Raw genomic sequence first — 42,342 nt, 5'->3', positions numbered from 1 at the left:
TCAGTTTTCAATGTTCATTTTCGATAAATAATTGCTTTTCTATTTTATCATCTTCGTTAACGTTTCGTCAACAAAAAATTAATTTATTTAACAATCACTTAACATCACTTTAATAATATTAAAATATTATTTCCTTTTTTTCAAGTATATTTTTTACACTTTTAAAAATTTATTTAAATAATATTTTGCCGTTTTTGACGACTTTTATATATTATCAATTTGACTATAAAAAGTCAATGGTTTATATAAATTTTTGTAGCAAACTTTTACAACTATATAACAACACATTTGTTGGTCACAAGAAATCATTTTAACACCAATTCAAAAAATTGCAAGAGAAAAAAATGAGTAGAAAACTTTAATTTTCTACTCACGCTTCTAAAAACCTTATTTTTTTGTTTTGTCGATGATTTGTTTTGCCATTGATTGATATATTTTACCTAGTCGATCTTCTGCTTGGTAAATGGATGGTGCGAAATCTTTTGGATTCCATGATGGTTGCTCTAAAGGTAATTGACCTAAAAGCTCAGTTTGCAACTCATCTGCTAATTTTTCTCCGCCACCCTTACCAAATACATACTCTTTATTTCCAGTTTCTTTACTTTCGAAATATGACATGTTTTCTATGACACCTAATATAGAATGTTCTGTATGTTTAGCCATAGCTCCTGCTCTTGCTGCAACAAAAGCTGCAGTTGGATGAGGTGTAGAAACAATGATTTCTTTACTGGATGGTAACATCGTATGTACATCTAAAGCAACATCACCGGTACCTGGTGGTAAATCTAAAAGCAGGTAATCTAAATCTCCCCATCGTACTTCAACAAAAAAGTTAGTTAACATTTTACCTAACATAGGTCCTCTCCATATAACTGGTGCGTTTTCTTCAACAAAAAATGCCATTGAGATTACTTTAACACCATGTCTTTCAACCGGTATAATCTCTTTGCCGTCTACTTCCGGTTTTTTATCTATTCCCATCATATCTGGAACACTAAATCCATATATGTCAGCATCTACGAGTCCAACTTTTTTGCCTTCTCTTGCTAGTGAAACAGCTAAGTTTACAGCTACAGTGGATTTACCAACCCCCCCTTTTCCAGAAGCGATCGCTATAAATTCAACAGGATTGTCTTTTGATAATAACCCTTCTATAGTTTGTGGTTGGTCATCACTGTTACCTCTATATTGTTCAACAACATCAGATGGCAACTCTTCAAATCTTATCCCAACAGTATTCGCACCATTTTCTTTCAGCACTTCCACAATAGCCATTTGTAAATCTAACTGAGGCTGTCCTCCTAACTGAGCCATTGCCACCTTCACACTTACATGTTCTATCTCATCTTTTGTTGTTACCTCTATGATCCCATCTGTCTCCTTTAAAGGAACATTAATAATTGGATCTTTAAGTTCTCCAACAAGTTCTTTAACTTGCTCTATCGTTAACACAAAGCGTCCCCCTCTATTTTATAAATATATCCATTAATATTCTAACAAACATCACTTAATTTTGCTTTAAGTAGTTTACATTTAGTATAAATATAATCTTAGTAATACAAAAGAAGTTAGCTCAATTTGTTTTAATTCTTAACAACTGGAGCTAACCTCTTTATTTTTTAGACCTTTCGCGTGTTAATTTCGTTAACATCCCTGTTTTCCTTTATAAACAACGCTATGCTAAACCCAATGACAACGAATACACTAATAACTATAAATGAGTAGTCCACACCATTAGCAATCGCTTGTCGTTGTAATAGTTCTTTATTTTCTATACCTCTAGCATTCTGAGTATATACTTTTGTTCCTATTGTCATAACAGTTACCATCAAGGCCGTGCCTAGGGAGCCCGCAGTAACACGGCCAAAATTACTTATTGCAGTTCCATGAGAAATCTCTCTTTTTTGAAGTGCATTTATGCCAGCTGTATTTAAAGGCATCATTAAGAGTGAGACTGAAAACATTCTTAAAGCATATACAATAACGAGATACAAATATGAGGTATCGGCGCTTAAAAAACATAACATAATCGAGAAGACAGTCAACAAACTGAAACCAATGATAATTAACGGCCTAGCACCATATTTATCATAAAACTTACCAGTAAATATCGACATGATACCATTAATGATTGCGCCGGGCATGATAACTAAACCCGAAAGAAACGCAGACAATCCTAATGCGTTTTGCACATATAATGGAATTAATAAAGCTGGACCTATCATAGACATCATTACAATCATGGATGTAATTGTAGTTAACGTAAACACTCTGTTTTTGAATACAATTAAGTTTAGTAAAGGATTAGGGACCTGCAATTGTCTTTTAATAAATACCCAGATAATAAATAGGCTGACAAGTAATGAAACAATAACAATTGGACTATCAAAACCTAGATTACCAGCACTACTAAACGCATAAAGCATCAATCCAAACCCAAATGTTGAATAGATTACGGAACGTTTGTCCAATTTCGTATCTTTTGTCGTATTATAACTTTTAATAAATATAGCTCCAAAGATAAAACCAATCAATGATATTCCTACAACAATAATGAACGGCATTCTCCAACTCGACAAGTCAATAACTAGACCTGAAAGGGTTGGACCTATCGCTGGTGCAAATTGAATAACTAGTCCTGCGAGCCCCATTGCAAACCCACGCTCATTTTTGGGAAACAACATAAATAATGTAAATTGCATTAGAGGCATAATGATACCCGCCCCTATAGCTTGAATCACACGTGCTAACATTAAAATACCAAATGAAGGCGCTATGGATGCAATGATTGAACCAAGTAAAAAGATACCCATGGCTATCAAATATAACGGTCTTGTCTTAACTCTATCCATTAAGAAAGCTGTCAGTGGAATCATTACTCCATTTACTAACATAAAACCAGTTACTAACCATTGCGATTTACTTTCGTTAATATGAAGCCCTTTCATTATTTGAGGCAATGCTGTATTTAATAGTGTCTGATTTAATATAGCAATAAAAGCACTGATAATCATAACCGCAACAATCATGTTTCTATTTGTTTTAGACAAATTTTCTACGGACACTTAATCACCTCTCACCACTTATATCATCGACTATTTATTCTGATTAAGATTTTCGCTATCAGGATAAAAGACTTCTTTACATACAAATAACATACCCATAATTACAACAATTACCCAAAAATCAATATCTATATACGCATAATGAATGTGAACTATAAAATAGAATAGTAATGTGGTAACAGTAAATGTTATTAAATGATACGTTATCCCTTGAAAATAAGGGTTGTCTGGTAGTTTTTTCCTAAAATAATCCATCAAATTTTCAATGATAAACAATGTAAAATAACCCAATACGATATAGCTACCATAATAGATTAAGTTATCATAAAAGCTTTTATTATAACCAAAGTATGCTAGATGAAAAAATATAAGGATACGACTTAATCCATATAAACCAAATCCTAAGAATGCAAGAAATATAGCACCTGAAATGATAAATACCGAAAGTACAATAAGCGTCGTAAATAAATACTTTATATATTTCATTGCTTACTGTCCTCCCTCTCATCTAATTTATTTTTTATTTATTTTACATTAACTCTTAATTAAAAAACTGTTTCTTATTTTACCATTATAACAACATACACCAAAATACAAATAAGCAAGTATTAAAATTCACTAAACTTCAATACTTGCTTAATAATTAAAATACATATGACTTTTCATTTTCATTCTAAGAATTGCATTTGTGATTATCTTGTTTATATTGTGTCTGCCAAAGTACAAACAATATAAACAAGATGATAAGACTAAGTATAATCACATTGTGTATCGGTAAATGGATAAATGAAACCGTTAAACCATAAACTGTTCCCATAATTGTAGAGCCGATAGAATTACCTAGACTTTTCGTTAATGTATATAGTGACATCATGCGTTTCATATTCTGAGGTGACGTTTCTTCTTGAGTTATTACACTGTCTTTCGTATACACTGTTCCAAAACTAACACCAGCCAGCAATAAACTAAACGCTATAAATATCGGTGTTTTTGTACCTGCGAATATAAAAATGCCACATATTGTTAAAAGAGTAAAAGCAAATATATACAAACCTTTTCTAGACATTTTTGCTTCTAACCTATTTAAATTAAAATTCAACACTAACCAAGCAAAGGAAATTGGAAAAATAACAAATCCACTCTGCAAGGGAGATAGTCCCAGTTCTTCTTGTAGATATATTGGCATATATAAATTATATCCCATCAGTATCATTGCATATAAAAAATCTGTAGTAAAAACGAGTATGATAGTTTTATTAAATTCTTTAACAGGGAAGAAAGGCGCTGCTACACCCTTTTCATTTTTAATTAATATCATACCCATAATAATTGCTATAATAAATGAAAGACAATTTAAATACCACTGACTGTTATTCATTACTGTAAACATTAAAAAGAAAACAAACAGATAAAATAACATAAGTCCTTTCATATCTAATTTATGTGAAGTTGTCGTCTGTTCATGTTTAAAATGAAACGTAAATACTACCAATAACATGGCGATGATAGCGATAGGTATATTAACGAAAAACAACCAATGCCAAGTAGCTAATTCTAAAATTCCACCACCTAAGACCGGGCCTATAATACTTGATATCCCCCATACACTACCGACAATTCCCATAATTTTATATCTTAAAGGAATTGCAAAAGCAAGCTTAGGGACAATTTGGCTCAAAGCCATCATTATTCCAGCACCCAATCCCTGAATAAAGCGCGAGATAATTAAAATACCAAATGTACTACTTATACCTGAAAAAAAACTTCCAATTGTAAAAAATACTAATCCCAAAAGTGTTATGTATATAATTTTAGTGCGATCCAATAATTCACCTACAATTGGATTAGCAATCACAATTGCTATAAAGTAAACTGAAAATATCAGTGATATTGAACCAGTCACATTTAAATCTTCTTTTATAGTTGGCAATGCTAATGAAACGATTGATGTTTCAATTGCAGACATAAACATAATTAATATTAATGCAACAACAACACCAAATGTTTTTATATTCATATTTAATCTCCTAACACGAAACTTTCATTATCAATCATTACTAAATCACTATTTGTGCCTAAGTTCAATAGGTTTCCAGTAAATTACTTCTTTTGCCCTATAAAAATGACTAAAAAGAAAGCGAGAATTAAAATCAAATGAACCATTTTGATTTATCTCCCGCTTCCCTGATTGGCTGTATTTCTTTAATCTCATTAATCTTATAAAATAATAATGTTTTACATTAAAACGTTCCATCTATTCGATCATTACATAAAATATAAAATAGCTATAAAGTGAAACACAGAAGCTATTAAAATAAATAAATGCCAAATCATGTGAAAATACGGTCGCTCTTTTTGTGCATAGAACCAAGCACCTATCGTATAGGCTATGCCACCCAACAATATGAATAACATAAACTTCAAGCTCGTATCGAAAAGAATTGTAGGTAAAAATATTATCCCAATCCAACCCATCACTAAATACATCGTTAAGCTAAGCTTATGATTTACATGTTTAGCCAATGATTTATAGAGTATGCCCCAAATGGTTATGCCCCATAAAACTATCATTGCTGTCCAACCTATCCAACCACCTACTAACACTAGACATACAGGTGTATAGGTACCGGCAATGGCAATATAAATCATGCTATGATCAATGATTCTAAGTATAAATTTGTGCGACGAATGATTAGGCATTGTATGATATACCGTTGAAGATAAAAACATTAAAAAAATACTTATTACATAGATAGAAACACTAAAAGAACCTAAAATACCATGTGCAAAATAACTTTGTAACGCTGCATACGGTAAAGCACATAAAGTTACAAAGGCAGCGACGCCATGTGATACTGCATTACCAATTTCTTCTCCAAATGTTAATGGTATGATATTTTTAAATGTTTTAGTGACTTTATTACTTTTAACCTCTAATGGTTTAGTCATTAGTGTAATCACCTTTTCTTAGATCCTATTTAAACGTTTTAAATCAGCTGTAGCAGTTTCTACACTATCTTTTCCTTCTTTATTCTTTAACGGAGAAAACTCTTCTTCTCTTGGCACTTGTAATGTAAGAAAACTATTTGCATATTGGAAAATATCAAAATAAAATAATTCAAATTTTAAAGCGGGTTTTTCAATAATTCCAAAATCGTCATCCAATTGTTTAAGCTGTTTTACTGCTAAATGATAAGGCAATTTATTATCTACAGCAGCGTTAATAAATTGTAACTTAAACATATGTATACCAATGTTTGCATTATTTAATTGGTTTGCAGTTTCCGCTTCTAGTTCAGAGTATTCAAGCACGGTATCTTTATCAGCATTTTTAACTAACCTTCCAACACTCTCACCGTGTTTAGGTTGAATCGATTTCGTCGTAATATCCATACTATTTTGGAAAGTGTATCCTGCAAAAAACAAATCTAACACCTTCACTAAAACATTATCAATGTTATTTAAAAAGATATATTCAACACCGTTTTCAGTCATATCTTCAAGATAGCCTGCTTTTTTCAGTGATTTAAATACACCACCGTTACCATTTGGCGTTTCTAAAATAGAACTATCTACATCTAAAATAAGTTTTCCTTCTTCAGATAATGCAACGATATTATCTTGAATAAAGAAATGAACGTGGTTCTTGTCATATCCAAAATAATTTTTTTCTTCAAAAAACAACTGAGTTTGACTATCATTTATTTTACTTGTCATAATGTACCAATCTACATAAACACCCGATTGTTCTTTCAATTCTAGTAATTGACGTGCTTGTAATTCAAATAGGCTCACATCTTCAATCTCAAATGCACCCTTAGGTCCTTTGTATCCTAATCGTGTGCCTTGTCCGCCTGCCATTAAAACTACTGCAAATCTTCCTTTTTTAATAGCTTCTAGGCCAACATGTTCAAATTGTTTAATTTCTTCTTCAGAGAAATTTTCTTTGATATCGTATTTCACTTCATTTACTGAAGATATGTCATCTATTATTTGTTTATTTAAATACAAATCACGATATAAATTTTGAATGTAAGTTAAATCTAATTGATCTACTTGACTAGCTAATTGTTCTTTTTCATTATTACTCATTAATTTTTCAAATTCTATTAGATGTTCTTGGTTAAACTTTTCTAACTCTTTCTTATCTAACATGTCCTCTCTCCTTTATATTCAAAATAGATAAAAAATATATCTTATATCTAATAGGAATATATAATTTCACTATATGCACTTTATATTATTACAAATATAATCACAACCATAATCATCATAAATTTAAAAAGAAATGATTGAAGAATGGTTTGAATAATACGTATAGTGCACCTATTGAAAGCGCGCCTGCTAACGATAAGTCTACTAAGCCACCTGTTTTAAAAACTAAGGGGAATTTAATCGTTAACGGTATTGGATATAATAACTTTACACCTCTAGGCGTTAACATATCTAGTATAACATGTGAAAGCAAACCAAGGATAATTGAAACTAAATAATACTCTGGTGTTTGAATAATATATAAAAGGATACCAATTATAGAAATAAATAATAACGAGTGTGTGAATGTCCTGTGCCCAAACAGTATACGAACAAAAAAACTTAATACTTTGAATCGCCTGCCAATTCTACTCTGCGTGTGACAAATATCAGGTAATAAGCTTGATATAACTGCAAGTGTCATTATTGTTATCGATGTAAATAAATCTGTCTGATAGTATTCTATAGTTAATGCACCTACTAACAAACCGCATGATGTGTGAGTTTTGCCTGTCATGTTCATTGCCCCTTTTCTCGGCTAAATTTTACCATAAAATCCACAATAATGCGAACATACTTTCGTAAAAGATAAATAGTATGACATAATAATCAAAAGTATCACACAATCACTTGAAAACGATTACTTTTTGTTGTATGCTATAGCTATAAATAATTTAAAGGATGTGTTCACGATATGGCAATGACAGTAAAAAAAGATAACAATGAAGTAAGAATTCAATGGAGAGTCGCTGATATTAAGATTCCAACAAGCGAGATTAAAAATGTTTCACAAGATCAAAATATCCATGCAGTTCCAAAATTAGATAGAGATAAAGTTTCACGTATTGGTTCTACATTTGGAAAAACTAATCGTGTTATCATCGATACTGATAACCATGAATACATTATTTACACACAAAATGATCAAAAAGTTTATAATGAAATTACAAAATAGTAGTCACTAAAAGTTAAATTTAGTGAATTTAATTGATTATAAAAAGAAGTGAAATTCTGAAAAATAGGATTTCACTTCTTTTTATATGCAAACACATGAAATAATAAATAAGGGTTTGCAATCAGATAACAGTTTAGTTAAATGCTATACTAAAAATATCAATATGAAAGTAGGTGGAAAATATGTATGTAGTTACTAATCGAATAGATGTTAAGAAAGGGTTTGCTGAAAAGCTAGCTCCGAAATTTACACAAGGTGGAAAAATTCAAGATTTAGATGGCTTTCATCATATTGAAGTATGGTTAATAGACGACGAGACAGATTACGACCAAATGTATGTTAATACGTGGTGGGAAAATGAAGAAGCTTTTAATGGTTGGCTAAAAAGTGATGCTTTTAAAGAGGCGCACAGTCAAAGAAACACTTCTTCACAAGATGAACCATCACCTATTTTAGGAAATAAAATCGTTAAAGCAACTGTTTTAACAAAACTTCACTAATTAAATAAAACACACACATTTACACATATAAGAAACGTTTTAAAGGTCAATCACTTTTAAAATAATTTCAAATATGAGTTTATGTGTGTTTTATTTTGTTTAATTTAATTAAAATAAAGATGGGCCATTAATGCAATAATCGGTAAAGCAATGATTGTTCTAATCAAGAAAATAACAAATAATTTAAAAATACTAACTGGGATTTTAGATCCTAAAATCACGCCACCCACTTCAGATAAATAAATCAACTGCGTAATACTTAAAGCACCAATGACAAACAATGTTATGTCATTTCCAACGCCTTCAATTAAAATAGATGGCAAGAACATGTCAGCAAAACCGATCAAGACAGTTTCTGAAGCTTGTGCAGCTTCTGGAATTTGCAATAACTCTAAATAAGGAACAAAAGGTTTACCTATAATTCCAAATATTGGAGTATAAGTCGCAATGAGCGTAGCTAAAGTTCCAACACTCATCACAACTGGTAATATAACGAACCACATATCTATAACTGTTTTAAAACCAGATTTAAAGAACGATTTGAATCCTGGTGCTTTGATTCCAGTTTCAGTAGCCATGTCAAAACCATGTCTCAAAGCAGTTTTATTTGCAGGTAACTTTTCAGTACGCATTTCCTCAGATACTTCTTTTGAATATTCATCTTTAATCGTACTCAACGGCCATATTCTAGGTAAAATCAAAGCACATACAATACATGATACAATTACTGATAAATAAAAATAAAAGAAATGATTTTGCATATGTACTGTTTCTGCAACTACAATTGCAAAGGTTAATGATACTACACTGAAGGTAGTGGCTATAACTGTCGCTTCACGTCTAGAATAAAAACCACCTTCATACTGTCTACTTGTTATTAAAACACCAACTGTCCCATCACCAATAAATGATGCTAAATTATCCACTGTCGAACGTCCTGGTAATGTGAATAATGGTCTCATGATTGGTCTGAAAATAGGTCCTAATAATTCCAATAAGCCATACTCCATTAATAAAGGTAAAAAAAGCGCAGCAAAGAAAAATACAGATACAAGCGTTGGTAATAAACTTTCAAACACTAAACCACCAGTATCAGCAGAATAAACTGCTTTTGATCCCATTTTTAAATATGTCATCCAGACAAAAATAACGGCTAAAATTCTTAAAATAAGCCAAACAAATTTGACATTAAATGCATTATTCATTAATCCTTCAGGTTGCAATTTGTTTTTTAATACCGTCGAACAGATGATAGATAAAACACCTGAAATAGTTATTATTATTACAATGATTAATGGCATCGCATCACCTAATAAATCTTTTAATAAGCCTGCTAAAAATGCCACTGGTAAAGTCGTTTGCTTTTCGCCATCTTCAGTCACAGTTACAGGAATCAAAAATAGTATAATCCCCAAAACTGACATCAAAATGAATTTTAATCTTCCTTTAATAATTTGTGCTTTACTGTAATCGTCCATTTTGTTCACCCCTTAGGTGTGTATATATTTTTATAAACACTTTAAAAGCAACAGCAATAATTATAACCTATTTTGTATAAATATGTAAATCAAATTTTTATGTCTTTTTAATGTCATTATTTTTTATAGATAATAAAAGGGAGTGGAACAGAAATCTAATTTTATAAAATAGATTTCGTCGTCCCACCCCGGCAAGCATGACTAGAATTGAAAAAATTATAAATTAATTACTTGAGCTGTCGCTCATGCATAAGTCCCTTTAACTCGATAAAAAATGAAGTGGACTTTTATTTTCAGCTCAGTCATTTACTGTCAATATGCAATGAGGCTAATACGAATCTATTGTGTCTCAGCCTCTACTTTAAATGAAAGCGTTTTCTTTTTCAATCTTTTATATATTAAATTTATAATTTTCTTAATAAAAACAGAAAATAAGGCACACCAACAATAGCGACGATAACACCAACTGGAATATCAATTGGCGGGTGAATACCTCTTGCTAGGCTGTCACTTATCATTAAAATTAAAGCGCCTAACAAACCAGACATAAATGTAATATGTTTGTGCTTGTGACCAACTAACTGTCTAGCCATATGAGGTGCAATAAGTCCTAAAAAGCTTAGACCCCCAACAACAGATATTGAAGCGCCTGCTAGAATAACAGCTAAAAATAAAAGTATTGCCTTTACTTTTTTCACTTTTGCTCCGAGTGCAATCGCTATATCATCACCTAATGTTAAAATATCTAGTTGATGACAATAATAAAATATCACTGGTAATGCAACAATAAACCAAGGTAATATCACCCACACATTTGACATACTATGACCATATAAGCTACCTGTCAGCCAAACTAATGCCGTATTAGCATCAAGTGGGTTACGTATGAGCATATATTGCACGATTGCTGTACATATCGCACCTATCGCTAAACCAATTAGCGCTAACTTAGAACCTTTTACATTAAATTTTGATATTAATATAGTTAAAATCATACTGATAATTAATGCACCTGCAAAAGAGCCAAACGGCAATATGAATAAAGGCGCTGATGGAAATAACATGATAATTGTAACAGCAGATAAACTTGCACCTTTGGTAATACCAATCACATCAGGGGAAGCTAGAGCATTTCTTACAACGCCCTGTATTAATGCGCCAGAAATGGCAAGGCTACTACCTACAATTAATGCTAAAAACATTCTTGGTGCTCTATATTCGTTAATAATAAAATTATTTTGTGTAAAAAGGCTACTTACTGCTTCAAACGGATTGATGAATACAGCACCTATCGAAAGAGACGCAATCGACGCAATCAATAACAATACTGTGACAAGCGAATATCGAAATATGAATGGTCTCATCATAGCCTTCTCACCCCTTTTATTGTAAATGGTAAGAAATAAAAAGCACCTATAAATGACGTTACTATGCCTACAGGTGATTCAAAAGGAAAGGCAATCAATCTGCTTAAAACGTCAGATAATAATAATAAATTTGCGCCGATAATCATTGTTAAAGGAACCATTAATCTATAATCTGTTTGAATATAATGTTTAACGATATGCGGTACAATCAAACCTACAAAACCGATTGGACCTGCTATTGAAACAGAAGTACCTGCCAGTACAATAACTAAGATACCAATAATCATTCTTATTAATTTAACATTTTGGCCTAATGAAGTTGCTAAATCTTCACCTAATTCCATGATTGTCAATTGTTTAGAAATGATAATTGTACAAATAAATGCAAGTATCAACCACGGCAAGATACCTAAAACTTGCGTCCATGTAATCGACGATAAAGAACCTACTAACCAAAACATTACCGTTGATGTAGCATCTTCATTTAATAAGATAATGCCTTGTGTCATGCTTGAAAAAAATAAATGGATAGCCATTCCAGCAAGCGCTAACTTAATGGGTGTCATCCCTTTTGTTGAGCCAGATAATGCATAAACCGTAAGCCCTCCTATAAATGCACCTATAAAAGCGAATATCGTGGCATAAGTCGACAATGAAGGCATGATCATAGTAATCAATACAATAACGAAAGATGCGCCAGAATTTACACCAAATATTTGAGGAGAAGCCAATGGATTTCTAGTCATTGCTTGCATTAACAATCCTGCTAACCCTAGCGCTGCACCTATGAATAATCCTGCTAACATTCTTGGGATTCGTACATTATGTATTAAAAATGTTTGTTTAGTATGTGAATGTGTTAAAAAATAATCATTAAAATCATTTAATGTAATATGAGATGCTCCTACACTTAAGTTAAAATAAATAATCACAAAAAGCGCACACACACTCACAATAAATGTGAGTGCTGTGCGTTTATTATGTTTCTTATCTTCAGTTTTGGTTTGGTTAATGCTATTAGACTTAGTCATTTACCGTTCACCTTACTTTTGTTGTTTATCATTTTTTTCATCTTTTGAAATCTCTACTAATTGTTTAGCTATCTCTTCAGAAGAAATGATGCCTCGTGCACGAGCCCAAGTATTTCTATCTACAACTGCAATTCTATCATTTTTAACAGCATCTAAACTTTGCCAAACTGGTTCTTCTTCTTGTTTTTTCAAGTTTGGATCATTTTTTCCCTTGTCCACCATGATAAACATGCGTCCTGGATTAATATCTGAAAGCACTTCTGAATTTAGTTGTAAATATGGTCCTTTCAAATATTTAGATAGGTTATCTGTTTCAGTTTTATTAAGCGCGTTGTTAAAGCCTAATTCTTTCAATAATTCACCAACATATGTGTTTTCTGGATGTGCGAGCAAACCAGATTTGGCAATGACTGTCGCTAATACTGGTTGTGATTTATCCATTGTTATTTCTTTCTTGTATTTATCCATTAACTCATTATGTTTTTTTAGTCTCTCTTTTCCTTTATCTTCTTCACCTGTAGCTTTAGCAATTGTTTTAAAAGCATCTAGGTTATCTTTATAATCACTATCAAAGCTTGGTAACAGAATCGTTGGGGCAATTTTTTCTAAATCTTTTTGTATACCCTTATGTCTGTTGCTATCTGCAATAATTAAATCTGGTTTCTGATTACTAATTTCTTCCAAATTTGGTTGTTTACGTGCACCCACTGATTGATAATCACCTATTTTTTCACGAATCGGTGCTAAAATCCTCTCTTTTTTTCCATCATCTGCCACACCAACCGGTTTAATATCTAATGCAGCCAATGCATCAACAAATGAAAACTCAAGTGCAACTACACGTTTAGGTTTTTTATCAATGTTCGTTGTTCCCCCATCATGCTTTATCGTTGTGCCGTTTTTACTTTTGTCGTCATTTTTAGATTGGTCAGAACCATTGTCACTAACCTTACCGCAAGCCGCTAGCAAGATAAGCGTTACTGTAATTAATAACAGACCCATCCATTTAGATCTTTGCTTCATCGTTTTCACTCCTTAGATATGTATCATTACACATCTAATTTTATTGATAACGATTCTCAATGTCAATAATTTTTTTATTAAAACTTGATAAAAATCAAATTTTATTCAATATTCCCTTAATTTGGGGATAACACATTTTTTCAATGATATCATCACGCTTATAGTCTTTTGGTAAATTAGCCACAAACATACTTTGCGCTAAAGCTTTGTAACCTAGGCTAAACTGAATTTTATCTCCAATATGATAATGTTCATTATTTAACAAATCTATCATAAGGTGATCGCTCGTTGCACCCAAAACTTTCACTTGATGATGTAATGGTTGAATATCGTTGACGTCTGTGTCTAAATTTCCTATATCTACAATTGCTTGTAAATAATGTTGACCATCATTTACGTTAATACGTGGCTTAATTTCCACAATTTCTGTCTCTAAAATGATGGCATTTTGATATAAAGTATCAAATGAATGATTCGTCGTCGTTTCAATGCCTCTAAATAAAGTTTCTCCGATCCTTAATTCGTTAATTTTCCCTAAGTCATTATAAAGCATTTGTAATAGCATACTAGAGTTGCCACCTGAGATAACATCGAATTGCATATGCATGACTTCCTCGATTGAAGTTATAAATTGATTAATCAGCTTAACATCTTCTTCAGTCGGAGCAATTGCATTAAAACACATAAAATTAAAAGCCAATCCTTTAAGATAGATATGATGCATGTTAATAATTTCTTTAATATAATCAATCACATCGTAAGTCAACACACCTTCTCTAGCATCTTTCCAATCAACCATTAACAATATATTATGTTTCGCATCATAATTACTTGCGATTTCATTGATTTGTCGTATTGTTGCCAATTCAGTTTGAATACTCGTGTCAACGTAATGAACTAAATTTTCTAATTCATTACGGTTACTATTTCTAATTAATGTATAAGACATTGCTTTATCTGTACTTTTTTGAATATTACTGATTCTTGCGTCTGCAACATGTGTAATGCCAATATTTTTAAACATTTCAACGATTTTTTCATCGCCAGCCACACATTTAATCACAGGTGTAAAATCAATATGGTGCTGATTTAAAAGCGCACTTAAAGTCATGGCATTGTACTTAATTTTAGAAAGATTTACTTTGATCTTTGCCATAATTACACCTCTTTACTTAAAGGGTTATCTAAATCTACAGTTAAATAATTTTTAACCTTACCTTCCATTCTCATGCGTAACAATGCTTTTACATTAATCTTGGATCCAAATAAGGTTTGTCGTAATATTTGCGCATGTGCTTTTTGAGGGTCAATAGATTGTTCAACAGCTTCACGCACAAGTTCAAATAATTCATCTGCTTCAATATCTTCATATTGTGTAAAATGATGGATTAGTTCTGACATTTGATTTTGAATGACTGCATGTTGGAATTTTGCGATTACCGCTTCAATATTTTCAGCTATTAAACTTTTATTAGTAATATTAATGTTAGGTAATCGGCCCCTCAACGTATTTAAATCAATCCTTGAGCCTCCTAAATCTCTAATCAAAAATTCCATTTTAAATTCTTGATCCAAATGAACAATGGTATTTTGCATATGTGCTTCTAAAGCAATACCATAATCTTGGATATACGCTATTAATGGTTTTATAAGCGTTAATGCATAATTACTAATAAATGTTTTAATTGAAGCTTTGCTTACTTTTAAACCAAGCCATTCTATATAACTATCAACAATAATTTGATTATCTACAGGGTTTCTGTTGACTAAACTTCCTGTTACTATCGTGAGACCAGTGTTTGAAATTTGTGGCTGATAGCGCACGATACAAGCTAATTGTCGTGCGCTATCTTCATCTGTATCAGCATGTAAACCATAGGGCTCCATAGCGACTTTCAATTGAGGATATACATCCATCATATCTTGTAACTCATAACTTAATTTCGGGCCATCAACGGTGGTTACTGATGAAACAGTTCTCACTGCACTTGTCGCCTGTACATTGATTGGTAACTTGACATGAAAAGATTTATCGAGCAAATCCATTGTTCTAAAAGACAATGTTGCTTTGGATTCTATGTCAAAAGGCGTCGCTAAAAGACGTTGTGTTTCTATCCAATGACCAAATTGTTGTGGAATAACATTTTCATATTGCCATGGATGTACAAGTATAATGCGATAATCTGCTAATTCTAAATCATGTGAAGCTAGAAATACTTTTACTTTATCTTTATATTCAGGAATGACTTGATTGATGATATATTGTTCATCACCTTCCATCGCAGTTGCTATACAAAATTGTTTATGAATAAGCATAATTTTCAATGGAATAATTTTTTCAAATTCCGGCGCATATAATTTAACTTCTTCTTTCGTTAATGGCAGCTTTGTTTTAGTTAAAGGATGCGTAGGATGGCCTTCCTCTACAAGACTTTCAGAATAAATTAAATCATTTACACCATTATTTTCTTTCATATGTTGAAGCCATGTAAAAAAGTTGATGGTCCTAGGCATTCTTGAAAATTTCAAACTATCGCGAATGTTAGATTGTCTATGCTTAAAATTTTCATAACTCATCGCTAAACCTTCTCGGCTTGATTGTAACTCTGCAGTTAGTCTAGCGCTAATAGGAATATCAAATTGATTTGTTAATATTTCAAGTAATTGTTCCAAAGTTTTAATAGTGACACTTGCATCACCTTTAATATAACGTAGCTCACCCTCAAAAACATAACGCATTAACGGACTCTTTCTGATATAGTTAACAGCTAATGCTTGTCCTTTATATTGTAGTTCTACGCAGTTATCAAAAGATTTAAAAAACATTTTCTCTGGAAAAATATGTTCTTTAAGAATCGCATTAAACATGCGATATTGAATATTTAAATCTGCTGATTTCCATAAATGATGCATCATACAACATTGCCTCCGTTTCTTCTTTGTCTGTTAATCATGCCAAATATTAATGCAATCGTTAAGGTGCTTAATCCCATAATTATAAATGTTTCAATAACACCTATATATTCTGTTAAAAAACTCATGATCATAGCACCTAAAGGAATCATCCCCCTATCCATCATTACAACACTTAATACCTTCCCTCGATGCTCTGATTTAACACGATGTTGAAAATAAATCCTATTGGTTGTACGCGCCCATTGACTGAACAGACCGATTAAGAATATTGAAATAAAAAATAATATCGTATTCTGGCTAATACTGCCTAACAAAGAGACGCCAAATAATATCGAACTATAATAATACATCTTCACCATAGGAATATTTTCTAATAAATTAGGTAAAATCATCGTCGCAATAATTCCACCTATTGCGCAACATGTCATCGCTGTCCCAAACATCGTGACTTGTTCAGGGAACGTCTTATCTGTTAAAACTGGTAATAGTGAAGTATATGTAAAACCACTAGCCATGATAAACAAAGATGTTACAAATATCCTTGTACCCACGCTATTATCCTTAAAATATTCAAACACAAATTTAATACTCATTTGTTTTTCCACTTCATTATAATGCGGTTGTTCAAACTTTAGAGGCAAACATAGTATCAGAGATATTAAGTAACATATCGCTTGTATACTGAAACTTATTTGTGCGTTATAGTTTGCCATTACTAAACCAGCTATAGCAGGACCTATTGATCGACAAATATTAATAATAAATGAATGGTACGAAACCACCTGAGTTGTTGTTAAGCGTTTCGACAAATCTGGTAGCACAGATTGACGTACTGGTGTTTCTATTGCACTCATCATACCTCTACCCAAAGAATATAATAAAAATACTACAATCGGTATATCCCAATCTTGAAAGATTAAGACACACAGTAAAGTGGTAAGTAGAAAAGAGGAAGAGATAGTTATTTTCAGTAGTTTCCCCCTATTATATCGATCTGCTATTGCACCAGCCCATACACTTATGAGCAAAATAGGTACAAGGCGGAAAAAATTAATCAGTCCAAGATAAATTGCGTTATGATATAACGAATACACATACCAATTTAAAGTGATATGTCCAATCCAATTTCCTAAAAACAATAGGAAAGAACTTGAAAAAAAGTACTTTGCCATATTTTCACCCGACTTTTTAATTGATAATAATTATCATTATCGATATTATGGATTATACAAATATCCTATACTTTTGTAAAATAATATTTAGAGGTGCTTTATGAATTCAAAAAGTATTAACAACAATTTATCAAATAAAATGAACAATGATGAACAACATGCATTTGATTATTTATTATCAATCAATGAACAATGGGCACAATTGTTTTTAAATATGCTTTTAGAAAGTCGAGATAAAATATCTCAAAGATTAATTTCTTCATTACATAGAGAAAATTTAATAGACAGTCGGAGTTACAGTAAGATTATTTCTAACCAAGATTTGAACATTGTGCACTTACCAGCAAACAGCAAATTGTTATCCATTGCGTTTCCGAAAGTTAATAAGACGCTATATGCAACGATTACAGGAAATCATGCATTTGATCGTCTAGACGTTCAAGGACCATTTTATATTGAAGACAACGGAAATTACAATAGAGTCCAACATCCAAATGAAATATTAAATATTATTTTAACGATATCACCAGAGCTAGATAATGAAGCTAGTACACAATTTTATGAAGATTTGAACAACAGTGTCACAAATATGGCCATTGCATTAAGTTATCAAGCATATACATTAGAAAACAATAAAAAAAGCTTATATGAATTAATCATGAATGCAGAGGACAGTTATTTGAGTTCTGAACAGTTTGTTATTGAAGGTCACCCAATTCATCCGGGTGCTAAATTACGTAAAGGAATGACACCAGAAACTGTAATTAATTATTCAGCCGAATTTGGTAATGCCATATCCTTACAATTTATTTTAATACATAAATCAATAGCAAAAGCTCAGACTTATATTGAAGAAGAAAATGATTTACTTTTTAGATTGTTTGAAGGGTTAGAAGCAGCTGTTATGAATCATGTTGGTCATGATCAAGTTAATCAATATTACGTTATGGTCGTCCATCCATGGCAATACGACCATATCTTATTACAAGAATATAAAGAAGAATTAAAAACAAATCGATTGATACCAATTGATTATCAACAATCTTATTACGCAGGATTATCATTTAGAACTTTAATGCCCAAATATCCTAAAACGTCACCTCATATCAAGTTATCAACCAATGTTCATATTACTGGTGAGATTAGAACATTATCTGAGCAAACTACAATAAATGGTCCACAAGTAACACATATCCTTAATGATATAAAACAAAAAGATTCATTATTTAAGCATATAAACGCTGATACAATAGATGAACTTGCTGGTATTCATTTTTATAATTCATTGGACAAAGTCACTACCAGAACTAAAAGAAGTGAACAACTAGGTACATTATTTAGAACCAATATTTATCATTTAATTAAAAATGAAACTACACCTATCATCCCTTCAGCGTTAGTTAGTTCAACTATATATAATAATGAACCATTAATTGTTTCGTTAATTAACAAATATAAAGAAAAAAATAAGTTTCCGACCTTTGAAATCGCTGCTTTATCTTGGATAAATCAATACGGTCAAGCCTTAATAGATATCACGATTCCTCTATATGTGAAATACGGTATCGCCCTTGAAGCACATTTACAAAATTCAATCGCTACATTTAGTGAAGATGGACGATTAGATAGGCTTTATATACGTGATTTTGAGGGGTTACGTATCGATCGCATACGCTTGAATAAGATGGGTTATAGTACTGCAAGTTTTCATGAAAAATCTTTAATTTTATCTGATCAACCTCAAACAGTATTTAATAAAGTCTTTTATTCAAGTATTCAAAATCATCTCGGTGAATTAATTGTCAGTATTACAAAATCAAGTGAAGATTCTAATTTTGAAAAGCAACTTTGGCAATTGATTCGAGATATTTTAATTGCTAAATTAAATGATACTGCAAACGATATAGATGACCAACAACGCGTGAAAAATATAAAATCAATCCTATTGGCACCCAAAATAGATTATAAATGTGTTACAACCATGCGTCTGACTGATGAAGCGGATTACTATACCTATATTAAAGTTGACAATCCTTTACATCAGAAATAAATATACACAATATATACAAAAAAATACCGGTAAAGGATTACCTTTACCGGTATTTTTTAAATTATGCGTTATTGTAAGCCTTTATTTTCGTTGCTTGAATTTTGGCTTTTTTCATTTTTTTGTGACCATTCTTTTCTAGTCATCACGTCTTCAACACGCATATTCACTTCTACAACTTCAAGACCAGTAATATATTTTACTTGTTCTTTAACTAAATCTGTTACTTTGCGGAAAATTTTAGGTGCAGATTCACCATATTCTAAAATAACTTTTAAATCAACTGCAGCTTGTTTTTCGCCTACTTCAACGCTAACACCTTGTGTTACATTGTTGCTGCTTCCGAATGAACTAGAAATGTTATCAACGAAGCCGCCTTTCATTTCTAAAATACCATTTACTTCGCGTGCGGCAATACCAGCAATTTTTTCAATAACTTCGTCTGAGAACGTTAACTTATTTGTGAATTCTGGTTCTTGTTGCTGTTGTTGCTGCTGTTGTTGTTTTTCTTGCTCTTTTTCGTTTACTCCAGTTTGGTTATCATATGCTTGTTTTGCTTTATTGTTATCTACTGCCATAATTAATTCTCCTTTGTTATATAAGATTTTAAAATTAATAATATACTATTTAAATTAATTAACTCCATCGATTTAAGAAATTTAAAAAATCTTGCTTACGGTCTTTAGTATACCCAATACCAATACCAATTAAACATAAAACGATAATTAATATTGTACTCCAGAAACCTAACGTTAAAAATAATATAGCGATAATTAGAAATGCTAAAAATCCAATTATTCTCCATTTAAATGTTTTGAAAAAATCAACAACTTCTTGTGTAGAATCTTGTCTTTGTTGGTTATTATTGTTAGCCATGATAACCCTCCCTTACAACACACGTTTGCCTGAGGCTTTTTGATCTCTAACGTTAACCTCTAATTTTGAAACTGGTAATTCAGTGAAATGCTCAACATTTTGTTTAATGTCATTTCTTATTTCTTCTGTTAATGAACCAACTTGAACATCACCCGGAACAAAGAAATCAGCTTTTAAAGCAATATGTGATTTCTTTTTCTTGTTATATAGTTTCGCTATAACATTTGGTTGACGAATTTGGTCATATTTTACAAGTGTATCGTATGCAGATTTTTCAACTGCTTTTCTCGATACATAAATATGTCCATCTTCATAGTCTTTATAAAGTCCAGGTTTTCTATACGTAGGTTTAAACAAGCTAAATACAAGTATTAGACCTATTAAAATCAATAGAGCTGCTAAGCCAATTAACGTTGGTTCAAACCAATTAAATTGCTTGAAGTAGTCCTGGTACTCACTAATTCTAGAATCTTTGATATACATAAATAGTAAAAAACCAACGATGACTACGATTAATAGACCTAGTATAAAATTTTTAATTCGCTTCACCTCGTATGACACCTCCTATAGTCAAATTATATGTACATGTCATACATCTTTATACCCCGTTAAATAAACGTAAAAACATTTTAAATTGAAATTATAATGTATTTGGTAAAATAATTTTAATCACTGCCATGATGCATTTGTAATTAGGTATTTTTTTCATGATCTTGATTTGATTTTCGATATTGTAAATACTTTTCATCAGAAACAAGTAATTTATTGCTAGGACGCGGTTTTTCAATTGATAATGATTTGAATAGTGACCAAATCATAAAGATAATGACGATTGAAAAAGGCAAAGCTGCAATGATTAATAAATTTTGTATTGATTGTGTACCACCTGTATAAATCATAATCATCGCAAATAAAGCTAAAATAATCCCCCAGCTTACTTTTACTATACCGGATGGGTTTATACTACCTTTAGAACTCAACATACCAAGCACGTAAGTTGCTGAGTCTGCTGAAGTAACAAAGAAAATCATAATTACAATGAGCGTGATAATACTGAGTAAAAATCCTAATGGGAAATGCTCAAGCGTTGCAAATGTTGCAGTTTCAGTTGCCTCTTTAGCAATGTTGGCAATACCATTTTGCTGTAAATAAATTGCAGATGCCCCGAATACTGCAAAGAATAAAAAACAAACAAGTGCTGGTACAAAAAGTACACCTAAAATAAATTCTTTAATTGTTCTACCTCGAGAAACCCGAGCAATGAATATACCAACAAATGGCGCCCAAGAAACCCACCATGCCCAGTAGAAGATTGTCCACTGTTGTAACCATTGGAATTTCTCTCCACCTGCTTGTGGAATACGTAAACTCATATTAAAGAAATTAGCAATATAATCACCCAATGAATTCGTAAACATATTTAAAATGTTTAACGTAGGACCGACACAAAATAATGCGATCAAAACTACAAAAGCTAAAAACATATTAATATTACTTAAGTTTTTAATGCCTTTATCAATACCGGACCAAGCAGACCAGGTAAATAACACTGTAGCTATAACGATAATCACAACTTGTGTACCAAAATTAGAAGGTATTTTAAATAAGAAATTCAACCCTTCATTAATTTGTAATGCACCAAAACCTAATGTCGCAGCAACACCAGTTACTGTGGCAATAATTGCAAGCACATCGATTGCGCCACCTATTGGGCCTCGCATCATTTTTTCACCCAAAATGGGTCTTAATGTAGCACTAACTAATCCAGGATATCCTTTATGAAAATTAAAGTACGCAAACACGAGTCCAACAATTCCGTACACTGCCCACGCATGTATACCCCAGTGAAAAAATGAAAACTGCATCGCTTCATTTATAGCAGTTTGTGTTCCTGCTTTATGTATCGGTGTTAAAGTAAATGCGTGACTGATGGGTTCAGCTGTTGTCCAAAATACTAAGCCTATCCCCATACCTGCACTAAATAACATTGCAAACCATGATTTAAGTGAAAATTCTGGGTCTTCTCCCTCTTGACCTAAAGTTATTGTTGAATATCTAGAAAATAATAAATAGATAGATACAACTAAAATGGCTAATACTAATAGTAAATAATACCATCCAAAATTTACTGCAATAAAATTGGTGATCGCTTGTGTAACCGATTCTAATTGTTTAGGCGCAATTGCTCCATATATAACAAATAGCGTACAAATCGTTAACGCTACCCAAAAAACCACTGTTAATTTTCTAAATCGCATATTAACATGACACTCTCCCTTTACTTTATGTGTCACATATACCCTTACATCGTGCTAATATGCGTAATTTATGAATTTAATTGCATTTAACATTTTAATTTATATATAACTTTTATTTTAAGACGCACATATATTCAAAAGTGAAAATGATGATACCGAACATGTGATAGACGGTTATGTTGAAAAAATAAAGGAGCAAAATAACAATCAAATATAATAACTTGACTGCATTTGCTCCTTGAAAGCTCTTAATTTAATCAAATCGCTTTGGCATATCACATATGATTTAACAATAATTTATATATAACTAACAGTGTTTTCGTTAAGAATATTTTTCACTTTTGTTAAATTGAAATAACCAATTTACCGACCATTCTATGATTTTCCATTTTTCTATGCGCCTCAAAAATATTATCTGCTGTTAATCCTTTTAACACTTCATTTGCTGTTGGTTGATAATCACCAGATTCTACTTTATCAGTGATGTCTTTTAGATACGTACCGTGAATAGCCATATCTTCTGTTTGATTCAAAGGTCTTGAATACATATATTCATGAGTAAAGGTTATGCTTTTAGGCTTTAGTAAATTCAAATCTTGCTCATGATTGAAAGCAACAATTGTCGCAATTTTACCACGTGGTTTTACAAGTTCAATCATTTTTTCATAATATAAGTCCGTATCAAAAGTACAAAAAATATAATCTACTTCACTAATTTCATATTTTTTAAATTCATCTGTCAAATTATTTTTATGATTCAACACGATGTCCGCACCTAATGATTTTGACCAATTATACGTTTCATCACGTGATGCAGTGGTGATGACATGTAATCCGTAATATTTTGCTATCTGTGTCGCGATACTGCCTACGCCACCTGCCCCATTAATTATTAATAAGGATTTACCTTTATTTTCTTCAGGATTTTTAGAAATATTAAAAACATCAAAAAGTGTCTCTGATGCTGTTAAGCCAGTTAATGGTAAACTTGCCGCTTCTGTATCACTAATATTACTTGGCTTTAATGCTACTAAGCGTTCATCAACAAGTTGATAGGTCTGATTTGAGCCTTGATATGATGGTGAGCCTGAGTAATAAACTTCATCTCCAATTTTAAATTGTTTAACATCTTCACCCAAATCTTCTACAATGCCTACAGCATCATAACCTAGAATTCTTGGCGACTCATTTATAGACGATTGTCTAATTTTCGTATCTACTGGATTAACGCTAATAGCTGTTAAACGTACTAATAACTCACGCTGCTGAGGTTTTGGCGTCTCTATATCCATTTCATAAAATTGATTACCCTCATCTAATGTAAACGGTTTGTCTGCACCAATTGCTTTCATATGTGCATCTCCTTTAGTTATAAATTATCTGATACTTGAACCACTTGTTTACCAAAATTGTCTCCAGTAAATAAATTTCTAAATGCATTAGGCACGTTTTCAAATCCTTCTACGATTGAAGTTTTTGTTTTTATTTTGTCTTCATTTACCCACTGTGCAAGATGCTGACTAGCTTGTTTAAAGTCGTCTGCATAATTAGCCACAACAAACCCTTTCATAAGTGCTTGTGATTTTATTAAAATTGGTTGAATCCGTGGACCATGCTCAATACCCTTATCATTATAACCAGAAATCGCTCCACATACTGGAATTCTAGCAAATTGATTTAAGTGTTTCATAACTTCATCTGCAATGTGTCCACCAACATTTTCAAAATAAACATCTACACCATCAGGCACCGCTTGAGCTAATTGCTCTGAGAAGTTATCAGCTTTATAATCTACGCTAGCATCAAATCCTAATTGATCAGTTAAATATTCCGTTTTACTTGTTCCACCTGCAATACCAACTACACGAGCACCTTTGAGTTTAGCAATTTGACCAACTACTGAACCCACAGCTCCCGAAGCTGCAGAAACAACAACTGTTTCCCCTTCTTTTGGTTGTCCAATTTTTAGCAATCCGTGATATGCTGTTTGGCCAGTCATACCTAATACGCTAAGATATAAGTATAGTGGAATGTCTCGCTGGGTAATTTTCGTAACGCTTTGTGCTGATACATTTGTATGTTTTTGCCAAGGTAGCATACCTACAACATAATCGCCTTGTTCAAAACCATCAGCATTGGATTGTATTACTTTTCCAACAATATGACCTGCCAATGGTTCATCCAATTGAAATGGTTGAATATAAGATTTACTATCATCCATTCTGCCACGCATATATGGATCTACCGAAATATATATCGCTTCAATTTGAATCTCATCTTTACTAGGCTCATCTATTTCAACAGTTTCGTATCTAAATACATCATCTGAAGGTATACCTTCTGGACGTTTTGCTAATACAATGCTTTCTGTTTTCATTATTTTGCCTCCATTTCATCTTTTCTTCTATTTTATAGTGATGAGGTGATGCAATCAATCAAATCGCTTATTTGATATTTTGTCCACATGTTATGATAAACAGAATAGAGCACTTAAATGATTGTAATGAAGGAGAATGTAAACATGCGATTAAGTATACTAGACTATGTCCCAATATTTGAAGGTAGTAACACCACTCAAGCGATAAATCATTCTGTTGAATTAGCTCAACTTGCTGAATCATTAGGTTTTTATCGATTTTGGGTTGCTGAACATCACAAAGTATTGTCAGTTGCTTCTAGTGCTCCAGAAATGATTATGATGGCTTTGTTAGAAAATACGACTTCGATACGCATTGGCAGTGGTGGCGTTATGCTTCCTCACTATAGTGCTTATAAAATAGCAGAAGTCTTTAAAATATTAGAAGGACGTCACCCTCGTAGAGTAGATTTAGGCATTGGCCGCTCTTTCAGTTTTAAAAATGTAAATCAAGCGTTAAATGAAAACAAAACAGCTAACATTGATTTTGAAACACAAATTGTGGATCTAACAAACTATTTTAATGATGACATTCAAAAGCAAAGATTTCCTGGATTATACGCCACGCCTTTAATCCCAACGCAACCTAATATGCATTTATTAGGCACAAGTCAAAATAGCGCTGAACTCGCTGCACAACACGGCTTACCTTTTGTCACCGCTTTAATGGGGAAAAATAAAAATAAAGTTAAACAATCTATCGCTGTTTATCGTAAGCTATTTTCAGAACTTCATCCAAACCGAACACCTTATGTTATTATTTCAACTTTTGTCATCACAGCAAATGACATTCGAAAAATCAAAGAGTTAGAACAAGCTTTTCATCTATGGCTATTACGCATTAATTATTTAAAACAACCTAGTCATTATCCATCAATTACATTTGCGCAACAAAGACAGCCATCCACTAGAGAAATAGAAAAAATGCATCAAAATAAAGCACGTGTTATCAGTGGTTTGCCAAATGAAGTTTTCACTCAACTTAAAGCTATCGCAAATCAATATAATGCAGATGAAATGATGATACAGCCACATGTATATGGTGAAGCAAATCGCAAAAACTTACTACAATTATTAGCAGCTGAAAATAATACATTTTAAGCCTCTTAGAATGAGTAAATAACATGGATTCAAAACTGTATAAAAGATAATTCTAAAATCATAGAGTTATCTTTTTCATTTATAAGCCCCAAAGAAATGCATTCATTTGATCTGTAACTTTTTTATTATCATGGAGCTCACTATGTTCTGCTTTTGGTCCATATACTTTGTATGTTTTATAAGTTTTAACGTGATTTGACAAGAGATACCTTAACGATTCTGAAGATACATTTGTAACTCTACCATCAGAATGGGTTCCGTCTTTTAAATCTCCATAAATATTAAGCACTTCAGCATTTTTAGGATAGTGCGCTTGCATAGATAATAAATTTCGATATGCTTTTAACATCCTGCTAGGTTTGCCATTTTTATCTAAATATATATTTAAGTCCAAACCATTGATATCCACTTCCCCGTTAAAGTTTCCAGCTAAACTCACTTGCTTATTTAACTTAGGTAAGGCACTATCATCACCATACTTTAACATATAGTAACTAAATGATTGATTTCCCATAGAATGAGCTACAAAATTGAATTTTTTAAAATGATATTTTGCATTAAAAGCAATCATAACATTTTTAATCCATTGCGCATCTTTTTCTAAATCTTTTTCTTCATTATCTTCAAAAATGATTTTTATAATCGGACGTTTCATATTGTTAACTATATTTTTATTAAATGTCACCTTTCCATTTGATGAAACTTTGGCCTCAACAACGTCATTTGTAATATTATTTTGCACTGCTGAATTAACCATGTATTTTTCTGAATTAGCTGTACCGGCAAAACCATGCAAATAAAATGTAGGAATCGATGTCTCGTTAGACATGTTTTTAATGTGGGTTTTGTTAAACAGTTGATTCAAAGTCAAAACGATAATACTAGCTAAAAAAATAAATATTAACACGAAAACCAATTGCTTCAAGAGATGTTTTAATTTATTGAATGCCATATGTATAACCTCTAATACCATTTTTACTTTATTATACTTCATACTAACTGAACTTACTAAAGTAAACCAAATGCTTTGAATTTTAAAAGTAGCAAAGTTTGTTTTTTTAATATTTTATAAATCAAAAAAAACTTCCCATACAAATATGGGAAGTTAGAAATATTGTTGCTATATAAACACCAATTACTTAAGCAATTAATGTACAAATCTGTAGGTGAATCGTATTCGCCACAGTATTTGATATATTAACGTTTTGAGAATTGTGGTGAACGACGAGCTTTTTTAAGACCTGGTTTTTTACGTTCTTTCATACGTGGGTCACGTGTAAGTAATCCAGCGCGTTTTAATGAACCTCTATATTCAGGATCTGCTTCTAATAAAGCACGTGCGATACCGTGACGGATAGCTTGTGCTTGTCCAGTGAAACCACCACCGTGAACGTTAACTAATACATCATAGTTACCTTTAGTTTCTGTAACATCAAATGGTTGGTTTAAGTCTAAGATTAATGATTCGAATGGTAAGTAGCTACGTACATCAGTGTGGTTAACAGTAATGTTACCTTCGCCAGGTACTAAACGTACACGTGCTACTGAGTTTTTACGACGGCCTGTGCCTTTATATTCAACTTGTGCCAATGTAATTTCCTCCTTTTAATTAACCACGTAACTCGTAGTTTTCTGGTTGTTGTGCAGCGTGTGGATGTTCAGCGCCACCATATACAAATAATTTTTTGCCTTGTTTTTCACCTAGACGTGTGCTTGGTAACATACCTTTAATTGAGTTTTCAAGTAAACGTTCTGGGTTTTTAGCTTTTAACTCACCAGCAGAGATTGATTTGATTCCGCCTGGGTGGTTACTGTGACGGTAATACATTTTGTCTTGTTCTTTATTACCAGTGAATTGAATTTTAGCAGCGTTGATGATAATTACATAATCACCTGAATCAACGTGTGGTGTATAAGTTACTTTATTTTTACCGCGTAGAATAGCAGCTACTTCTGATGATAAACGACCAAGTGTTTGACCTTCAGCATCAATAACATACCATTTGCGCTCAATGTTTGCTTCATTAGCCATAAATGTTTGACGCATATAATTGTCCTCCTAGAATAAATAAATGTTTCTTGTCTAATTGAAATGATATTTAAACTTAAATGCATTTATTTTGTTAATTTATAATTTCTACGTGCTTCTATATCTTGTTACACAATAAGATTCCGGGGCTTATCGTGGGGTGATATAAAACAATACCGTTAGTTATCGTATAATTTTTATGGTGTTTTGTCAATGTAATTTACCTATTTTGTGTGGATTTTTTTTGATATATTTTTATGTCTTCACCAAAATCACTTATGAGTGCTTCGGGAGACAAGTATATATGTTCCAAATATAATCCTTCTGCTGGTGCAGTAAACGGAACTTTATTGCGATCTTTCGCTTTTAATAATTGTGGAACTGACTCAGGCTGAAATTTCTCTTTACCCACACCAATTAAAAATGCAACTAACACACGTACCATATTATATAAAAACCCTGAACCAGTAACTACATAATCAAAACCATATTCTGTTTTTTCGATTCTACTTTCATATAGAGTACGTACTTTACTTTCAACTTCTGTTTTTTGAGAACAAAAACCAGTAAAGTCATGTGTACCCATAAATAAACTGGCAGCCTGAGACATCTTTTCAAAGTCTAAACTTTCAGGTACGTGTGCTTTCAAACCACATTCAAATGGATTTTTATTAGGTGATTGATAAACTTTATAGCGGTAAGTTTTACCCACACAATCATATCTACAGTGGAATGACGCATCTACAAATGAAACATGTTTCACAAAAATATCATCAGGTAATGCCCGATTCATTGCATACTGCCATTGATCTGGTAAAATGTTAAGCTCTGAATCAAAATGAAAATATTGCTCTATTGCATGCACACCACGATCAGTTCGGCTACTAGGATGAATTCTAACATGTCGCTTGTGCATGCGCTTAAGTATTTTTTCAAATTGCTGTTGTACCGTTCTACCATTATTTTGAATTTGAAAACCTAAGAATTGACTACCTTGATACGAAATATTTACTAAAACACGAACCATCCTTTACACTCCCATATACTTTAACACAAATAATATTATTGCTATTGGTATTATTGATATCAATAACAAGCTATCAGACTTTTGCCAGTTTAATTGACGAAAACTCGTTCGCTGTTTGTTTGTATCATAACCACGTACTTCCATTGCAATTGCTAAATCTTCAGCTCTTTGGAAAGCTGAGATAAATAAAGGAATTAACAAAGGTATAAACGCGCTCACTCTATTGATTAATCCCCCTGAACTGATTTCAGAACCTCTTGATTTCTGTGCTAAGATAATTTTATCCAGTTCATTCATTAAAGTTGGAATAAAACGTAAAGCAATTGACATCATCATACTCAGTAAATGTACAGGTATTTTTATCAACTTTAATGGGTATAATAACCTTTCAAATGCATCAGTAAGATCTAAAGGACTTGTCGTTAAAGTCATAATTGTAGACACCATAATGATAAACATTAACCTCAAGACAATATAAATACCTTCTAAAATACCATGTGTATCAATTGAAATAAAACCGAATTCAAATATCCGTATACCACCTTTAGTTAAAAATAAATGCATTAAAAAGGTGAAAATCAGAAAAATCCATATTGGGGTTAACCCCTTAATTAAAAACCAAGCTTTTATATGAGCAGTTTTCATCATGGTTACAATGATTATAAATAACCATAAATAAGTAAAAAATGAATGTGCAAAAAATATTAATATAATAAATAAAAAGACAAAAATTAATTTTGCACGTGGATCACGACGATGTACAAAAGTGTCTAATGGAAGATAACGTCCTATAATAAACTTATCTCTCATTTTTTTGCCACTCCTTATACATCTCAGTGAATTCTGATTCGGTTAATGCAATACGGTCAAATTTAATTTGATGTTTTGCTTCAATGTCTCTCTGTAATTTAACGATGTCTGGAACATCCAAGTGCATGTCTTTAACATAGTCATTTGCATTAAACAATTTTCTTGGAGAACAGCTTTCAACTAATTTGCCCTGCTTAATAATTTTTACTTCATCAACATATTTTGCAACGTCATTCATTTCATGCGTGACTAATATGATTGTTTTATGTTGTTCAACTTGAAGTTTCTTTAACATTTCCATGATTTGATTTCTACTTTTAGGATCAAGACCTGCAGTGGGTTCATCTAATATGACAATATCTGGATCCATAGCTAAGATAGAAGTAATTGCTATTTTTCTCATTTGGCCTCCCGACATTTGGAAAGGCGATTGTTCAAGTATATCTCTATTAAAACCGAATTCGATTAATAATTGAAATGCCCGTACTTTTACTTCTTCAAGTGGCATATTAAAATTTTTAGGTCCAAATAATATTTCTCGTTCTACTGAGTCTTCAAAAAGTTGTGATTCTGGAAACTGGAATACTACCCCCACACGTTTTCGTACTTGTTTTAAATACTTATCTTTAGTTTTATGTGTAATTTGGACATCATTGACCTCTAAAGAGCCATGTGAAGGTTTGAGTAGTCCATTAATATGCTGAATTAATGTAGACTTGCCTGAGCCTGTTTGACCAATTACTGCATAATACTTTCCTTGTTCAAAAGTGGTTACAATGTCTTTCAATGCAAGATGCTCATAAGGTGTTCCTTTTTGATAAACATAAGATACTTGATCAAATTTAACAGTCATAATTTGCTTACCAACCTTTCGTAAGAAATATAGTCAGTAACACCTAAGAGTTGTTGGCTCATTCTCATTGCAAACGGTAAATCTAAACCAATTTGTGTCAGTGCCGCTCCTTTATTAAAAATAACTTGAGGCAAACCTGCTTGATATAAGGAACCTTGGTTTAAAACAACTAAATGGTCCGCATCTATAGCTTCTGATAAATCATGAGTGATGGAAATGATTGTCACATCTTTTTCTTCTTTTAAACGGTGAATTAATGAAATTAATTCTGTTCTGCCTTCTGGATCTAACATAGACGTCGCTTCATCTAATATAATGATATCCGTATTTAATGCTAAGACACCTGCGATTGCGACACGCTGTTTTTGACCACCTGAAAGTGATTGCGGCTCATATGTGGCTCTATCCAACATATCTACATCCGCTAATGCTTTGGGTACAATTTCGTGCATCTTTTCGTAAGATATCGCATTATTTTCTAAACCAAAAGCTACATCAAATTCTACAGTAGACCCTACAAATTGATTTTCTGGATTTTGAAATACAATTCCTATATGTTGTCTTAACTCATTTAAGTTATCATCATTGATACTTATACCGTTCAAATAAATTTGGCCTTCAAAAGGTTTTTGAATGCCTATCATCAGTTTTGCTATCGTTGATTTTCCTGAACCATTGTGGCCTACTATAGAAGTCCATTTACCTCTTGGTATGCTAAATGATACATCATTTAACGCAAGTGGTTCATCGCTATTATATTTAAAAGATACGTGATCAAATTTAATTATTTCTTCTGCTTGCGTTACCATGTCAGTTATCTCCTAAATCAAAAATATTAATTATATACTTAATCATTTTACATGAAAAATAATAAATAAGCACTTCTTCTTCACTAATTTTTCTTTTAAATCTCATTTATTGAGTCTTCAAAAAGATACCATTAAACATCTAAAGATTATATTTCACGATTAACAATTACTGATACCTAACAATAAACTTATATGAATTTATAAACAAATCGCTGATTAGCTAGAACTGCTCATGTCTCCACTCCGTGAAGGCATTCCTTATCTTCTTCGAATTAAGGCTTAGCAGTTCGCTATTGCTTTGCAATTGCATAAGTCTAAAGCAGTTCTCTAAGCTTTGCTTAGCTAGAACTACTTATGCATTCACTCCGTGAAGGCATTCCTTATCTTCTTCGAATTAAGGCTCAGTGGTTCGCTATTGCTTTGCAATTGCATAAGTCCCCCTAAATTCTTCGAATTAAGACTTAGCGGTTCGCTATTGCTTTGCAATTGCATAAGTCCCCCTAAATTCTTCGAATTAAGGGGGACTAACAAAAAAAAGCGCGCACCCCATCATATTTGAGTTCACGCTTTAAAATTTATTAAGTTTGATGGGGTACTCTGAGCTAGACAATATTTGTATGTGGCAAACATTATCGTTGCACTCATTTGCTTTATACATAGTAGTATGTGTATTTAAATTAAACTAATTCTATAATTACTGATTCAGCACCGTCACCACGACGAGGGCCTACTTTAAGGATACGAGTGTAACCGCCTTGACGTTCTGTATAACGTTCAGCAATTTCACCAAATAATTTTTGAAGTGCAGTTTGTGTTGTTTCATCTTCATTTAAGATTTCAACATTACGTAAAGTTTTAGCAGCTTGACGACGAGATGCTAAATCTCCTTTTTTACCTAAAGTGATTAATTTTTCAACAACACTACGTAATTCTTTTGCACGTGCTTCTGTAGTTTCAACACGCTCACTTACAATAAGTGAAGTAGCTAAGTCACGTAACATCGCTTTACGTTGATCAGATGTACGTCCTAATTTTCTGTAACCCATGAGTTAACCTCCTTTATATTAATCTTCTTTTCTAAGACCTAAACCTAGATCTTCAAGTTTATATTTAACTTCTTCTAATGATTTACGTCCTAAATTGCGCACTTTCATCATATCTGCTTCAGATTTATCAGCTAATTCTTGAACAGAATTAATACCTGCGCGTTTCAAACAGTTATATGAACGTACAGATAGGTCTAATTCTTCAATAGACATTTCAAGTACTTTTTCTTTTTGATCTTCTTCTTTTTCAATCATGATTTCAGCATTTTGAGCTTCATCAGTTAATCCAACGAAGATGTTCAAATGTTCAGTTAAGATTTTTGCCGCTAGAGAAACAGACTCTTGTGGCGTAATAGAACCATTAGTCCAAACATCTAAAGTTAATTTATCAAAATCACTACTTTGACCTACACGTGTGTTTTCTACAGTATAGTTAACACGTTCTACTGGTGAATATAGTGAATCCACTGGAATTACACCAATTGGTAAATCACTAGTGTTATTTTGTTCTGCTAATGCGTAACCTCTACCCTTATTAGCAACAAGACGGATTTTTAAATGTCCACCTTTAGATACTGTTGCGATCTTAATCTCAGGATTTAAAATCTCTACATCACTATCATGTGTGATGTCACTTGCAGTAACTTCGCCTTCATCTTTTACATCAATCTCTAATGTTTTATCTTCTTCAGAATAAATTTTCAATGCTAGTTTTTTGATGTTCATGATAATTGTTGAAACATCTTCTACAACATTATCTATTGCTGAGAATTCATGTAATACACCTTCGATTTCGATGTATTTAACGGCTGCACCTGGTAATGAAGATAGTAGGATACGACGTAAGGAGTTTCCTAGTGTAGTACCGTAGCCACGTTCTAGTGGTTCAACAACGAACTTACCGAATTTAGCATCTTCACTAATTTCAATTGTTTCAATTCTAGGTTTTTCGATTTCAATCATTTACAAATATCCTCCTTGATTACGTCGACTTGAATTGTACTGTGTTTCTCAGTGACTTGCGACAATAACGATAATATTATACGCGACGACGTTTTGGTGGACGACAACCATTATGTGGTACTGGAGTAACGTCACGGATTGCAGTTACATCTAATCCAGCTGATTGTAATGCACGGATCGCTGATTCACGACCTGGGCCAGGACCTTTAACTGTAACTTCAACAGTTTTCAAACCATGTTCCATAGCTGCTTTAGCTGCAGTTTCTGATGCCATTTGTGCTGCGAATGGTGTTGATTTTTTTGATCCTTTAAATCCAAGTGCACCTGCTGATGACCATGATAAAGCATTACCAAATTCATCAGTAATAGTTACGATTGTATTATTGAATGTTGAGCGGATATGTGCTACACCATTCTCAATATTCTTTTTCACTCTACGTTTACGAGATACTTGTTTACGTGCCATTTAAAATTTGCCTCCTTTACCTATTATTTTTTCTTGTTAGCTACAGTTTTAACTGGGCCTTTACGAGTACGAGCATTGTTTTTTGTTTTTTGTCCGCGTACTGGTAATCCACGACGGTGACGGATACCACGGTATGATGAGATTTCCATTAAACGTTTAATGTTTAAGTTTTGCTCACGACGTAAGTCACCTTCTACTTTATAATTGTCGATTACTTCACGGATACGACCTAATTCGTCATCAGTTAAGTCTTTAACGCGTGTATCTGCAGATACATTTGCTTCTTCAACAATTTTTTGAGCTGTAGTAGTACCGATACCATATACATAAGTTAACGAAATAACAATACGTTTTTCACGTGGAATATCTACTCCTGCTATACGTGCCATAATTATTTACACCTCTCTTTATTAACCTTGTCTTTGTTTGTGTTTTGGATTGCTACAAATTACCATTACTTTACCTTTACGTTTAATGACTTTACATTTTTCGCAAATTGGTTTTACTGATGGTCTTACTTTCATTTTAATACCTCCCTATATTATGGAGTGACGATTATTTATAACGATACGTAATTCTTCCGCGTGTTAAATCATACGGAGACATTTCTACAGTTACTTTGTCGCCAGGTAGAATTCGAATATAATTCATTCTGATTTTACCACTAACGTGAGCTAAAATCTCATGACCATTTTCTAATTCTACTTTAAACATTGCATTTGGTAAAGTATCTAATACTGTACCTTCTAATTCAATAACATCTTGCTTAGCCATTTATTAACTTCCCCCTTTTTACAATAGTTGGTTATCGTCTAAGATCAACTCTAACCCTACGAGTCTATAAGTGTTGTTAATAAGTTCAACAAAATTAAAATGAATTACTATATCGCATTGTCACTCTTTTTCGTTTATACTCTTGGCATTACATAGACCGTACAAAGTTGATACTATTTTAGATTCTCAAGAATATCGATTACGTTTGAAGTAACCTCGTTAATATCTTTTGAACCATCAATGTTTTTCAATACATTTTCATTATCATAGTATTCTAGGATTGGCTTAGATTGTTTCACATTGACATTTAAACGATTTGCAACTGTCTCTGGGTTGTCATCTTCACGTTGGTATAATTTACCACCGTCAATATCACAAATGCCATCAACTTTTGGAGGATTGAATACAAGATGATAAGTGTGCCCGCATTTTTCGCAAATTCTACGACCAGTAAGGCGGTTCATTAATTCTTCTTCAGGTACCTCTATATTGATAACAGCATCAATTTTTCTATCTAATTCTTGCATGATTTCACTTAATGCTTTTGCTTGTTCAATAGTACGAGGAAAGCCGTCAAGTAAGAATCCTTTTTTTGCATCGTCTTCAGAAATTCTTTCTTTTACGATGCCCACAGTAACTTCATCAGGGACTAATTCTCCACGATCCATGTATGATTTAGCTTCTTTGCCTAAATCCGTTTCATCTTTAATCGCTTTTCTGAACATGTCTCCAGTAGATATGTGTGGAATTGGGAATTTCTTAACAATTTCACTCGCTTGAGTTCCTTTACCTGCGCCAGGTAAACCCATTAAAATGATATTCATAAGTGCCCTCCTACAATTTATCTACCACCAAAGCCTCTATAATCTTTTTGACTCACTTGAGCTTCAAGACTCTTCATTGTTTCAATCGCAACACCAATTACGATAAGTAGACTTGTACCACCGACTTGAATCGATTGTGGTAAGTCCATCACCTTAGTAGCAATGATTGGTAGTATAGCAACGACAGCTAAGAATATTGATCCTACAAAGGTCAATCTGTAGAGAACTTTAGTAATATATTTTTTTGTTTGTTCGCCAGGTCTAATACCCGGAACATAACTTCCTTGTTTTTTAAGGTTATCAGACATCTTTTCAGGATTGACTTGTACAAATGCATAGAAATATGCAAATGCAATAATAAGGATTACATAAACAATCATCCCTATATTATTCGATGGATTTGCAACGTCAGATACTTTTTGCGCCCAACTTGCATCAGGGAAGAACAAAGTTAATGTTCTTGGTAATAAGAAGAACGCCATTGCAAAGATGACTGGGATAACCCCTGCAGAGTTAACTTTCAAAGGTAAATATGTTGCTTGTGAACCTAATCGTTGTGCAGACTGTTTTTTCGCATATTGAATTGGTATTTTTCTAATAGCTTGTAGTACGAATATTGCACCAACTGTTAGCAATATCATTCCAACAATTAACCCAATAACTTTTAACCATGCTAAAGTTGTGTCATCTTGTCCTACAAAGGACTGTTGGTAAAACTGGATTAATGATGAAGGTAATGAAGATAAAATACCTCCAAAGATAATGATGGAAATACCATTACCAACACCGAATTGAGTGATTTGTTCACCTATCCAAATTAAAAACGCTGTTCCAGCTGTTAATACAACAGCTATTGTCAGGTAGCTTATTACGGACTGATCCATAATAAGTTGACCTTGCAAATAATTATTAAATTGGAACGCCATTCCTATTGATTGGATAAAAGCAAGTACAATCGCAAAATAACGGGTTACGTTATTAAGTTTCTTTCTACCTGCATCACCTTGTTTTGCCCACTCTGAAAACTTTGGAACAATATCCATTTGTAATAACTGCATCACAATTGATGCAGTAATATATGGCATTATACCCATGGCAAAGATAGAAAAGTTCTGCAAGGCTCCGCCACCAAACGTATTCAGTAAGTCAGTGACACCTTGAGAACCTTGTTGACTGTCAAAAGCAGCTGGATTTACGCCAGGTGCTGGAATATAAGTACCTATTTTAAAAATAACTAACATTGCGAGCGTAAAAAAGATCTTGTTACGAACTTCTTTTGTAGTAAAGAAGCTCACAAGCGTTTGAAACATTAGATCACCTCGTGTGCTCCGCCTTTAGCATCAATAGCTTCTGCTGCAGAAGCAGAGAATTTGTTAGCTTTCACTGTTAACTTCTTGTCAAGTGAACCATTGCCTAGTACTTTAATACCAGATTTTTCACTTTTAACTACACCAGATTCTACTAATAAAGCAGGAGTTACTTCAGTACCATCCTCAAATTTATTAAGTTGGTCTAAGTTAACAATAGCATATTCTTTGCGGTTAATGTTAGTAAAACCTCGTTTTGGTAAACGGCGGAATAAAGGTAATTGTCCACCTTCAAATCCTGGTCTGATACTACCACCTGAACGCGCTTTTTGTCCTTTTTGTCCACGGCCACTAGTTTTACCGTTACCAGTAGCTGCACCACGACCTACGCGGTTACGAACTTTACGAGAACCTTCTGCTGGTTTTAACTCATGTAATTTCATTTCGGCACCTCCTTAATTATTTTTCTTCTACTGTCACTAAGTGACTTACTTTGTTGATTTGCCCACGAATAGCAGGGTTATCTTCAACAACTACTGAAGAGTTTGTTTTTTTCAAACCTAAAGCTTCAACAGTTTTACGTTGTGTTTCTGGACGACCTATAACACTACGAGTGAGGGTAATTTGTAATTTAGCCATAACTTATTTTCCCTCCTTAATTATATAATTCTTCTACTGACTTGCCACGTAATTTCGCAACTTGTTCAGCATTTTTAAGGTTTTGTAATCCATTAATTGTTGCACGCACCATGTTGATTGGTGTGTTTGAACCTAAAGATTTACTTAAGATATCAGTGATACCTGCTAGTTCTAATACCGCACGAACAGGACCACCCGCAATAACACCAGTACCAGGTGCAGCTGGTTTCATTAATACACTACCTGAACTGAATTGTCCAGTAATCATGTGAGGAGTTGTACCTTCGACACGTGGAACTTCAACTAAGTTTTTCTTAGCTGCTTCAACTGCTTTTTTGATTGCTTCAGGTACCTCTTGTGCTTTACCAGTACCGAATCCAACGCGACCGTTTTTATCTCCAACTACTACTAAAGCGCTGAAACGGAAACTACGACCACCTTTTACAACTTTTGCAACACGATTAATTGTAACAACGCGTTCTTCAAATTCTTTCGCTTCTTCTCTACGAGCCATGTAAATGTCCCTCCTTTAAATTAAAATTCTAAACCATTTTCACGAGCTGCTTCTGCTAATGCTTTAACACGTCCGTGATATAAATATCCTCCGCGGTCAAATACAATTGTTTTTACGCCTTTTTCATTTGCTCTTTTAGCAATTGTTTCGCCGACTTTAGCTGATAAATCAACTTTAGATCCAGTTTCATTAGCTAGATCTTTTTCTTGTGTTGAAGCTTGTGCTAATGTTTTGCCATTAACATCATCGATAACTTGTGCATAAATGTGTTTGTTTGAACGATAAACATTTAGACGTGGTTTTTCAGCAGTGCCAGACAATTTGTTACGGACACGTGCATGTCTTTTCAAACGCACTTTGTTTTTATCAATTTTGCTGATCATTTTATTACTCCTTTCTTCTGAAAGTTATTTATTATTTACCAGTTTTACCTTCTTTACGGCGAACGTATTCACCTTGGTAACGGATTCCTTTACCTTTGTAAGGTTCTGGAGGTCTTACTGAACGGATGTTTGAAGCAATCGCTCCAACTTGTTCTTTTGAAATACCTTCTACAGTTACTGTAGTGTTTTTATCAACACCGAAAGTGATTCCATCTTCAGCTTTAAATTCAACTGGATGTGAGTATCCAACGTTTAATACTAGGTCATTACCTTGCATTTGAGCACGGTAACCAACACCTACAAGCTCAAGTGTTTTTTTATAGCCATCTTTAACACCTAGAATCATATTATTAATCAAAGCACGAGTTGTACCATGAACTGTTCTATCATTTTGAGAATCAGTTGGTCTAACAACTTCTAATGTGTTTTCATCTTGCTTATATGTCATTCTTTCATTCATTGTTTGTGATAATTCGCCTTTTGGACCTTTAACAGAAACTGTATTTCCTTCGATAGTTACTGTAACGTCGCTAGGGATGTCAATAATTTTTTTACCAACACGACTCATGTTATCGCACCTCCTTGTTATTAATTATTACCAAACGTAACCTAAGATTTCTCCACCAATATTACGTTTTCTTGCTTCTTTATCAGTGATTACACCTTCAGAAGTAGAAACTAATGCAATACCTAAACCATTTAATACTTTAGGTACTTCGTTTGCTTTAGCATAAACACGTAAACCTGGTTTTGAGATACGTTTTAATCCAGTGATAACACGTTCATTGTTTTGACCATATTTAAGGAATAAACGGATAACCCCTTGTTTATCGTCTTCAACGTATTCTACGTTTTTAATGAAACCTTCACTTTTTAATATTTCAGCAATTTCTTTTTTAATATTTGATGCAGGTAATTCTAACTTATCGTGACGCACCATGTTTGCGTTTCTTACACGAGTTAGCATATCTGCAATTGGATCGTTGATTGTCATTGAATGTTGCCTCCTTTCAGACTTTTTTCTATTACCAGCTAGCTTTACGAACGCCAGGGATTTGGCCTTTATAAGCTAATTCACGGAAACAAATACGGCATAATTTAAATTTACGATATACAGAATGTGGACGACCACAACGTTCACAACGCGTATATTCACGTACTTGGAACTTTTGTTTTTTTTGTTGCTTAGCAACCATTGAACTTTTAGCCACTTAATTAGCCTCCTTTAGAGATTATTTTTGAAATGGCATACCGAATTGTGTTAACAATTCACGAGCTTCCTCGTCAGTGTTAGCAGTTGTTACGATAACGATATCCATTCCTCGTATTTTACTTACTCGGTCGTAGTCGATTTCAGGGAAAATTAATTGTTCTTTAACACCTAAAGTGTAGTTACCTCTACCGTCAAATGCAGATTTTGATACACCACGGAAGTCACGAACACGTGGAAGTGATACCGCAATTAATTTATCTAAAAAGTCATACATTCTTTCACCGCGTAAAGTTACTTTAGCACCGATTGGCATACCTTCACGCAAACGGAATGTAGCGACAGATTTTTTCGCTTTAGTTACTAATGGTTTTTGACCAGTGATAGCTTGTAATTCTTCTACAGCATCATCTAATACTTTAGAGTTTTGTACAGCATCACCAACACCCATGTTTACTACAATTTTTTCTATTTTTGGTACTTCCATTACAGAACTATAGTTGAATTTTTTTACTAAGTCCGTTGTAACTTCAGTATTAAATTTTTCTTTTAAACGATTCACAGTGGATCCTCCTTTCAATTAATTATTCATTATTAGATTTAATTTCTTCGCCAGATTTTTTTGCAATTCTAACTTTTTTACCGTCTTCGAATTTGTAACCTACACGAGTAGGTTCATTCGTTTTAGGGTCTAATAATTGTACATTAGAAACATGGATTGCTGCCTCTGTTTCTAAGATTCCACCTTCAGGATTAAATTGAGTTGGTTTTTGGTGTTTTTTAATAGTGTTAACACCTTCCACAACGACACGGTCTTTTTTAGGTTCAGTAGCTACTACTTTACCTTCTTTACCTTTGTCTTTACCTGCGATAACTTTTACGTTGTCACCTTTTTTGATATGCATGTGTGGCACCTCCTTAAATTTATATATTTATAAATAGTTTATTAAAGTACTTCTGGAGCTAATGATACAATTTTCATGAAATTACCTTCACGTAATTCACGCGCAACTGGTCCAAAAATACGAGTACCACGTGGGCCTTTGTCGTCACGAATGATGACACATGCATTTTCATCAAATTTGATATATGAACCGTCATTACGACGTACACCTGATTTAGTACGTACAACAACAGCTTTAACTACTTCACCTTTTTTGACAACGCCGCCTGGTGTAGCATGTTTAACAGTAACGACGATTACGTCACCAATGTTCGCTGTTTTACGACCAGATCCACCTAATACTTTGACTGTAAGTACTTCACGTGCACCAGAGTTATCTGCTACTTTTAATCGTGTTTCTTGTTGGATCATGAGTTAAACCTCCTTTATCTTCACTGTTTATTAAATAATTACTGATTCTTCAACAATATCTACTAAACGGAAACGCTTAGTTGCTGATAAAGGACGTGTTTCTTGAATCTTAACGATGTCCCCTAATTTAGCTGAGTTGTTTTCATCATGTGTTTTGTATTTTTTAGAGTATTTTACTCGTTTGCCATATAGTTTGTGTGTTTTGTATGTTTCAACAAGTACAGTTACTGTTTTATCCATTTTATCGGAAACGACTCTACCTACATAAACTTTACGATCATTTCTTTCGCTCACTTTAGTAACCTCCTCTTTCAATTTGATTATTGATTAGCCTTACCTTGTTCAATTTCTCTTTCACGAGCAACAGTTTTTAGACGTGCAATCGTTTTTCTTACTGTACGAATACGTGCAGTTTCCTCTAATTGTCCTGTAGCTAACTGAAAGCGTAGGTTAAAAAGCTCCTCTTTTGAAGATTTGATTTGTTCTTCGATTTCAGAAGTGGTTAAGTCTCTAATTTCCTTAGCTTTCATTTGTTTCACCACCCAATTCTTCACGTTTTACAAACTTAGTTTTAACTGGAAGTTTGTGACTAGCTAAACGTAATGCTTCACGCGCAACTTCTTCGTTTACGCCTGCAACTTCAAATAAAATTCTACCTGGTTTTGCAACAGCAATCCAGCCTTCAACGGCACCTTTACCAGCACCCATACGAACTTCTAAAGGTTTTTTAGTGTAAGGTGTGTGTGGGAAGATTTTGATCCAAACTTTCCCGCCACGTTTCATATAACGAGTCATTGCAATACGAGCTGATTCGATTTGACGAGATGTGATCCAAGACGTTGTAGTTGCTTGTAAACCATACTCACCAAATGTTACATAGTTACCGCCTTTAGAACGACCAGTTGTTTTAGGAC

The 42,342-nt window shown here is 33.0% G+C and carries 52 protein-coding genes (1 of these 52 cut by a window edge); 4 read left to right on the top strand and 48 right to left on the bottom strand.

From position 1 onward, the window contains the following. Positions 1 to 387: 387 nt before the first annotated feature. From KA830_RS02660 to KA830_RS02630, 7 genes are all read right to left on the bottom strand, one after another. Positions 388 to 1,452, bottom strand: coding sequence for an Mrp/NBP35 family ATP-binding protein (locus KA830_RS02660; protein WP_046208387.1), 1,065 nt, complete (start codon positions 1,450 to 1,452; stop codon positions 388 to 390). Between the two features lie 167 nt (positions 1,453 to 1,619). Beyond that, complete coding sequence (locus KA830_RS02655; protein WP_107365407.1) at positions 1,620 to 3,065, bottom strand: MDR family MFS transporter; 1,446 nt, start codon at positions 3,063 to 3,065, stop codon at positions 1,620 to 1,622. Positions 3,066 to 3,095: 30 nt separating this feature from the next. Further along, positions 3,096 to 3,551, bottom strand: coding sequence for a SepA family multidrug efflux transporter (locus KA830_RS02650; protein WP_046208389.1), 456 nt, complete (start codon positions 3,549 to 3,551; stop codon positions 3,096 to 3,098). Between the two features lie 187 nt (positions 3,552 to 3,738). Further along, positions 3,739 to 5,082, bottom strand: a complete 1,344-nt coding sequence (sdrM, locus tag KA830_RS02645; protein ID WP_103161352.1) for a multidrug efflux MFS transporter SdrM — start codon at positions 5,080 to 5,082, stop codon at positions 3,739 to 3,741. A 248-nt stretch (positions 5,083 to 5,330) separates the two neighbouring features. Further along, entirely contained in the window at positions 5,331 to 6,014 is a 684-nt protein-coding gene (trhA, locus tag KA830_RS02640) for a PAQR family membrane homeostasis protein TrhA (RefSeq protein ID WP_046208391.1), read from the bottom strand. Positions 6,015 to 6,032: 18 nt separating this feature from the next. Continuing rightward, the gene (locus KA830_RS02635) at positions 6,033 to 7,220 is read right to left on the bottom strand and encodes a UTP--glucose-1-phosphate uridylyltransferase (protein WP_046208392.1); all 1,188 of its coding nucleotides are present in this window, start codon (positions 7,218 to 7,220) and stop codon (positions 6,033 to 6,035) included. Between the two features lie 115 nt (positions 7,221 to 7,335). Then, complete coding sequence (locus KA830_RS02630) at positions 7,336 to 7,836, bottom strand: metal-dependent hydrolase (protein WP_046208393.1); 501 nt, start codon at positions 7,834 to 7,836, stop codon at positions 7,336 to 7,338. Positions 7,837 to 8,013: 177 nt separating this feature from the next. Between KA830_RS02630 and KA830_RS02625 the strand changes: the two genes are divergently transcribed. Then, positions 8,014 to 8,274: a SunI/YnzG family protein gene (locus KA830_RS02625; RefSeq protein WP_046208394.1), complete on the top strand. Its 261-nt coding sequence runs from the start codon at positions 8,014 to 8,016 to the stop codon at positions 8,272 to 8,274. Between the two features lie 182 nt (positions 8,275 to 8,456). Further along, a complete protein-coding gene (locus KA830_RS02620) occupies positions 8,457 to 8,774 on the top strand; it encodes a heme oxygenase (RefSeq protein WP_046208395.1) in 318 nt (105 codons plus the stop codon). A 104-nt stretch (positions 8,775 to 8,878) separates the two neighbouring features. Here KA830_RS02620 and KA830_RS02615 read toward each other — a convergent pair whose 3' ends face one another. From KA830_RS02615 to KA830_RS02585, 7 genes are all read right to left on the bottom strand, one after another. After that, positions 8,879 to 10,252, bottom strand: a complete 1,374-nt coding sequence (locus KA830_RS02615) for a YjiH family protein (protein ID WP_046208396.1) — start codon at positions 10,250 to 10,252, stop codon at positions 8,879 to 8,881. Positions 10,253 to 10,656: 404 nt separating this feature from the next. Further along, on the bottom strand, positions 10,657 to 11,619 hold the full coding sequence (locus tag KA830_RS02610; RefSeq protein WP_046208397.1) for a FecCD family ABC transporter permease: 963 nt from the start codon (positions 11,617 to 11,619) through the stop codon (positions 10,657 to 10,659). Next, positions 11,616 to 12,650, bottom strand: coding sequence for a FecCD family ABC transporter permease (locus KA830_RS02605; protein ID WP_204180274.1), 1,035 nt, complete (start codon positions 12,648 to 12,650; stop codon positions 11,616 to 11,618). Before KA830_RS02605 ends, KA830_RS02610 begins: the two co-directional genes overlap by 4 nt. 12 nt (positions 12,651 to 12,662) lie before the next feature. Further along, positions 12,663 to 13,673 carry an ABC transporter substrate-binding protein gene (locus tag KA830_RS02600; protein ID WP_210134065.1) on the bottom strand — a complete coding sequence of 337 codons (1,011 nt, stop codon included), beginning with the start codon at positions 13,671 to 13,673 and terminating at the stop codon, positions 12,663 to 12,665. Between the two features lie 94 nt (positions 13,674 to 13,767). Continuing rightward, positions 13,768 to 14,829, bottom strand: coding sequence for an alanine racemase (locus KA830_RS02595; RefSeq protein WP_204180273.1), 1,062 nt, complete (start codon positions 14,827 to 14,829; stop codon positions 13,768 to 13,770). A 2-nt stretch (positions 14,830 to 14,831) separates the two neighbouring features. Further along, positions 14,832 to 16,589, bottom strand: coding sequence for an IucA/IucC family protein (locus KA830_RS02590; protein ID WP_210122908.1), 1,758 nt, complete (start codon positions 16,587 to 16,589; stop codon positions 14,832 to 14,834). Continuing rightward, positions 16,586 to 17,761, bottom strand: coding sequence for an MFS transporter (locus KA830_RS02585; protein ID WP_064209393.1), 1,176 nt, complete (start codon positions 17,759 to 17,761; stop codon positions 16,586 to 16,588). Before KA830_RS02585 ends, KA830_RS02590 begins: the two co-directional genes overlap by 4 nt. 100 nt (positions 17,762 to 17,861) lie before the next feature. On the opposite strand from KA830_RS02585, the gene KA830_RS02580 reads away from it, so the two are divergent. Then, entirely contained in the window at positions 17,862 to 19,811 is a 1,950-nt protein-coding gene (locus KA830_RS02580) for an IucA/IucC family protein (RefSeq protein WP_204180271.1), read from the top strand. A gap of 68 nt (positions 19,812 to 19,879) precedes the next feature. Here KA830_RS02580 and KA830_RS02575 read toward each other — a convergent pair whose 3' ends face one another. The 6 genes from KA830_RS02575 to KA830_RS02550 all read right to left on the bottom strand — a co-directional run bounded on the left by KA830_RS02575 (position 19,880) and on the right by KA830_RS02550 (position 25,319). Then, positions 19,880 to 20,386: an Asp23/Gls24 family envelope stress response protein gene (locus KA830_RS02575; RefSeq protein WP_046208404.1), complete on the bottom strand. Its 507-nt coding sequence runs from the start codon at positions 20,384 to 20,386 to the stop codon at positions 19,880 to 19,882. A gap of 58 nt (positions 20,387 to 20,444) precedes the next feature. Next, on the bottom strand, positions 20,445 to 20,684 hold the full coding sequence (locus KA830_RS02570) for a DUF2273 domain-containing protein (protein ID WP_019468675.1): 240 nt from the start codon (positions 20,682 to 20,684) through the stop codon (positions 20,445 to 20,447). 12 nt (positions 20,685 to 20,696) lie between these two features. Further along, entirely contained in the window at positions 20,697 to 21,233 is a 537-nt protein-coding gene (gene amaP / locus KA830_RS02565) for an alkaline shock response membrane anchor protein AmaP (RefSeq protein WP_019468674.1), read from the bottom strand. Between the two features lie 143 nt (positions 21,234 to 21,376). Continuing rightward, entirely contained in the window at positions 21,377 to 22,942 is a 1,566-nt protein-coding gene (locus KA830_RS02560) for a BCCT family transporter (protein ID WP_046208405.1), read from the bottom strand. 344 nt (positions 22,943 to 23,286) lie between these two features. Continuing rightward, complete coding sequence (locus KA830_RS02555) at positions 23,287 to 24,294, bottom strand: zinc-binding alcohol dehydrogenase family protein (protein ID WP_064209391.1); 1,008 nt, start codon at positions 24,292 to 24,294, stop codon at positions 23,287 to 23,289. A gap of 17 nt (positions 24,295 to 24,311) precedes the next feature. Continuing rightward, a complete protein-coding gene (locus KA830_RS02550; protein WP_064209390.1) occupies positions 24,312 to 25,319 on the bottom strand; it encodes an NADP-dependent oxidoreductase in 1,008 nt (335 codons plus the stop codon). Between the two features lie 144 nt (positions 25,320 to 25,463). Between KA830_RS02550 and KA830_RS02545 the strand changes: the two genes are divergently transcribed. Further along, entirely contained in the window at positions 25,464 to 26,459 is a 996-nt protein-coding gene (locus tag KA830_RS02545) for an LLM class flavin-dependent oxidoreductase (RefSeq protein ID WP_204180270.1), read from the top strand. A 79-nt stretch (positions 26,460 to 26,538) separates the two neighbouring features. On the opposite strand, the gene KA830_RS02540 is transcribed toward KA830_RS02545, so the two are convergent. From KA830_RS02540 to rplP, 28 genes are all read right to left on the bottom strand, one after another. Further along, positions 26,539 to 27,288: an alpha/beta hydrolase gene (locus KA830_RS02540; RefSeq protein ID WP_128088462.1), complete on the bottom strand. Its 750-nt coding sequence runs from the start codon at positions 27,286 to 27,288 to the stop codon at positions 26,539 to 26,541. Positions 27,289 to 27,656: 368 nt separating this feature from the next. Then, positions 27,657 to 28,049, bottom strand: a complete 393-nt coding sequence (gene rpsI, locus KA830_RS02535; RefSeq protein ID WP_019468668.1) for a 30S ribosomal protein S9 — start codon at positions 28,047 to 28,049, stop codon at positions 27,657 to 27,659. A gap of 19 nt (positions 28,050 to 28,068) precedes the next feature. Further along, the gene (rplM, locus tag KA830_RS02530) at positions 28,069 to 28,506 is read right to left on the bottom strand and encodes a 50S ribosomal protein L13 (RefSeq protein WP_046208411.1); all 438 of its coding nucleotides are present in this window, start codon (positions 28,504 to 28,506) and stop codon (positions 28,069 to 28,071) included. Positions 28,507 to 28,708: 202 nt separating this feature from the next. Next, positions 28,709 to 29,515: a tRNA pseudouridine(38-40) synthase TruA gene (gene truA / locus KA830_RS02525; RefSeq protein WP_046208412.1), complete on the bottom strand. Its 807-nt coding sequence runs from the start codon at positions 29,513 to 29,515 to the stop codon at positions 28,709 to 28,711. A gap of 3 nt (positions 29,516 to 29,518) precedes the next feature. Next, complete coding sequence (locus KA830_RS02520; RefSeq protein WP_046208413.1) at positions 29,519 to 30,325, bottom strand: energy-coupling factor transporter transmembrane component T family protein; 807 nt, start codon at positions 30,323 to 30,325, stop codon at positions 29,519 to 29,521. Then, positions 30,315 to 31,178 carry an energy-coupling factor transporter ATPase gene (locus KA830_RS02515; protein ID WP_046208414.1) on the bottom strand — a complete coding sequence of 288 codons (864 nt, stop codon included), beginning with the start codon at positions 31,176 to 31,178 and terminating at the stop codon, positions 30,315 to 30,317. Before KA830_RS02515 ends, KA830_RS02520 begins: the two co-directional genes overlap by 11 nt. Next, positions 31,175 to 31,987: an energy-coupling factor transporter ATPase gene (locus KA830_RS02510; RefSeq protein ID WP_070657854.1), complete on the bottom strand. Its 813-nt coding sequence runs from the start codon at positions 31,985 to 31,987 to the stop codon at positions 31,175 to 31,177. The genes KA830_RS02515 and KA830_RS02510 overlap by 4 nt, the downstream gene beginning before the upstream one ends. Before the next feature lie 677 nt (positions 31,988 to 32,664). Further along, entirely contained in the window at positions 32,665 to 33,033 is a 369-nt protein-coding gene (gene rplQ / locus KA830_RS02505) for a 50S ribosomal protein L17 (RefSeq protein ID WP_046208416.1), read from the bottom strand. A gap of 18 nt (positions 33,034 to 33,051) precedes the next feature. Beyond that, entirely contained in the window at positions 33,052 to 33,996 is a 945-nt protein-coding gene (locus tag KA830_RS02500; RefSeq protein ID WP_019468661.1) for a DNA-directed RNA polymerase subunit alpha, read from the bottom strand. A 76-nt stretch (positions 33,997 to 34,072) separates the two neighbouring features. Next, a complete protein-coding gene (rpsK, locus tag KA830_RS02495; protein ID WP_019468660.1) occupies positions 34,073 to 34,462 on the bottom strand; it encodes a 30S ribosomal protein S11 in 390 nt (129 codons plus the stop codon). Positions 34,463 to 34,485: 23 nt separating this feature from the next. After that, positions 34,486 to 34,851, bottom strand: a complete 366-nt coding sequence (gene rpsM, locus KA830_RS02490; protein WP_046208417.1) for a 30S ribosomal protein S13 — start codon at positions 34,849 to 34,851, stop codon at positions 34,486 to 34,488. A gap of 21 nt (positions 34,852 to 34,872) precedes the next feature. Further along, positions 34,873 to 34,986, bottom strand: a complete 114-nt coding sequence (gene rpmJ, locus KA830_RS02485; RefSeq protein WP_002482634.1) for a 50S ribosomal protein L36 — start codon at positions 34,984 to 34,986, stop codon at positions 34,873 to 34,875. Between the two features lie 31 nt (positions 34,987 to 35,017). Next, complete coding sequence (gene infA, locus KA830_RS02480; RefSeq protein ID WP_001118443.1) at positions 35,018 to 35,236, bottom strand: translation initiation factor IF-1; 219 nt, start codon at positions 35,234 to 35,236, stop codon at positions 35,018 to 35,020. Positions 35,237 to 35,409: 173 nt separating this feature from the next. Further along, entirely contained in the window at positions 35,410 to 36,060 is a 651-nt protein-coding gene (locus tag KA830_RS02475) for an adenylate kinase (protein ID WP_019468658.1), read from the bottom strand. 17 nt (positions 36,061 to 36,077) lie between these two features. Continuing rightward, entirely contained in the window at positions 36,078 to 37,370 is a 1,293-nt protein-coding gene (secY, locus tag KA830_RS02470) for a preprotein translocase subunit SecY (protein WP_046208418.1), read from the bottom strand. After that, on the bottom strand, positions 37,370 to 37,810 hold the full coding sequence (rplO, locus tag KA830_RS02465; protein ID WP_046208824.1) for a 50S ribosomal protein L15: 441 nt from the start codon (positions 37,808 to 37,810) through the stop codon (positions 37,370 to 37,372). The genes secY and rplO overlap by 1 nt, the downstream gene beginning before the upstream one ends. Positions 37,811 to 37,826: 16 nt before the next feature. Beyond that, the gene (gene rpmD, locus KA830_RS02460; RefSeq protein ID WP_002482630.1) at positions 37,827 to 38,006 is read right to left on the bottom strand and encodes a 50S ribosomal protein L30; all 180 of its coding nucleotides are present in this window, start codon (positions 38,004 to 38,006) and stop codon (positions 37,827 to 37,829) included. Between the two features lie 16 nt (positions 38,007 to 38,022). Further along, positions 38,023 to 38,520, bottom strand: coding sequence for a 30S ribosomal protein S5 (rpsE, locus tag KA830_RS02455; RefSeq protein ID WP_019468655.1), 498 nt, complete (start codon positions 38,518 to 38,520; stop codon positions 38,023 to 38,025). A 20-nt stretch (positions 38,521 to 38,540) separates the two neighbouring features. After that, positions 38,541 to 38,903 (bottom strand): 50S ribosomal protein L18, encoded by a 363-nt coding sequence (gene rplR, locus KA830_RS02450; protein WP_046208420.1) that lies wholly within the window; start codon positions 38,901 to 38,903, stop codon positions 38,541 to 38,543. 31 nt (positions 38,904 to 38,934) lie between these two features. After that, complete coding sequence (gene rplF, locus KA830_RS02445; protein ID WP_019468653.1) at positions 38,935 to 39,471, bottom strand: 50S ribosomal protein L6; 537 nt, start codon at positions 39,469 to 39,471, stop codon at positions 38,935 to 38,937. A 27-nt stretch (positions 39,472 to 39,498) separates the two neighbouring features. After that, positions 39,499 to 39,897, bottom strand: a complete 399-nt coding sequence (rpsH, locus tag KA830_RS02440; protein ID WP_019468652.1) for a 30S ribosomal protein S8 — start codon at positions 39,895 to 39,897, stop codon at positions 39,499 to 39,501. Between the two features lie 31 nt (positions 39,898 to 39,928). After that, positions 39,929 to 40,114: a type Z 30S ribosomal protein S14 gene (locus KA830_RS02435; protein WP_046208421.1), complete on the bottom strand. Its 186-nt coding sequence runs from the start codon at positions 40,112 to 40,114 to the stop codon at positions 39,929 to 39,931. A gap of 21 nt (positions 40,115 to 40,135) precedes the next feature. After that, entirely contained in the window at positions 40,136 to 40,675 is a 540-nt protein-coding gene (gene rplE / locus KA830_RS02430; protein WP_046208422.1) for a 50S ribosomal protein L5, read from the bottom strand. 22 nt (positions 40,676 to 40,697) lie between these two features. Next, positions 40,698 to 41,018 (bottom strand): 50S ribosomal protein L24, encoded by a 321-nt coding sequence (rplX, locus tag KA830_RS02425; protein ID WP_040029978.1) that lies wholly within the window; start codon positions 41,016 to 41,018, stop codon positions 40,698 to 40,700. 41 nt (positions 41,019 to 41,059) lie between these two features. Continuing rightward, positions 41,060 to 41,428 carry a 50S ribosomal protein L14 gene (gene rplN, locus KA830_RS02420; protein ID WP_019468649.1) on the bottom strand — a complete coding sequence of 123 codons (369 nt, stop codon included), beginning with the start codon at positions 41,426 to 41,428 and terminating at the stop codon, positions 41,060 to 41,062. A 30-nt stretch (positions 41,429 to 41,458) separates the two neighbouring features. Beyond that, a complete protein-coding gene (gene rpsQ / locus KA830_RS02415) occupies positions 41,459 to 41,722 on the bottom strand; it encodes a 30S ribosomal protein S17 (RefSeq protein ID WP_019468648.1) in 264 nt (87 codons plus the stop codon). Between the two features lie 26 nt (positions 41,723 to 41,748). Continuing rightward, positions 41,749 to 41,958 (bottom strand): 50S ribosomal protein L29, encoded by a 210-nt coding sequence (gene rpmC / locus KA830_RS02410; RefSeq protein WP_002482620.1) that lies wholly within the window; start codon positions 41,956 to 41,958, stop codon positions 41,749 to 41,751. After that, a protein-coding gene (gene rplP, locus KA830_RS02405; protein ID WP_019468647.1) for a 50S ribosomal protein L16 crosses the window boundary here: on the bottom strand, positions 41,948 to 42,342 show its 3' portion. 40 nt of this gene lie beyond the right edge of the window; 395 of the gene's 435 nt are visible here — the last part of the coding sequence; its start codon lies off the right edge, out of view — the gene reads right to left on this strand; the stop codon is at positions 41,948 to 41,950. Before rplP ends, rpmC begins: the two co-directional genes overlap by 11 nt.

It is taken from the genome of Staphylococcus sp. GDY8P119P (genome assembly GCF_017892075.1).
Classification (GTDB): Bacteria; Bacillota; Bacilli; order Staphylococcales; family Staphylococcaceae; genus Staphylococcus; species Staphylococcus ureilyticus.
The sequence above is the reverse complement of the archived record's forward strand: the minus strand, read 5'-3'. Positions and strand labels throughout refer to the sequence as shown.

Coding starts and splice junctions, on each gene's coding strand:
- rplM (WP_046208411.1), bottom strand. CDS start 28,506: ATGCGTCAAACATTTATGGCTAATGAAGCAAACATTGAGCGCAAATGG.
- rpsH (WP_019468652.1), bottom strand. CDS start 39,897: ATGACAATCAACGATCCAATTGCAGATATGCTAACTCGTGTAAGAAAC.
- KA830_RS02635 (WP_046208392.1), bottom strand. CDS start 7,220: ATGTTAGATAAGAAAGAGTTAGAAAAGTTTAACCAAGAACATCTAATA.
- KA830_RS02595 (WP_204180273.1), bottom strand. CDS start 14,829: ATGGCAAAGATCAAAGTAAATCTTTCTAAAATTAAGTACAATGCCATG.
- KA830_RS02550 (WP_064209390.1), bottom strand. CDS start 25,319: ATGAAAACAGAAAGCATTGTATTAGCAAAACGTCCAGAAGGTATACCT.
- rpsM (WP_046208417.1), bottom strand. CDS start 34,851: ATGGCACGTATAGCAGGAGTAGATATTCCACGTGAAAAACGTATTGTT.
- KA830_RS02605 (WP_204180274.1), bottom strand. CDS start 12,650: ATGACTAAGTCTAATAGCATTAACCAAACCAAAACTGAAGATAAGAAA.
- KA830_RS02585 (WP_064209393.1), bottom strand. CDS start 17,761: ATGGCAAAGTACTTTTTTTCAAGTTCTTTCCTATTGTTTTTAGGAAAT.
- KA830_RS02590 (WP_210122908.1), bottom strand. CDS start 16,589: ATGATGCATCATTTATGGAAATCAGCAGATTTAAATATTCAATATCGC.
- KA830_RS02475 (WP_019468658.1), bottom strand. CDS start 36,060: ATGAATATCATTTTAATGGGTTTACCTGGCGCAGGTAAAGGAACTCAA.
- rplF (WP_019468653.1), bottom strand. CDS start 39,471: ATGAGTCGTGTTGGTAAAAAAATTATTGACATCCCTAGCGACGTTACA.
- KA830_RS02515 (WP_046208414.1), bottom strand. CDS start 31,178: ATGACTGTTAAATTTGATCAAGTATCTTATGTTTATCAAAAAGGAACA.
- sdrM (WP_103161352.1), bottom strand. CDS start 5,082: ATGAATATAAAAACATTTGGTGTTGTTGTTGCATTAATATTAATTATG.
- rpsK (WP_019468660.1), bottom strand. CDS start 34,462: ATGGCACGTAAACAAGTATCTCGTAAACGTAGAGTGAAAAAGAATATT.
- KA830_RS02610 (WP_046208397.1), bottom strand. CDS start 11,619: ATGATGAGACCATTCATATTTCGATATTCGCTTGTCACAGTATTGTTA.
- KA830_RS02615 (WP_046208396.1), bottom strand. CDS start 10,252: ATGGACGATTACAGTAAAGCACAAATTATTAAAGGAAGATTAAAATTC.
- rplX (WP_040029978.1), bottom strand. CDS start 41,018: ATGCATATCAAAAAAGGTGACAACGTAAAAGTTATCGCAGGTAAAGAC.
- KA830_RS02580 (WP_204180271.1), top strand. CDS start 17,862: ATGAATTCAAAAAGTATTAACAACAATTTATCAAATAAAATGAACAAT.
- rplN (WP_019468649.1), bottom strand. CDS start 41,428: ATGATCCAACAAGAAACACGATTAAAAGTAGCAGATAACTCTGGTGCA.
- secY (WP_046208418.1), bottom strand. CDS start 37,370: ATGTTTCAAACGCTTGTGAGCTTCTTTACTACAAAAGAAGTTCGTAAC.
- KA830_RS02625 (WP_046208394.1), top strand. CDS start 8,014: ATGGCAATGACAGTAAAAAAAGATAACAATGAAGTAAGAATTCAATGG.
- KA830_RS02560 (WP_046208405.1), bottom strand. CDS start 22,942: ATGCGATTTAGAAAATTAACAGTGGTTTTTTGGGTAGCGTTAACGATT.
- KA830_RS02630 (WP_046208393.1), bottom strand. CDS start 7,836: ATGACAGGCAAAACTCACACATCATGCGGTTTGTTAGTAGGTGCATTA.
- rpsE (WP_019468655.1), bottom strand. CDS start 38,520: ATGGCTCGTAGAGAAGAAGCGAAAGAATTTGAAGAACGCGTTGTTACA.
- infA (WP_001118443.1), bottom strand. CDS start 35,236: ATGGCTAAGCAAGATGTTATTGAATTAGAAGGTACAGTATTAGATACT.
- KA830_RS02500 (WP_019468661.1), bottom strand. CDS start 33,996: ATGATTGAAATCGAAAAACCTAGAATTGAAACAATTGAAATTAGTGAA.
- trhA (WP_046208391.1), bottom strand. CDS start 6,014: ATGACTAAACCATTAGAGGTTAAAAGTAATAAAGTCACTAAAACATTT.
- KA830_RS02575 (WP_046208404.1), bottom strand. CDS start 20,386: ATGGCAGTAGATAACAATAAAGCAAAACAAGCATATGATAACCAAACT.
- KA830_RS02650 (WP_046208389.1), bottom strand. CDS start 3,551: ATGAAATATATAAAGTATTTATTTACGACGCTTATTGTACTTTCGGTA.
- rplR (WP_046208420.1), bottom strand. CDS start 38,903: ATGATCAGCAAAATTGATAAAAACAAAGTGCGTTTGAAAAGACATGCA.
- KA830_RS02520 (WP_046208413.1), bottom strand. CDS start 30,325: ATGAGAGATAAGTTTATTATAGGACGTTATCTTCCATTAGACACTTTT.
- rplO (WP_046208824.1), bottom strand. CDS start 37,810: ATGAAATTACATGAGTTAAAACCAGCAGAAGGTTCTCGTAAAGTTCGT.
- KA830_RS02510 (WP_070657854.1), bottom strand. CDS start 31,987: ATGGTAACGCAAGCAGAAGAAATAATTAAATTTGATCACGTATCTTTT.
- KA830_RS02545 (WP_204180270.1), top strand. CDS start 25,464: ATGCGATTAAGTATACTAGACTATGTCCCAATATTTGAAGGTAGTAAC.
- rpmJ (WP_002482634.1), bottom strand. CDS start 34,986: ATGAAAGTAAGACCATCAGTAAAACCAATTTGCGAAAAATGTAAAGTC.
- rplQ (WP_046208416.1), bottom strand. CDS start 33,033: ATGGGTTACAGAAAATTAGGACGTACATCTGATCAACGTAAAGCGATG.
- rpmC (WP_002482620.1), bottom strand. CDS start 41,958: ATGAAAGCTAAGGAAATTAGAGACTTAACCACTTCTGAAATCGAAGAA.
- KA830_RS02555 (WP_064209391.1), bottom strand. CDS start 24,294: ATGAAAGCAATTGGTGCAGACAAACCGTTTACATTAGATGAGGGTAAT.
- truA (WP_046208412.1), bottom strand. CDS start 29,515: ATGGTTCGTGTTTTAGTAAATATTTCGTATCAAGGTAGTCAATTCTTA.
- KA830_RS02540 (WP_128088462.1), bottom strand. CDS start 27,288: ATGTCTAACGAGACATCGATTCCTACATTTTATTTGCATGGTTTTGCC.
- rpmD (WP_002482630.1), bottom strand. CDS start 38,006: ATGGCTAAATTACAAATTACCCTCACTCGTAGTGTTATAGGTCGTCCA.
- KA830_RS02570 (WP_019468675.1), bottom strand. CDS start 20,684: ATGGCTAACAATAATAACCAACAAAGACAAGATTCTACACAAGAAGTT.
- KA830_RS02600 (WP_210134065.1), bottom strand. CDS start 13,673: ATGAAGCAAAGATCTAAATGGATGGGTCTGTTATTAATTACAGTAACG.
- KA830_RS02620 (WP_046208395.1), top strand. CDS start 8,457: ATGTATGTAGTTACTAATCGAATAGATGTTAAGAAAGGGTTTGCTGAA.